The organism is Thiocystis minor (assembly GCF_016653465.1).
Taxonomy (GTDB): Bacteria; Pseudomonadota; Gammaproteobacteria; order Chromatiales; family Chromatiaceae; genus Chromatium; species Chromatium minus.
Map to the genome: position 1 here is coordinate 1 of NZ_NHSQ01000070.1, position 56514 is coordinate 56514.

Annotated in this window: 52 protein-coding genes and 3 pseudogenes (1 of these 55 only partly in view); 27 read left to right on the plus strand and 28 right to left on the minus strand. The window is 63.8% G+C overall.

Annotated features, from left to right (window positions below; all coding sequences use genetic code 11):
• Positions 1–93 precede the first annotated feature (93 nt).
• From CCR95_RS08665 to gltS, 5 genes are all read right to left on the minus strand, one after another.
• Positions 94–477, minus strand: a complete 384-nt coding sequence (locus CCR95_RS08665) for a class I SAM-dependent methyltransferase (RefSeq protein WP_201093574.1) — start codon at positions 475–477, stop codon at positions 94–96.
• 71 nt (positions 478–548) lie between these two features.
• The gene (locus CCR95_RS08670) at positions 549–1565 is read right to left on the minus strand and encodes an AcrVA2 family anti-CRISPR protein (protein WP_201093575.1); all 1017 of its coding nucleotides are present in this window, start codon (positions 1563–1565) and stop codon (positions 549–551) included.
• A 65-nt stretch (positions 1566–1630) separates the two neighbouring features.
• Entirely contained in the window at positions 1631–1834 is a 204-nt protein-coding gene (locus CCR95_RS08675; protein ID WP_201093576.1) for a hypothetical protein, read from the minus strand.
• Between the two features lie 451 nt (positions 1835–2285).
• Positions 2286–2744, minus strand: coding sequence for a tellurite resistance TerB family protein (locus CCR95_RS08680; RefSeq protein ID WP_201093577.1), 459 nt, complete (start codon positions 2742–2744; stop codon positions 2286–2288).
• Between the two features lie 76 nt (positions 2745–2820).
• Positions 2821–4053 carry a sodium/glutamate symporter gene (gene gltS, locus CCR95_RS08685; RefSeq protein ID WP_201093578.1) on the minus strand — a complete coding sequence of 411 codons (1233 nt, stop codon included), beginning with the start codon at positions 4051–4053 and terminating at the stop codon, positions 2821–2823.
• Positions 4054–4246: 193 nt separating this feature from the next.
• On the opposite strand from gltS, the gene CCR95_RS08690 reads away from it, so the two are divergent.
• Together CCR95_RS08690 and glsA are read left to right on the plus strand one after the other, a co-directional pair.
• Positions 4247–5038 carry a proteasome-type protease gene (locus CCR95_RS08690; RefSeq protein ID WP_201093579.1) on the plus strand — a complete coding sequence of 264 codons (792 nt, stop codon included), beginning with the start codon at positions 4247–4249 and terminating at the stop codon, positions 5036–5038.
• A gap of 131 nt (positions 5039–5169) precedes the next feature.
• The gene (glsA, locus tag CCR95_RS08695; protein ID WP_201093580.1) at positions 5170–6165 is read left to right on the plus strand and encodes a glutaminase A; all 996 of its coding nucleotides are present in this window, start codon (positions 5170–5172) and stop codon (positions 6163–6165) included.
• On the opposite strand, the gene CCR95_RS08700 is transcribed toward glsA, so the two are convergent.
• Positions 6074–7045, minus strand: a complete 972-nt coding sequence (locus CCR95_RS08700) for a LysR substrate-binding domain-containing protein (protein ID WP_242523136.1) — start codon at positions 7043–7045, stop codon at positions 6074–6076. The two genes, glsA and CCR95_RS08700, sit on opposite strands and share 92 nt — an antisense overlap.
• Positions 7046–7141: 96 nt before the next feature.
• On the opposite strand from CCR95_RS08700, the gene CCR95_RS08705 reads away from it, so the two are divergent.
• From CCR95_RS08705 to CCR95_RS08715, 3 genes are read left to right on the plus strand one after another with little or no spacing between them, the layout of a single operon-like run.
• On the plus strand, positions 7142–8965 hold the full coding sequence (locus CCR95_RS08705) for an assimilatory sulfite reductase (NADPH) flavoprotein subunit (RefSeq protein WP_201093582.1): 1824 nt from the start codon (positions 7142–7144) through the stop codon (positions 8963–8965).
• The gene (cysI, locus tag CCR95_RS08710; protein ID WP_201093584.1) at positions 8965–10647 is read left to right on the plus strand and encodes an assimilatory sulfite reductase (NADPH) hemoprotein subunit; all 1683 of its coding nucleotides are present in this window, start codon (positions 8965–8967) and stop codon (positions 10645–10647) included. The genes CCR95_RS08705 and cysI overlap by 1 nt, the downstream gene beginning before the upstream one ends.
• The gene (locus tag CCR95_RS08715) at positions 10640–11371 is read left to right on the plus strand and encodes a phosphoadenylyl-sulfate reductase (protein WP_201093586.1); all 732 of its coding nucleotides are present in this window, start codon (positions 10640–10642) and stop codon (positions 11369–11371) included. The genes cysI and CCR95_RS08715 overlap by 8 nt, the downstream gene beginning before the upstream one ends.
• Positions 11372–11523: 152 nt before the next feature.
• Here CCR95_RS08715 and CCR95_RS08720 read toward each other — a convergent pair whose 3' ends face one another.
• On the minus strand, positions 11524–12858 hold the full coding sequence (locus tag CCR95_RS08720) for a tetratricopeptide repeat protein (protein WP_201093588.1): 1335 nt from the start codon (positions 12856–12858) through the stop codon (positions 11524–11526).
• A gap of 377 nt (positions 12859–13235) precedes the next feature.
• On the opposite strand from CCR95_RS08720, the gene CCR95_RS08725 reads away from it, so the two are divergent.
• Entirely contained in the window at positions 13236–14642 is a 1407-nt protein-coding gene (locus CCR95_RS08725) for an FAD-binding oxidoreductase (RefSeq protein ID WP_201093591.1), read from the plus strand.
• A gap of 422 nt (positions 14643–15064) precedes the next feature.
• On the opposite strand, the gene CCR95_RS24935 is transcribed toward CCR95_RS08725, so the two are convergent.
• Positions 15065–15301 (minus strand): hypothetical protein, encoded by a 237-nt coding sequence (locus CCR95_RS24935; protein ID WP_207188561.1) that lies wholly within the window; start codon positions 15299–15301, stop codon positions 15065–15067.
• A 294-nt stretch (positions 15302–15595) separates the two neighbouring features.
• Between CCR95_RS24935 and CCR95_RS08735 the strand changes: the two genes are divergently transcribed.
• Positions 15596–15952, plus strand: a complete 357-nt coding sequence (locus CCR95_RS08735; protein WP_201093595.1) for a hypothetical protein — start codon at positions 15596–15598, stop codon at positions 15950–15952.
• 13 nt (positions 15953–15965) lie between these two features.
• Complete coding sequence (locus tag CCR95_RS08740; protein WP_201093597.1) at positions 15966–16814, plus strand: pirin family protein; 849 nt, start codon at positions 15966–15968, stop codon at positions 16812–16814.
• A 128-nt stretch (positions 16815–16942) separates the two neighbouring features.
• Here the strand turns inward: CCR95_RS08740 and CCR95_RS08745 are convergent, their stop codons facing one another.
• From CCR95_RS08745 to CCR95_RS08780, 8 genes are all read right to left on the minus strand, one after another.
• On the minus strand, positions 16943–17770 hold the full coding sequence (locus CCR95_RS08745; RefSeq protein WP_201093599.1) for an alpha/beta fold hydrolase: 828 nt from the start codon (positions 17768–17770) through the stop codon (positions 16943–16945).
• Between the two features lie 36 nt (positions 17771–17806).
• Complete coding sequence (locus CCR95_RS08750) at positions 17807–19078, minus strand: TIGR02270 family protein (protein WP_207188562.1); 1272 nt, start codon at positions 19076–19078, stop codon at positions 17807–17809.
• A gap of 68 nt (positions 19079–19146) precedes the next feature.
• Positions 19147–20046 carry a hypothetical protein gene (locus CCR95_RS08755; RefSeq protein ID WP_201093601.1) on the minus strand — a complete coding sequence of 300 codons (900 nt, stop codon included), beginning with the start codon at positions 20044–20046 and terminating at the stop codon, positions 19147–19149.
• Positions 20047–20064: 18 nt separating this feature from the next.
• Positions 20065–21231, minus strand: coding sequence for a PAAR-like domain-containing protein (locus CCR95_RS08760; protein ID WP_201093603.1), 1167 nt, complete (start codon positions 21229–21231; stop codon positions 20065–20067).
• Positions 21232–21273: 42 nt separating this feature from the next.
• The gene (locus CCR95_RS08765) at positions 21274–22299 is read right to left on the minus strand and encodes a hypothetical protein (protein ID WP_201093605.1); all 1026 of its coding nucleotides are present in this window, start codon (positions 22297–22299) and stop codon (positions 21274–21276) included.
• A 7-nt stretch (positions 22300–22306) separates the two neighbouring features.
• Positions 22307–23422, minus strand: a complete 1116-nt coding sequence (locus CCR95_RS08770) for a DUF2169 family type VI secretion system accessory protein (RefSeq protein ID WP_207188563.1) — start codon at positions 23420–23422, stop codon at positions 22307–22309.
• A 41-nt stretch (positions 23423–23463) separates the two neighbouring features.
• Positions 23464–24009, minus strand: coding sequence for a DUF6484 domain-containing protein (locus CCR95_RS08775; protein WP_201093607.1), 546 nt, complete (start codon positions 24007–24009; stop codon positions 23464–23466).
• A 251-nt stretch (positions 24010–24260) separates the two neighbouring features.
• Positions 24261–26513, minus strand: a complete 2253-nt coding sequence (locus CCR95_RS08780; RefSeq protein WP_201093609.1) for a type VI secretion system Vgr family protein — start codon at positions 26511–26513, stop codon at positions 24261–24263.
• A 519-nt stretch (positions 26514–27032) separates the two neighbouring features.
• On the opposite strand from CCR95_RS08780, the gene tssA reads away from it, so the two are divergent.
• The 10 genes from tssA (at position 27033) to CCR95_RS08830 (ending at position 38740) form a co-directional block, all read left to right on the plus strand.
• Positions 27033–28088: a type VI secretion system protein TssA gene (tssA, locus tag CCR95_RS08785; RefSeq protein ID WP_242523137.1), complete on the plus strand. Its 1056-nt coding sequence runs from the start codon at positions 27033–27035 to the stop codon at positions 28086–28088.
• A 33-nt stretch (positions 28089–28121) separates the two neighbouring features.
• Positions 28122–28652 (plus strand): type VI secretion system contractile sheath small subunit, encoded by a 531-nt coding sequence (gene tssB / locus CCR95_RS08790; protein WP_201093627.1) that lies wholly within the window; start codon positions 28122–28124, stop codon positions 28650–28652.
• 3 nt (positions 28653–28655) lie between these two features.
• Positions 28656–30155: a type VI secretion system contractile sheath large subunit gene (gene tssC, locus CCR95_RS08795; protein WP_201093629.1), complete on the plus strand. Its 1500-nt coding sequence runs from the start codon at positions 28656–28658 to the stop codon at positions 30153–30155.
• A 228-nt stretch (positions 30156–30383) separates the two neighbouring features.
• A complete protein-coding gene (locus CCR95_RS08800) occupies positions 30384–30872 on the plus strand; it encodes an Hcp family type VI secretion system effector (RefSeq protein WP_276570243.1) in 489 nt (162 codons plus the stop codon).
• A gap of 91 nt (positions 30873–30963) precedes the next feature.
• Positions 30964–31833 (plus strand): type VI secretion system accessory protein TagJ, encoded by an 870-nt coding sequence (locus CCR95_RS08805; protein ID WP_201093631.1) that lies wholly within the window; start codon positions 30964–30966, stop codon positions 31831–31833.
• A complete protein-coding gene (gene tssE / locus CCR95_RS08810; RefSeq protein ID WP_201093633.1) occupies positions 31821–32333 on the plus strand; it encodes a type VI secretion system baseplate subunit TssE in 513 nt (170 codons plus the stop codon). Before CCR95_RS08805 ends, tssE begins: the two co-directional genes overlap by 13 nt.
• Position 32334: 1 nt before the next feature.
• A complete protein-coding gene (gene tssF, locus CCR95_RS08815; protein WP_201093637.1) occupies positions 32335–34209 on the plus strand; it encodes a type VI secretion system baseplate subunit TssF in 1875 nt (624 codons plus the stop codon).
• Between the two features lie 39 nt (positions 34210–34248).
• Positions 34249–35277 carry a type VI secretion system baseplate subunit TssG gene (gene tssG / locus CCR95_RS08820; RefSeq protein ID WP_201093638.1) on the plus strand — a complete coding sequence of 343 codons (1029 nt, stop codon included), beginning with the start codon at positions 34249–34251 and terminating at the stop codon, positions 35275–35277.
• 196 nt (positions 35278–35473) lie between these two features.
• Positions 35474–38224 carry a type VI secretion system ATPase TssH gene (tssH, locus tag CCR95_RS08825; protein WP_201093640.1) on the plus strand — a complete coding sequence of 917 codons (2751 nt, stop codon included), beginning with the start codon at positions 35474–35476 and terminating at the stop codon, positions 38222–38224.
• A gap of 51 nt (positions 38225–38275) precedes the next feature.
• Positions 38276–38740: a peptidoglycan-binding domain-containing protein gene (locus CCR95_RS08830; RefSeq protein WP_201093642.1), complete on the plus strand. Its 465-nt coding sequence runs from the start codon at positions 38276–38278 to the stop codon at positions 38738–38740.
• Here CCR95_RS08830 and CCR95_RS08835 read toward each other — a convergent pair.
• Both CCR95_RS08835 and CCR95_RS08840 read right to left on the minus strand, forming a co-directional pair.
• Positions 38714–40855 carry a sensor histidine kinase gene (locus CCR95_RS08835; RefSeq protein WP_201093644.1) on the minus strand — a complete coding sequence of 714 codons (2142 nt, stop codon included), beginning with the start codon at positions 40853–40855 and terminating at the stop codon, positions 38714–38716. The two genes, CCR95_RS08830 and CCR95_RS08835, sit on opposite strands and share 27 nt — an antisense overlap.
• Entirely contained in the window at positions 40852–41556 is a 705-nt protein-coding gene (locus CCR95_RS08840) for a response regulator transcription factor (protein WP_201093646.1), read from the minus strand. The genes CCR95_RS08835 and CCR95_RS08840 overlap by 4 nt, the downstream gene beginning before the upstream one ends.
• A gap of 392 nt (positions 41557–41948) precedes the next feature.
• On the opposite strand from CCR95_RS08840, the gene CCR95_RS08845 reads away from it, so the two are divergent.
• The 3 genes from CCR95_RS08845 to CCR95_RS08855 are packed head-to-tail and all read left to right on the plus strand — an operon-like array spanning position 41949 to position 44276.
• Complete coding sequence (locus CCR95_RS08845; protein ID WP_201093647.1) at positions 41949–42485, plus strand: PspA/IM30 family protein; 537 nt, start codon at positions 41949–41951, stop codon at positions 42483–42485.
• Positions 42482–43036 carry a hypothetical protein gene (locus tag CCR95_RS08850; protein WP_201093648.1) on the plus strand — a complete coding sequence of 185 codons (555 nt, stop codon included), beginning with the start codon at positions 42482–42484 and terminating at the stop codon, positions 43034–43036. The genes CCR95_RS08845 and CCR95_RS08850 overlap by 4 nt, the downstream gene beginning before the upstream one ends.
• Positions 43037–43052: 16 nt before the next feature.
• Positions 43053–44276, plus strand: coding sequence for a vWA domain-containing protein (locus CCR95_RS08855; RefSeq protein WP_201093649.1), 1224 nt, complete (start codon positions 43053–43055; stop codon positions 44274–44276).
• A gap of 13 nt (positions 44277–44289) precedes the next feature.
• Here the strand turns inward: CCR95_RS08855 and CCR95_RS08860 are convergent, their stop codons facing one another.
• The gene (locus CCR95_RS08860; protein ID WP_201093650.1) at positions 44290–44679 is read right to left on the minus strand and encodes a hypothetical protein; all 390 of its coding nucleotides are present in this window, start codon (positions 44677–44679) and stop codon (positions 44290–44292) included.
• Positions 44680–44780: 101 nt separating this feature from the next.
• On the minus strand, positions 44781–45266 hold the full coding sequence (locus CCR95_RS08865) for an Lrp/AsnC family transcriptional regulator (RefSeq protein ID WP_201093651.1): 486 nt from the start codon (positions 45264–45266) through the stop codon (positions 44781–44783).
• Between the two features lie 134 nt (positions 45267–45400).
• Between CCR95_RS08865 and CCR95_RS08870 the strand changes: the two are divergent.
• Positions 45401–45805, plus strand: a pseudogene (locus CCR95_RS08870) (2-isopropylmalate synthase); the annotation flags it as partial.
• Positions 45806–45807: 2 nt separating this feature from the next.
• Here CCR95_RS08870 and CCR95_RS08875 read toward each other — a convergent pair.
• Positions 45808–46257 carry a hypothetical protein gene (locus CCR95_RS08875; protein WP_201093652.1) on the minus strand — a complete coding sequence of 150 codons (450 nt, stop codon included), beginning with the start codon at positions 46255–46257 and terminating at the stop codon, positions 45808–45810.
• Positions 46258–46445: 188 nt separating this feature from the next.
• On the opposite strand from CCR95_RS08875, the pseudogene istA reads away from it, so the two are divergent.
• A pseudogene (gene istA, locus CCR95_RS08880) lies at positions 46446–47628 on the plus strand (IS21 family transposase); the annotation flags it as partial.
• 37 nt (positions 47629–47665) lie between these two features.
• Positions 47666–47963 (plus strand): ATP-binding protein (locus CCR95_RS08885; RefSeq protein ID WP_242523149.1); only part of this gene is annotated, 298 nt, incomplete at its 3' end.
• 31 nt (positions 47964–47994) lie between these two features.
• Here the strand turns inward: CCR95_RS08885 and CCR95_RS08890 are convergent.
• A protein-coding gene (locus CCR95_RS08890) for an IS3 family transposase (RefSeq protein WP_420825651.1) occupies positions 47995–49517 on the minus strand; the annotation gives its coding sequence in 2 pieces (ribosomal slippage) (positions 47995–49103 and positions 49103–49517; 1524 coding nt in all).
• A 233-nt stretch (positions 49518–49750) separates the two neighbouring features.
• Between CCR95_RS08890 and CCR95_RS08895 the strand changes: the two are divergent.
• A pseudogene (locus CCR95_RS08895) lies at positions 49751–50156 on the plus strand (ATP-binding protein); the annotation flags it as partial.
• Here CCR95_RS08895 and CCR95_RS08900 read toward each other — a convergent pair.
• Together CCR95_RS08900 and trxC are read right to left on the minus strand one after the other, a co-directional pair.
• Positions 50122–50718 carry a tyrosine-type recombinase/integrase gene (locus tag CCR95_RS08900; RefSeq protein WP_201093657.1) on the minus strand — a complete coding sequence of 199 codons (597 nt, stop codon included), beginning with the start codon at positions 50716–50718 and terminating at the stop codon, positions 50122–50124. The pseudogene CCR95_RS08895 and the gene CCR95_RS08900 overlap by 35 nt on opposite strands.
• 192 nt (positions 50719–50910) lie before the next feature.
• Positions 50911–51345: a thioredoxin TrxC gene (gene trxC, locus CCR95_RS08905; protein WP_201093658.1), complete on the minus strand. Its 435-nt coding sequence runs from the start codon at positions 51343–51345 to the stop codon at positions 50911–50913.
• A gap of 152 nt (positions 51346–51497) precedes the next feature.
• On the opposite strand from trxC, the gene trxA reads away from it, so the two are divergent.
• Positions 51498–52361: a thioredoxin gene (gene trxA, locus CCR95_RS08910; RefSeq protein WP_201093659.1), complete on the plus strand. Its 864-nt coding sequence runs from the start codon at positions 51498–51500 to the stop codon at positions 52359–52361.
• A gap of 45 nt (positions 52362–52406) precedes the next feature.
• A complete protein-coding gene (locus tag CCR95_RS08915; protein WP_207188565.1) occupies positions 52407–52844 on the plus strand; it encodes a DUF29 domain-containing protein in 438 nt (145 codons plus the stop codon).
• On the opposite strand, the gene tilS is transcribed toward CCR95_RS08915, so the two are convergent.
• From tilS to CCR95_RS08935, 4 genes are all read right to left on the minus strand, one after another.
• A complete protein-coding gene (gene tilS / locus CCR95_RS08920; RefSeq protein WP_201093663.1) occupies positions 52798–54225 on the minus strand; it encodes a tRNA lysidine(34) synthetase TilS in 1428 nt (475 codons plus the stop codon). The genes CCR95_RS08915 and tilS overlap by 47 nt on opposite strands.
• A 95-nt stretch (positions 54226–54320) precedes the next feature.
• Complete coding sequence (locus tag CCR95_RS08925) at positions 54321–55034, minus strand: DUF3782 domain-containing protein (RefSeq protein WP_242523138.1); 714 nt, start codon at positions 55032–55034, stop codon at positions 54321–54323.
• A 52-nt stretch (positions 55035–55086) separates the two neighbouring features.
• Positions 55087–56046 (minus strand): acetyl-CoA carboxylase carboxyltransferase subunit alpha, encoded by a 960-nt coding sequence (locus tag CCR95_RS08930; protein ID WP_041447278.1) that lies wholly within the window; start codon positions 56044–56046, stop codon positions 55087–55089.
• Between the two features lie 67 nt (positions 56047–56113).
• On the minus strand, positions 56114–56514 hold the end of the coding sequence (locus CCR95_RS08935) for a Uma2 family endonuclease (RefSeq protein ID WP_201093665.1). It continues 478 nt past the right edge of the window; the window shows 401 of its 879 coding nt (coding positions 479–879); its start codon lies beyond the right edge, outside the window; its stop codon occupies positions 56114–56116.

Below are 56514 nucleotides of genomic sequence, written 5' to 3' on the forward strand. Positions count from 1 at the left end.
GCAGTCGAAAAAAGAATCGAGCAAATGCGGGTCAGGCATGAGCAAAGACGCAAGGATATCGAACGCCATTACAAGCTGACTGCAACAGGATAGTCAATATGCCTGAATGCAAAGTGACAAAGTAGAACTAATCAACCCATTATTTTGAATGAAATCGTCAATTGCCAAACAGCCGTGCAACTGGGGTTCAAAACCAATGTAATGGCGTTTTTCATCAATTTCCAAAAACTTAAGAAATGTCTGCCCAACGTTGGCTCCGACATCGATGAAGGTGCCTTTTCTTAAGCGCAGGATTGTTTTAATCAGCAAATTCAGCTCGGGCTCATACTGACGAGACTTGCTGACGAACTTAACAAGAGAGTTTGCGTATGCGCCCTTGACAAGGTATTGCCGATGACCTACTGGAATAGATTTTTTTTGCGACAGGAATAAAAGACGAGCGAAGTCTTTGGCGTTTCTTAATAGGCTTTTAATCATGATTCAAGTTATTCCTTCCAGATGGTTTAGATAATATTTGGTCGTCATCAAATACGCGACAAATTTCAGGGTTAGGTGACCGAATGCGCCACGACCAGTCGATCCTGAATGTCGAGACCCACCGGAATCGGGGGCAACCAACGGACATGCGCGGCGCGCTCGCCGTCACGCGATCCCGTCCAGAACGTGTGCCAGTGCGCGCGGCGCCCATGCGACCATGGCCGCGCGTGTTCACCCACCGCGCCCGCTTCTCCAGGATCGCCGAGGCGGACCAGACGCATGGCCGCGCCGAGACGTTCGCCCACCACCCAATCGCGCACCTGAGCGGGCGCGACCAGCACCCGCCCCTGCGTGCGGGTCTTCACGAGACGCGGGCGCGGCGGGCGCTGGTAGTCGGTCTCGTCAGCGCAGAGGTAGAGCAGGAGGGCCAGGATCGGCGCCAGATCGCGGGCGACCTGCGCGGCGCCGGCGTGCTCGCAGCCGGATGCCTTGTCGGAAAAGTCCGTCACGGCCCGATTCCAGGCGACGTCATGGGTCGCGTGCGCCGAGGCCAACAAGGAACCGTGCTCCAGGCGCAACGGCACCGGGAGCAAATGCAGGTCGCGGTGTTCGCTATCGAGGAGCAGGCGCAGTTCGGCATGACCGTCCCGCAGGTCATGCTCCAGGCTGGCGTAGACGCCGATGATCGGCATCCCCGAGAAGGACAGATCCGGTGTCTCCAGATAGACACCCCAGGACGGGAGGCGAAACAGCAGGGCATCCGCCAGATCGCCCGCCAGCGGGGTCGCGATCAGCGCGGCGTAGAGGTCGGGATCGAAGCGGTACACTCCCTGCGTCGTGCGCCAAGCGCCCAGCGTCGCGAGACGGGCGAGATCGACCACCCGCTCAAGGGTCGGCGTCGGTTCATCCCAGCGCTGGCGGGCAATGATCCACCAGCGCGCGAGCGGCAGATAACACCAGTCGGGCCAGACTCCCCGGTTGCGATCGGCGCGAATCCGGTCAGCCTGAATCCAGGCTTCGGGATAGCGTTTTGAAATCCAGTTGACGTGCTTGCGTTGTCGAATGCCGTGGGCTTTGTTGCGTCCCATGGTGGGGCGCCTAATGCGATAACCAGGGTTCGAGACAGGGGATCGCGGGTACCACGAGATGCGGATCAGATCGTCTCGACTCGCGCGTCTTTCAGTTCGCGGTTTTGTTGCAGCAAATCCCTTGCCGCGAGGTCGGCCGCTTTAAAGCCACATATTTTTTCGATGGCGACGAAACGCTGATAGTTGGCGTCATAGCCAACGACACAGAACAGACCAAGAGTCATATCGGCGCGATAGGTTCGGGAAAAACGGCCAGGTAGATTAGTCATGGCGGATGCTCCTGGAGCCATACCCCGTGACCGACGGGGCGACGGTATGGGCTAAAACTCAAGATCGCAATAAATTCTAATTAATCATGGGTAGGATTTTTATCCGTGGAACTACTCATATCGGATCATCGAGTAACACACATCGTCACTTCCCGATAAGTCATGGCAGCCTTGGCTGAAGATATCCGTTAGAGTGCCCCATCGCTTCTTCCCCAATCGCTTCCCGCGACTTGTCCTACGGCATGCCCACCCCGATTCAACTCCCTGGCATACTGGGCGCCGACCGCATCCGCCGGTGAAACAGTCGGTGGAGCCGATCGAAACGCTGGTTGAGAGAAGCCAACGCCAAACAGCTACGTCACGCCGATCGGCAACAACGGTTTCGCCTGACTCTCCAGCACTACGTCCCAATGCCTGAGCTTCCGTCGCCAGCCACAGGCGTCACATGGACTCATCCAGTCGGACCGATCACTCGCAGCTTGGCGGCGATGAAGGCGCCATGCGGCACATGAAGCAGGTTCGCGACCTTGCGCACCAGATACTCCTCGTACTTGCAGAGTTCCTCGTTGGCGTAAGCCACGCGCCAGAGTCGTTCGATCAGGATCGTTTTCTGTTCCGGACTGAAATGGGCGTTGATGAGCGAGGTGAACTGATGGTAATCGGTCGCCTGTTCGCGCTCTTCATCGGCGCACTCGATCAACTCCCTGGCCTGTTCCGGCGTCAGTCCGAAATGCTCCCGAACCGCCGTCAGGATCGCCGCCTGCTGCGACTCCGTCACTTGGTCGTCCATGTGCGCCATTTCCAGCAGCAGGGCCGCTGCGGCGCATCGGGCCGACTGGTCCGGATCCGGAGCGGACGGCGCGTCCGCCGACAGATAGGTATCGAAAAACGTGCGAATCTGGCTCAGCATGGCTTCTCCGATTGGTGTTTCATGGTGAAGGCGATAGTCGCCAAGAATATAGACCAGTCGGCGCTCCCAGGGAGTATCAGAACGTGCGGAGAAAGAACGGAATCACCATCGCGTTCACCAGGTCGATGAAGAAGGCGGAGACCAGCGGAACGATGATGAAGGCGCGGTGCGAGGGGCCGAAGCGCTGGGTGACGGCGGCCATGTTGGCCATGGCCGTGGGGGTCGAGCCGAGCGAGACCCCACCGAAGCCGGCCGCGACCACGGCGGCGTCATAGTTGCGGCCCATCAGGGGGAAGAGGATGAAGACGGTCACGCTCACGGCGAGGACGAACTGCCCCGCCAGGATGGCGAAGATGGGGCCGGCGAGATCGACCAGGGTCCAGAGCTGCATGCTCATCAGCGACATCGCCAGGAAGGCGCCGAGCGACACGTCGGCGATCAGGGCGATCGCCGGGGTGCGGGTGGGCCAGGACATCCCGGTCAGGACCATGAGACGCCGGGGCATCAGGTTGGTGATGAGGATCCCGGCGAACAGACAGGTGACGAAGAGCGGCAGCATCAGCCCGAGATCGGCGATGACTTCATTGAGCAGGAAGCCGACGATGATACAGATGTGGATGGCCAGGATGGCACTCAGAAAATCGAGATGATCGATACCGGATTTTTTCTGCTTCTCCGACAGACCGATGTCCTGAACCTCCTCGACCGCCTGCGGGGCAGGCGTGAGCCGGTGGCGCGTGATCAGGAACTTGGCGATCGGACCGCCCATGATGCTGGCCAGAATCAGGCCGAACGTGGCGCTGGCGATGCCGATCTCCATGGCGTTGGCGATGCCGAAATCCGCGGCGATGGACGGCGCCCAGGCGATGGTGGTGCCGTGTCCGCCGATCAGCGAGACGGTACCACCCGTGATCCCGACCGCCGCGGACAGGTCGAAGAGCGAGGCGATACCGATACCGGTGAGGTTCTGCGCCAGCATGAAGACGATGGTGATGGTCAGCAGAATGAGGAGCGGCCGCCCGCCCGCGAGCAGGTCGCGAGCACTGGCATTGATGCCGATGGTGGTGAAGAAATAGACGAGCAGAATGTCGCGCGCCCGCAATTCGAACTCGACTGCGAAACCGGAGACCACATACAGTAGCGCGAAGAGGAGCGAAAACAGCAGACCGCCGGTCACTGGCTCCGGGATGCTGAACTCGCGCAGGAAGCCGACCCTTTCGTTCAGCCGCTTGCCAATGAACAGCACGATGATGCCGATGGTCACGGCGAGAAAGGATTCGATGCGTAGAATGCCGTCTAGCAACTCCATAGTGACTCCTTGCTGAAGACGTTACCCTGACGCGCGGGCGCCGCCGAGCGTCTATGATGAAGACCCGAAGCCTATCCTGTTTTCATGAAGGCTGGGAGTGGTTCGCGAGAACCCCCATCGATCGCTTGACCGATCCGTCGGCCCGAAATGACGCCGGCGGACCCATTTCACTCCACGACAGGGGCATGAAGAGATGACATATTGCGTGGGACTCCTGCTCGATCAGGGCCTGGTCATGGCCTCCGACTCGCGTACTAACGCGGGTGTCGATTACATCTCCTCGTACAGCAAGCTGCATGTGTTCCAGCCGGCGCCGGACCGGCTCTTCGTCCTCATGGCCGCCGGCAGTCTGGCGACCACGCGGGAGGTTCTGGACCGGATCCACCGCGATCTGGATCAGGCAGTCCATCCCAAGCCCAGCGCCTATCAACAGGCCCCCGGCGTCACCTTGCTGAATATCAACTATCTGTTCGAGGCGGCGACCTATATCGGACAGGTGAGTCTGGCGGTACAGAACGAACATGGTCCGGCGTTGCGTCAGGCTGGCGTCAGTGGAGAGGCGACGTTCATTCTGGGCGGGCAGATCGCCGGTCAGCCGCAGGGTCTGTTTCTGATCTATCCCCAGGGCAATGCGATCGCGGCCACCCCGGAGACGCCCTATCTGCAGATCGGGGAAAGCAAATACGGCAAGCCGGCACTGGACCACATTGCCAAGACCGGCCTGACGCTCGACGACGGCGCGCGGCTCTGCCTGGTGTCGCTGATCGGGACCACGCGCTCCAACCTGAGCGTGGGGCCGCCGTTCGAGGTGGCGGTCTGCGCCAAGGATCTGTTCGCACCCTCCTACCGGCTGAAGCTAGACGCGGATTCGCCCGAACTGGAGACGCTCACCCAACAGTGGGGCGAGAACTTCCGCCAGGCATTCCGCGCGCTGCCGCGCTTCGGTTGGGAGATTGGAGAGACTCAGGCCGCGCCTCCGCTCTAAACCGCGCCCGGCTTGACGCGCGGCGTTTATGCAGTGGTCAGGTCTCCCCAGCCACTGTAAGCGCTGGCGCTGGCGCGGTTTAAGTGATTGATTGCGGAAATAATCAGCTACGGACATCGGTCACAACCACCATGCCAATCTCCCCCGACTGCATCTCCACCGGCCATCTGCCCGACCCGGATCAGGTGCGTGCGCTGGTCGATGAAGCCCATACCCGCTTCGGGCCGTGCGCCGAGGGACGGAATGCGGACTATATCCCGGCGCTCGCGTCGGTTCCGAGCCATCTGTTCGGTATCTGTCTCGCCGGCACTTCCGGTCAAGTGTACGAGGTGGGCGATACCGGCCATGCCTTTACCATTCAGAGCATCTCCAAGCCCTTCGTCTTCGCCCTGATTTGTCAGTCCATCGGCGAGGACGCGGCGCGGCGTAAGCTCGGCGTCAACAGCACAGGCCTGCCCTTCAACTCGGTGATCGCCGTCGAGCGCTCGGCCGGCGGACTCACCAACCCGATGGTGAACGCGGGCGCCATCGCGACCTCCAGTCTGGCGCCCGGCGCGGGCGCCGAGGACAAATGGCGGTTCATTCGGGACGGACTCTCGCGGTTCGCCGGACGCGCGCTGGAGATCGACGCGGCGGTGTATGCATCGGAAACGGCGGCCAATCAGCGCAACGCTGGCATCGCCAAGCTCCTGAGCGCCTACGATTCCATCTACTTCGACCCGCTGGAGGCCACCGACATCTATACCCGGCAGTGCTCGCTACGTGTAACCGCGCGGGATCTGGCCGTCATGGCGGCGACCCTGGCCAATGGCGGAGTCAACCCGCTGACCCGGGAATCCGTCATCGATCCCATCCACTGTCAGCATGTTCTGGCGGTGATGGTGACCGCCGGTCTTTACGAGAATTCGGGCGACTGGCTGTATGACACCGGGTTGCCCGGCAAAAGCGGAGTGAGCGGCGGCATGATCGTGGTCGCGCCCGGCAAGGGCGGTCTGGCGACCTTCGCCCCGCCGCTGGATGGGGCCGGAAACAGCGTCAAGGGGCAACTGACGGCACGATTTCTCTCCGAGCGTTTGGGCTTGAACCTCTTTGCCTCAAAGCCGTCTCCTCCTGAAAGACCTCGATGAACCGCCGCTGGAAGCCACGCAGATAGCGGTCTTTCAGGTGGGCGATGCGCGTGATCTCCCAAGGGAACAGATGGCTCAGATCGCGCCGTTCCAGGTCCGCGTCGGCGTCTGGCTGATAGGCCATGTCCGCGATGATGCCGATACCCAGCCCTTCGCGGACGTAGACCTTGATGACGTCCGTATCCGCCGCGCTCAGGACGACGCGCGGCTCAAGCCCGTGCCGCGCGAAGGTTCCGCTCAGATTTCCGCGCCCGGTGAAGCCGAAGACGTAGGTGATGATGGGGTGTTCGCACAGCCGCTCCAGCGTTAAGGGGCGTTGGGCGAGGATCGCATGTCCGGCCGGCGCGATGAGGCAGCGGTTCCAGCGATAGCAGGGCAAGGAGGTCAGATCCTGCTGTTGACCGAGACTCTCGGTGCAGACCGCGAGGTCGACGGCATCCCCCTGCAGCAGTTCGATCAACCGCCCCGGCGTCCCCTGATGGATTTCCAGCGCGACCTCCGGGTATTCCCGCACGAAGCGACGGATCACCGGCGGCAGCACGTAGCGCGCCTGGGTGTGGGTCGCCGCGATCCGCAGCACGCCATGACGCTCTTCGGTGTGATCTTTGCCGACCGCCTGAATGTTTCCCGCCGCGGTCAGCGCCTCACGCGCATGTTGGAAGACCTGCTCTCCGGCCGCTGTCAGGCCCACGAGCCGTTTGCCGTGTCGGCGCAGCAGGCGCACGCCGAGTTCGCCTTCGAGCTGCTTCAGGTGCTGGGAGACCGCGGGCTGAACAAGGTGCAGGCGCTCGGCCGCCTGGCTGACGCTGAAGCCGGTGTCGATCAGGGTGACGAGCGAGCGAAGTTGGCGCAGTTCCATATCATGAAAAATGATGAACATAAAAATTAAATCATTTTACGTGATTTATAGGCCCGCCCATACTCGCTTGCAAGCTCAATCGACAGACGACCGCCAGACGCGGCGCCGGAGACGCCAATGACATCCATCGCGCAGACCAGTCGCGCCCCTTCGCCGCCGGAAACCGTGGCGGCGCTTCCCGTGGGGGAAGACAGGCTGCGCGCGCTCCATCGGCTGATCGCCGGTCTAAGCCAGACCCAAATGGCGTGGATGAGCGGCTATCTCGCCGGGCTCGGCGGATTGACCGCGCCGTCCGCCGCCGAGCCGGCCCCGGCCGCCAGCATCACCGTCCTCTACGGCAGCCAGACCGGCAATGCGCGCAAGATCGCCGAGACGCTGGGCGCGCGGGCCAAGACGCAGGGTCAGGCCGTGCGCGTCCTCTCCATGGCCGATTACCGCGCCCGAGACCTGGAGCGCGAAGGGTTGCTGCTGATCGTGGTCAGCACCCACGGCGAGGGCGAACCGCCGGACGCCGCGCGCGAGCTGCACGGCTTTCTCTTCAGTCGCCGGGCGCCGCGTCTGGAGTCGGTCGAGTTCGCCGTCCTTGGGCTTGGCGATTCGAGCTATGAGCACTTCTGCAAGACTGCCCGGGACTTCGACGAGCGTCTGACGGAACTGGGCGCGCGACGGGCGATATCCGCGCACTGGTGCGACGTGGATTTCCAGCCCGTCGCGGAACAGTGGTCCGCACAGGCGCTCAGGGAGATCGCCGAGCGCGCGGCCCCTACTCCGGCCGCGCACCGCACCGCCGAGATCCTGACACTGCCCGGCGTCACCCTGCCGCGGACGCCGTGCGTCGACCGCGAGCATCCTTATGCGGCCGCTCTGATCGAGCGCCGTCGTCTGACCACGGACAATGCCGTCGGCGACGTGCGGCACCTCGGATTCGCTATCGATTCGGCGGCTCTGGCCTTCACGCCCGGCGATGCCCTTGGCGTCTGGGTACGTAACGATCCGGCCCTGGTCCAGGACATTCTCGGGCTGACCGGTCTGTCCGCCGAGGCGCCGGTCCGGCTGGGCGACGACGACTTGAGCCTGCACGATGCCTTGGCCGAGCGTTTGGAGCTGACCCAGCTCCACCCAGGCGTCGTCCATGCCTGGTCCAGTCTCTCCGGCGATGCCGCGCTTGCCGCGCTCTGCGAGGACGCGGGGCGGCGCCGGGCCTACGCCGCCGAGCGTCAGCTCATCGACCTCATCGCGGCGCATCCGGCGCGACTCTCGGCGGACACGTTGGTCCAAGCGCTCAAGCCGCTTGCGCCAAGGCTCTATTCGATCGCCTCCAGTCAGGCCGAGCGCGACGACGAACTCGCGCTCACGCTCTCGGTCGTGCGCTACGCGGCCCAGGACCGCGATCGTCTGGGTGCGGCCTCCGGTTTCCTGGCCGACCGACTGCCGCTGGACGAAACCGCGCGGGTCTATGTCGTCGAGAACCCCGGCTTCCGGCTGCCCGAGGACGGCGACACGCCCATCATCATGATCGGCGCCGGAACCGGCATCGCGCCGTACCGCGCCTTCCTCCAGCAGCGCGCGGCCGATGGCGCGCGCGGGCGCAACTGGCTGGTCTTCGGCAACCGCCACTTCCATCGCGACTTCCTCTACCAGCTCGACTGGCTGGCCTGGCGCAAGGCGGGCTTGCTCCACCGCACCAGCCTGGCCTTCTCGCGTGACGGTGCCGAGCGACTCTACGTCCAGGATCGCCTGCGCGAGCAGGGCGCCGAGATCTACGACTGGTTGGAGCGCGGGGCGCATGTTTTTGTCTGCGGCGCCACGGCCATGGGTCGCGCGGTCCACCACGCACTGATCGACATCGTCGCCGGCATCGGGGGACAGGAGATCGAGGCGGCAAGCCAAACTATCGAGGCCCTGCTCAGTCAAGGGCGCTATCACAGGGATCTTTACTGATGACGACGCAACTGCACCCCAACGAAGACATCAAGGCCCGTAGCCGCTTTTTGCGCGGCACCCTGGCCGAGAGCCTGGCCGACGACCTGACCGGCGCCTTCGCCCCGGCCGATGCGCAGATCAGCAAATTCCATGGCTTCTACGAGCAGGACGACCGCGACCAGCGCCAGGACCGCCTGGACCGCCGACTGGAGCCTTATTACAGCTTCATGCTGCGCGCCCGCCTGCCAGGCGGCGTCTGCACGCCCGCGCAATGGCTCGTCATCGACGAGATCGGCCGCACCCTGGCGAACGGCACCCTGCGACTGACCACGCGCCAGACGTTCCAGTACCACGGCATCCTCAAGCGCGACCTCAAGGGCGTGATCCAGGGAATCAACCGGGCGCTCATCGATTCCATCGGCGGCTGCGGCGACGTCAACCGCAACGTGCTCTGCAATCCGAATCCGGTCGAATCGCGCCTGCACGCCGAGGCTCACGACTGGGCGCGGCGCATCAGCGAGCACCTGCTGCCCAAGACGCGCGCCTACCACGAGCTTTGGCTCGACGGCGAGCAGGTCGCGGGCGAGGAGTCCGAGCCGCTCTACGGCGCGACCTATCTGCCGCGCAAGTTCAAGACCGCGGTCGCCGTCCCGCCGATCAACGACGTCGACGTCTACGCCAATGACCTCGGTTTCATCGCCATCGCGGAAGCGGGCAGGCTGGTTGGGTTCAACGTCCTCGCCGGCGGCGGCATGGGCACGACCCACCGCGACACCAGCACCTATCCGCGCCTGGCGGACAGCCTCGGCTTCCTCCCGCCCGAGCACACCCTGGCGGTGGCCGCCGCCGTCGTCTCGGTCCAGCGCGACTTCGGCAATCGTGTCGAACGCAAGCTGGCGCGGCTCAAGTACACCATCGAGACCCTGGGGCTCGACCGCTTTCGCGCGGAGGTCGAGGAGCGCGCCGGCGTCCGCTTCGAGCCGGCGCGGCCGATCCGCTTCAGCGAGCGCGGCGACCGCTACGGCTGGGTCGAGGGCCATGACGGGCGGCGGCATCTGACGCTCTTCATCGAGAACGGGCGGGTTATCGACCGCCCCGGCGCGACCATGATGACCGGCCTGCGCGAGATTGCCCGGATCCACCAGGGCGACTTCCGCATCACCCCGAGTCAGAACCTCATCGTGGCCGGCGTCGCGCCCGAGCAGGCCGACTGCATCGAAACCCTCGCCCGCGAGCATGGGCTGATTCAGGACCAGCGCTCGCGGGTCAGGCTCCAGGGCATCGCCTGCGTCGCCCTGCCGACCTGTCCTCAGGCCATGGCCGAGGCCGAACGCAGCTTCCCGGAGATCGTCGGTGCGGTGGAGGCGCTGATCGCGCGGCACGGGCTGGGCGATCTCGATCTGCACCTGCGCATGACCGGCTGCCCCAATGGCTGTGCACGTCCGTTCCTCGCCGAGGTCGGGCTCGTCGGCAAGGCGCCTGGCCGCTACAACCTCCTGCTCGGCGGCGACGACCGCGGCACCCGGCTCAACCGTCTCTATCAGGAGAACCTGAGCGAGGCCCAGATTCTCGATTCGCTCGACGGGCTGCTCGGCCGCTATGCCGTCGAGCGCGAGCCGGATGAGCGATTCGGCGACTTCGTGATCCGCGCCGGCATCGTCCGGCCCGTGATCGATCCAGCGAGAGACTTCCATGAGTAAGCCATTGCAGAACGTTTGGACAGACCTCGGGGCCGAGCGCCAAGCGGACTTCATCGCGTCCGCCAACGGACATCTGAGCGGACTGAGCGCGCAGGAGCGGGTTGCCTGGGCGATGGACCAGCTCCCCGGCAACCACATGCTCTCCTCCAGCTTCGGCGTCCAGGCCGCGGTTATGCTGCACCTGGTCACCTCGGTCGCGCCGCGTATCCCCGTCGTCTTCGTCGACACCGGCTATCTCTTCCCCGAGACCTACCGCTTCGTCGACGAACTGACCGAGCGGCTGGATCTCAACCTGCACGTCTACCGCTCGCCCCTGTCCTCCGCATGGCTGGAGGCGCGGCATGGAAGGCTCTGGGAGAGCGGCCTGGACGGCATCGAGCACTACAACCGCCTCAACAAGGTCGAACCCATGCGCCAGGCGCTGAAAGAGCTGGAGGTCGGGAGCTGGTTCGCCGGACTGCGCCGGGACCAGTCCAACAGCCGCAAGGCGGTTCCGGTGCTCGCGAGTAAGGACGGTCGCTTCAAGCTCCATCCCATCGTCGACTGGCGCGACCGGGACGTTTATCGGTACCTCAAGCGACACGATTTGCCCTACCACCCGCTGTGGGAGCAGGGCTATGTCTCCGTCGGGGATGTGCACACGACTCGGCGGCTGGAGCCGGGAATGCTGGCGGAAGAGACCCGGTTCTTTGGGCTCAAGCGGGAGTGCGGGTTGCATGAGTAACAGCCTCGCCGCTCTGAAGGACGGCGATTCCTAAGCCGCTACGCGCAAGCACGCTCGCCGGGCGGCGCGGAAACCCCGGCGGCGCTTCGGTGTGGCACCGGAAAGCGTGCTGCGGTCGCCAACGCCGTGAAGACACGGGCGACCGCAACGGCTCAAGCGACCTGACGCCAGGGCACCTCGCCGGCTCTCGCGGCAAGGGCACGGGCACTCGCGCTGTTCGGCTTGAGATCGGTCCGCTCGGCAATCAGCGCCCGTGCCAAGGCGAGTTGCCCATCCCGCAGCGCGGCCTCGATCAAGGTCAGATCGATCAGATCCCGTTGGGCATGGCTGCCGCCGAACCGATTGGCCCGATCCCGGACGGGGCGCAGCAGACGGACCGTCTTGGCATAGTCGCCTGCGCCGAAGGCATGGATCGCGCGGGTGACCGGGGATCCGACCTCGCCCACGAAGAGGCGGTTGTCGCCCGCGTCCTGCACGGCGCGTTCCTGTGCCGCGAAGACCCGTTGGGCGGCCTCGCGCCGCTGCGCGCCCGTAAAGGCCATCATGGCGTGGGCGTCGTTGAAGGCGTAGTTGCCCGCGTCCGCAATCGGCTCCCAGCCGTCCGCCACGGCCTGCCAACGCGCGCCGAGCGGGATGTCCCGAAGCGTCAGGCGCCACAGGAGCGCCGAAGCGTCGACCATGTCGAGCACAACCCGGGAGCGCGGTCCGTAGATGGGGCCGTCGAACAGCCGCAGCACCTCGTTCACCTCGTCCCGCTCCAGGTGATAGAGCGCCAAGTGCCACCAGAGGTGCACCGCGAAGAAGTTGTCGACGGACCAGGCGTCCGAATCGCTTCGCAGCCAGTCGATGCCCTCGCTCGGGCGGCCCTGCATCTCCAGGACATGGGCCACGGCGTGCCAGGCCCAGGCGTCCTGTCGCTCCAGCTCGACCGCGCGCCGCCCCGCGGCCTCGGCACGCGCGTAGAGCCCGGTCTCCTCCAGTCCGAAGGCGTGCATCCCGGCGATGACGTGATAGCCGGGCATCTCGGCGGACCAGGCAGGGAGCGCGCGCGCGATGCGGTCGCGGAGCAAACGGGTCGAGCCCGTGTAGAAGTCCACCAGATGACCGATCTGCAGCGCGAGGATGTCGCGCGGGTGGTCGATGGCGATGTCCTCCAGGATCCGCGAGGCGGCCTGCCACTCGCTGCCCAAGAGGTGCTGCACGACGGTCAGATGGACACGCTCGCGCGCCGTGCTCGGTAGGGTTTTGGCCGTCTCCAGATCCGCGCGGGCCACGGCGAACCCGTCCGGCTCGGTCCCCAGCAGATGCAGATAGGCATGAAGGACGTGGGCCATGACGAATTCCGGACTCCGCCGAACCGTCTGCTCCGTGGTCGCCACCGGGTCGCCCCGATAGCATTGAAACTCCTGGAGCGCCTGCCGATAGAGATCGGCCGCGGTCGCACCAGCGCCGCTCATGGGAAGGCCGAGGGCATCGTTTCGGGTCATCGCGATTCCTCCTCACTCGGGTTGGTCTATTCGGTTGATCCACCGGGATGCTCCCATGTTGAAGATAGCCTACGACCTGCCCGTCATGGGGCCGTGAAACCTGCGTGAAAATTGGGGAAAAAATGCCATTCAGATCATTCGCCCGACCCCAGCGGACACGCCGTTGGCGAACGAATCCCGGAACACGAATGCGGGCGAATCGATCATTTCGCGCGGAAGATCGATGATAGATTAGGCGTTTAGGTAGTTGTACCTAGATCTCGACCGTTCCGCGCGAGGGTTCGAGTGTCTACACTTCTGAGGTCATGAGCACAGACGTACCCGATGGATTGCGCGCCCGCTCAGGGTCTGTCCCCAATGCCAACAGGTATACGAGCATGATCAAATCGCACACGCAAAACCTTCAGACGTTCGGCTCCAAACTGTCCGGTCGTGTCCTGCTTCCCGCCGATCCGGACTATGAGCAGGCCCGCCAGATCTGGAATGCAATGATCGACCGCCGCCCCGCCGTGATCGTCCAATGCGCCGATCCCGACGACGCACGCCTTGCGCTGCACTTCGCGCGGGAGCACGACCTCGAGATCGCCATTCGCGGCGGCGGGCACAACATCGCCGGCAATGGCATCTGCGACGGCGGTTTGTTGATCGATTTTTCCGGCCTGCGCGCCGTCGAGGTCGATCCCGATGCCCGCATTGCCCGGGTACAGCCCGGCGCAACGCTGGCGGACCTGGACGAGGCCACCCAACGCCATGGCCTGGCCACGCCGGTCGGCGTCAACTCGACGACCGGGGTCGCGGGACTGACCCTCGGCGGCGGTTTCGGCTGGCTCACGCGCCGGCATGGCTTGACGGTGGACAACCTGCTGTCGGCCGATGTCGTCACCGCCGACGGCCGCCTGCTGCACGCCAGCGCCGACGAGAACGCCGACCTCTTCTGGGGTCTGCGCGGTGGCGGCGGAAATTTCGGCATCGTCACCGGGTTCGAGTTTCGGCTGCACCCGGTCGGCCCGGACATCCTCGCCGGCCTGGTCGTCTATCCGCTGGAGCAGGGTGAGCGGGTCTTGCGCAGCTACCGCGAATACGTTCACACCGCGCCGGAATCGGTGAGCGCCTGGATCGTGATTCGACAGGCGCCGCCGCTGCCCTTCCTGCCGGCCGAGGCGCATGGTCGAAAGGTCGTCGTGCTGGCGATCGCCAGCACCGCTCCGCCCGCGGAAGCGGAGACCCTGGTCGCTCCGCTGCAGCACATGGGCGATCCACTCGGCGTTCACCTCGGGATGCAGCCCTTTGCGCAGTGGCAGAAGGCCTTCGACCCGCTGCTGACACCGGGCGCCCGCAACTATTGGAAGTCTCACAACTTCAGCGAGCTGGACGACGGGCTGTTGGATGCCATGGTCGCCGGCGGACACCGTTTGCCTACCCCCGACTGCGAGATCTTCGTCGCCCATCTCGGGGGCGCCCCCAATCGGGTGTTGCCGCAGGACACCGCCTACGCGCAGCGCGACGCTCATTTCGTGATGAACATCCACGGGCGCTGGCATCAGGCGAGCGACGATGCCGCGGGGATCGCCTGGGCGCGCGAGGTCTTCACTGCCTGCGCGCCCTTCGCGTCCTCGGGGGCCTATACCAACTTCATGACCTCCGACGAAGCCGGGCGACTCGAGACGGCTTATGGCGCCAATTTAGGTCGACTGCAGCAAGTCAAGCAGCGCTATGACCCCGACAACGTCTTTCATCTCAATCCGAACATCCGCCCCCAAGGGGCCGCGCCGGCCGCCGGATAACCGATGACCTCGGGAAAAGCCGTCGAACCGCAAAGGCGCAAAGGACACCAGGATTTCTCAATGGATTGAAGCGAGCAGCGCGATCGTCCGGCGATGCTCGCAACACCCCGTCTCCCGCGCGTCTTTGCGGTTCCGTTTCCACATACCCCCCGGTGTCAGGATAGAAGTCGCCTCCCTCTGGGAGGAAGTGTGTGAGGATGGGGCATCACCGTCCTGGGGCGCGGCGCGAGCGCGCCGGCACCGGGACGCACGCAGAGGCGACGGATTTTGAAGACCGACTCGGACGAACTGCAAGCCGGCATCCCGACCAAGATGCCCCCCAATCCCGTCAGCGTGCCCGTTGTTGGCGCGCGAGGTCGGGATTCCCCGTGACACCCTCGACGGCTGGCGCCGTCAAGCCGGTGACCCGGCAGGGCGGACGACTACGCCAACACGCCCCAACGCAGCCGCGCCGAGCGCACCGAGCGCGCGCCGATCAAGCCGTTGTCCAAGGCGTTGCCGCGCCAGGACCAGGCGCTGGCGGAGGCGGCGACCTTGTGGTTGCTCCAAAAAACCGTCCGGGCGATCTGGGAGGAGCCCGCGGGCGTGCCCTCGCCCACGCCCGGCGTGTGCAGGCGAGCGGGTGGATCGGCGAGGCGGTCAGCGCGCGCCCCCTGCAACGCTGGCGCCAGGCGGGCGCCATCCCGGGCGATCGGCGGCGACGCGAGCACCGCTCGGGCGAGCCGGGCGCACCCCGGCCAACCGCCTCACGTCCGCCGAGCGGAGCGCCATCCTGACGGTGGCCAACCCGGCGGAAGTCGCCCATCGGTCCCCGCACCCGAGCGTCCCGGCGCTCGCCGATCAGGGCCGCGACCTGGCCGCGGAAGCGACCTTCGGCCGGGTGCTGCGGGCCGCCGACCAGCTCGCCCGCCGCGTCCGGCCCCCATCAGGTCTGGAGTTGGGACATCACCGATTTGGCCACCAGGGTGCGGGGAACCTTTTTCTCTCTGTCCCCGATCATGGATGTCTTCAGCCGCAAGAGCGTCGGCCGGGAGGTCGACCCGAACGAATCCGCCGAGCCGGCGGCCAGTGTCTTCCGTCAGGCCCATCGGCGCGAGGAGGTGCGCGCTGACGCCTGGGTGCGGCAGTCGGATAACGGGGCGCCCATGAAAGGCGCCACCAGGGGTTTCATGGATGGGATCTCGAGAACGTCTTCGAGAAACTCAAGCCATTTGGAATTTATCTTTGCCGAAGGACTCCATCTGGGTGAGGCCGAGCGCCAGGAGAGCCGGGCCGCGGCCACCCATACCCTTTGGCAACTTGCCGTTTGAGAGAGGAGCAACCATGCAGACCATGACCCTCGAACGTATCCTGACCGCCATGCCCGCCTCCGATGGGGGCGGCGTCAAACTTTACCGGATCGTCGGCCCCGACGGGATGCGCGGCCTGGATCCCTTCCTGCTGCTCGACGAGTTCGGCTCGGACGCGGCGGACGACTACATTGCCGGCTTTCCGCCTCATCCGCACCGGGGCTTCGAGACCGTGACCTATATGTTGGAGGGGCGGATGCTCCATGAGGATCATCTTGGCCACCAAGGCCTGCTGTCCTCGGGCGGGGTGCAATGGATGACCGCCGGACGCGGGGTCATCCACTCCGAGATGCCGCAGCAGGAGTCCGGACGCATGCATGGACTTCAACTCTGGATCAATCTGCCTGCCAAAAACAAGCTCGTCGCTCCGGCGTATCGGCATCTCCCGGCGGAAGCCATCCCGGTAGCAACCCTGGCGAATGGGATCCAGGTCAAGGTGATCGCCGGGGGCTTCGCGGAGGGCGACACCCACCTCGTCGGCGCGGCGCGGGGCATCGCCACGGATCCGCTCTATTTGGATGTGCGGTTACCGGTTCAGACTGAGCTGGCGGTTCCGATCCCGGCGGGGCACCGCGCGCTGGTGTATCTGATCGCGGGTCGACTCCAGATCGCCGGCCAGGAGCTGGTGCCTCGGCAGATGGCGGTGCTGGGCGCGGGAGATGGCATTGGACTCAAGGCGGGAAAGACGGAAGTCCACGCCCTGGTCCTAGCTGCCCGTCCGTTGGGCGAACCGATCGCCCATCATGGACCCTTCGTCATGAATACTCAGGAAGAAATCGCGCAGGCGATCAAGGATTATGAGCAGGGCCGACTGGTGGCCTAAGCGGCATCGGCAATCCGGCATTGAAGAGTGCCGGGACGCCATCGCGACCGCTGGGATTCGGTGAACTTGTACCCCAGCGCGATGAGGCGAGCAGCAGGGCCATCCAGTCGAGTCAGGCAACCCTGGCGTCATCTGAATTCGGCGAGAAGCGACGGCCAGCGTTCGAGCCAGCAGCAGCGGTGGTCGAAGTCTGGCAAGACCTTGAACGCCGCCCGAGGATTCCGGGCACGGAAGCGGCGGATCGTGTCCAGCGGAACGCGGTCATCCCGAGCCCCGATCAGATGAAGCTGGCGGATGCTCGCCTCCAGCGGCCTTCGCTCGACTGGATTCAGGGATCCGGCTAGTCGGCTGTAGCCATGACGATCGGCCCAGGCGTCGATATCCAGATTGGCGGCGATGGTCACCAGGCGATCCACGCCGGCCAGACGCTCGGCCATCAGCATGGCCAGCACGCCACCCCCGCTGTAACCGATCAGGGTGATGCGCCGACGCTCGTCATACGGCAGGCCGTGGGTGATCGCCGCCACCATGCTCTCGACCACCTCCTGGCTGTAGCGGCCATGGGTCCACAGCCAGGGCCTGCAGCCACGGGATTGGGACGGTTGGTGGTAACAGGGCCGACCGAGATACAGCGCGGCCATTGGATCGCGCGCCATCAGCCGAAGCGCCAGCGGATCGCGGGGCGTGGGATCGGAGGCGATGCGGTGTCTGCTGTCCCAGGGCCGGCCGTCTCCTTCCAGATAGAGATGGATCCGCGGCGCGGCAGTAAGGTCTCCCTGGCGATAGAGGACATGCTGAAAGCGCGTGCCGGGAATCAGAACGCCCCGCATGCCGTGGGTCGCGGCCAGTGCCTCGATCGATGGTTGAGCGCCCGTGTGACTGGCGCAGCCGGGCAGCGCACAGATCCAGGCGGCGGCAAGCAGCGCCCCAGCGAACGCCCTGATGAGCGGTGGCATGTCGACGTCAGTCGGCTGAACGTTCGGCGCGCCGATTCAGCGCCATTCGCCCGCTCCAAGCAGGCGCGCCTGCCGCCAGGCGGGCTGGCTCGTCGGAAACAGGGGCGTGCCGGGTTGCAGGAGCGAAAGGTCGATCGCGGCGGCGCTCCGCTGGCGTTGAAAACCCTCGCGCAGCACCCGCCGGCAGTGTCCGACCGAGACCGACTCGCCCAGGAAGACGCGCCTGCCAGGCGGGAAACGGGTTTGATTGGCGTCCCACCAGTCCCGCAACTTGCGCGCATCCGGCCAGGGCAGGCTGTCGTCCTCGTCCATGGCGGTGTCAGGATCCTCCGGATCGTCGTTGGGACCGGGTTCAAAACCGTCCGGCGGGGGGCGTTCGAGGTCGAGAGCGGCCAGATCGAGACCCGTAACGAACGAGAATGACTCGCCCGCGAGACGGGCAAGCCGGTCGTCGGCCATCTGCCCGATCAGCCAGGGGAGGTAGTGTGCATCGCCGGCGCTTCCGGCGCCCTGAATCAGCAGACGTCGATTGGCGGGATCCTGGGCGATGGTCTTGAGAAGGCGATGTGCGCTCGGCGCATCGACCGCCTTCAGCCACAGCCGCAGTGCTGGCGCGCGGCAGGCGTTCGGGGTCGTGGCGAAACCTTCCAGCACTGCGAGCGAGCGGTCGCGATCCCCGAGCAGCAACGCCGAGGAGGCCGCCTGGAAGCGAGCCAGGTCGTCTTCATCCTTTAGCCCCTGGGTGCAGGCGGAACGCAGATCGCGCCGACCGATCTCTCCCGCCGCGCGGAAGGCACGGGCGCGCAGACTTGGATCAGGATCGTTGCAAGCCTCCGCAAGCATCGCACCTGGATCGAGACGATGCATGGCGCAGGCGGCAATGCCGGCCTCGCGTCGAATGGGCGGTCTGGACGCCAGCAGTTCCGCCACAATGCCTTTGAGGTCATGGGCCGAGACCCAGCCAAAGGCGGAGGTCAGGCCGCGTTGCGCTTGCGGCAGCGCGGCGGCGAGCGCGAAGAGATGATCGAGCCGGGTTGAATCCTTGTGCTCGATCGCCAGCACCGCCGCCGCGAACACCTCGCCGACGCCGGGTGTCTCCAGCGCGCCCATGCACAGACGCGATCCCGCGTCGCCCGCGACCGCGAGGCCGTCGAGATGCGCGGCCAGACGCTCGTCGAGTCGGCGCAGATGATGGAGTTTGACATGGGGGGCACGCACCAGGCTGGACCGCACATGGCGCAGGATGGCCGATTCTTCGGCGTGCTGCTGGATGACGGCTGGAATGGGTTGGCGGGAATGGGCGAGCATGAGTTCATCTTCCCCATCGGTCACGCATCGATACAGGCGAATTCCGGAAGCCGTCATGTTCCATGAGATTAAGCGATGCGATGCCAGACCTGGCCATCGAAGGCCATGACATCCTGTCGGCCGATCGACCACAGCACATTGCCCGCCTGACACAGATGATACGTGGAAGGTCTCTCGCGAGACGTCATGCGCACCTCTTCCACCGTACCGTCCGCGAGCCTGAACACGCCGCGCATCGTTGCGAGATACAGGTGAGGCTCCAGCCAGGCGAGCGACCAGATGTCATGCGGGAAGGCAGCGTGCTCGATCACGCCGAGTTGATCACCTCTCCCCGCGATCAGGATTCCCGCTTGCCCCCCAAAATAGACATTTCCATCCGTCGCACAGCAAATGCTGGTCAACGTCAGGTTGGTGGGGCTCAGGATGGCATTCCAACGCTCCCCATCGAATCGAAAGATCTCTCCATTCCAACCGGCTGCATAGATTTCCGACAGCGAAAAGCCGTCGATCGCCTCGAAACCCGTAACCGCGGTCTCGTCCGACGGCAGACCGTCACCGAGCGACATCCAGAGGCCGCTGTCGAGCCGTCGGTAGACCTGTCTGCCCATGCCGACCGCAAGCGCGTTCCCCGCCACCGAACCCACGGCTCGCAGTGCGCCTGGCGATCCAGTCGCGCCGGCGCTCTGCAATACGTTTTCCGCATGCACGTCACCACTGCCGAGGAGTACCGCCTCGCCTTTCGGGCCTAGCGCAATAAGCTGTTCATTCGGCGACTTGCAGATGGACGCCCCGACGACCGGGAACGACACCTGGGCGTCGTCAGACCACTCCTCGCCGTCGTACTCGAAGATCGTCGACTTAGGGTGATCCGGGGTCGCGCCGGACGTCTTGGTCGCGATCAGATATCCGATATCGGGGCCGCGCACGGCCCCGGTGACATAGTCGTAGCCTTCGAGGATGGCGTGCATTTCCGAATCTCTCCAGACCTATCTCAGCCGCCGCGAGCGGTTGGCGACGACCATGTCAGCCGCTTCCACCGCATCGGATCCCGCATACCCTTCCTGGACGCTCTTGATGGGCGTTCGATCCTTGATTCCGCAATCCCGGTGATAGGCGTTGATCTGCGACTCCAGACACTTCTCGTTGCAGCCGGACTGCGGAAAGGTTTTGTTGGCCGCTTCAATGGATTGTTGGCGTGCCGTTCCGAAATCGGTGATCTCCGTCGTCAGCGTTGACCCGTTACCGAGTGCCACGGTGCCGGATCGGGCGGATTGCGCCGCTGCCGTGCTCTGGTACGCATGCATCAGCCCATGGGTACCATGATACTGGTTGGTGCCCTCCACGCAGATACAGGGTGCCTTCTCCGCATCGTAGCCTTCGGTGCCGCGAAGCGGAACCGAACCGTCGGCCGGCCCCCGCCCGCTATCGAAAAACGAACTGGCTTCGATCATGTGATGCGGCGTTTGACCGGGGCAGCATCCGGGTTGACGCTTGGCGCCACGTCCTTTCGGCGCATAAGGCACCAATTGGCAGCGGCGCGCGGCGAGGCAGTTATCGCCCGCCGTTTTCGTGGCGTACTGCTCCACCTTCTGCTCGTCGTAGAGCGGTTTGTCTGGAGGGCAAGGACTGGGGCCGCCTTTTTTGTGCGGCTTGAAGTCTTTACATGCCTCGGCTTCTTTGTCCATATCCTCTTTGCAGGGATGATCGGGGGAGATGCTCATCGAGTCCAAGTACGGCCAAGTCGGCGTCTGTCCGGGTCGCGATGCATGATTATGGGTTGTCAAATCGAGGTGCCGAACGGCGTTTTCGCCTTCGACCATGACGTCCATCGACCACGAATTGAAGTAAATCTTGCCGCGATGAACGCTCGTGATCACCCCCTTTTTTGCCGCGCACCCGGCCTCGTCGCCGACGCTCTTCTTGAAGTAAGACTTATCCTTCAGCATGATCTCCTTGCCGCCGATCTTGACCGTTGCGCTTCCATCCGAGGTGTCGCTCGCCATGCCTGTGTTGGGATAGGGAATGGGAACGCCCGGCGGGGTCGCGGGATTCTCCGGAGGTGTCATGCAAACGTCCGGAAACGCGCAGACGGCTTTACCGTCCGCCGCCTTGCAGGAGATTTCGCGCCCATTCGCAAAGACGTCGTTAGCCATTGGTCAACCCATTTTGTTGGGCGCGTTCGGGCAGATTTGCCATCACGCACCCTTGAAACGCAAGATCGCCGCCGCTCGTCTGCCGGCATCGTTCGCGCAATGAAACAGGAGATTGGGGCCTGCCGAATACGCCTTGCGACAGGCCGCATCGGCGACCGCCAGCATCGCGATGCCCGCCGCGGCGCCTGATTCGCCGATGCACTCCGCGGGATGCCAGAGATCGAACGCCGCTTTGCGTTGCCGCAGGATGCGCGATAGCGCCAGGGCCGCTTCCTTGAAGGAATACTGCTCTCCGGAAAGATCGGCGATGCGGGCGTCGAGGTCATGCAACTCGCAGCGCGCCTCGCTCAACGCAGCGCGAATGGCCGTGGCTAGGCCGTCCGCCCGCAAGGGTTCATCCGAGTCGATCGGTGCCGGCTCGGTTCCGAATCCGATCCCGATGCATTGCAATTCGCCGGGGCCGCTGGGGCGACCGATCAAAAGGGCACCAGCTGCCTCGCCGGGGATGAAACCGTTGGAGTTGCCCGACGACAGCAGACGCTCGGCTCGCTCGTAACTGCTCAAGGTGGGCCAGGTCAAGAGGCTGTCGGTCGCGGCGATCAGCACCAGTGGCGCCTTGTCTCCGTAAACGAGTTTGTGCGCCTCGGCGAGGGCAATGGCCGCGCCGACCCGCCCCTGGGGGATGATGGCAGAGCCAATCGCAAACTGTAGACCAAGCTCCTGCTCGATCCCGGCCAGCAGCCGATCGTCCAGACCATCGAGCCGGCCTGGACGCTCGCGCTCTGCAACGCAGAGAAGCAAGGGAATACCGGACCAGCTCTCGTGCGGAATCTGATCCAGACACTCGGCAATCGCCATCGCCGCCATTTTGACGAGCTTGGTCAGACCGCGCCACGGCTGCTCCAGCGGCACCTGATGCGCCATGATCCATTCGCCGTCGTTTCCCATGAAGCGGGTCTCGGTCGGGTTGCCGATCTTGGCGCGGATCGCGGCGCAGGCCGCCGGCGCGGACAGGCCGACGCTGGTGACCAGCCCGGTCCGCTTGATGGCGATGGGTTGGACGGTCATGTCTGTCCTAACCCGCCGGGGTCGGCTCGGGTGCGGGATTCGTGGTGGCGGTCGGCTCGACGGAGAGCGGGAAGGCCACCTCCTCGCGCGCCTGCCACCAGTCCTGCCCCTTCTTTCCCACCAGGATCTGGGCGATCTCGAACATGTTTTTCTTCAGTGGGCGGGCCACCCGCCAGGTCAGCATCATGCGCTCCAGATCCGGTTCCAGCACCAAGGTGTCCAGAGTCGCCTGGAGATCCTCGCGTTCGCCTTTCTTCGGGAAGAGATGCACCGGAGCCTCGAAGGCCGGAAGTCTGAAGCTCCGGCGTCCATCCGGGGTCAGATTGACGAGCCCGACTTCCTGGCCGCCGAGCGGCCCCGCGATCTGCTGATCCAGGGGCGCGGCCTGATAGTAGCGTTCGTCGAAATCCGGCGGCAAAAAGGGGAAGTGCTCATCGAGCCAGTGCTGATCATAGGTTCCGGCATAGCGGTAACGCGGCTCCCAGTTGCGCCCGATCGGGCCGAAGGCCATCGGGGCATAGTCGCCGTCGGGGCGCGTGACCGGCCGATTCAGCTCCTCGGTGTTGGGCAGCAGCGCGCCGTCGAGCCAGTCCGAGCGCAGATGCCTGTGGAACCCCGTGCCGACGGGATTACGGAGGAAGGCGGCGTGCTGGGCGAAATCCTCATGTCGGTTGTCGACCCCGCCGAAGGCGCGGTCGTAAGAGATCGGCATCCGGGTAAAGGGGATGGGTTCGCTCACACTGACGCCGGTCGATGCAACCTGCCAGCAGCGCATCCCGACCACGGCGAAGTGCTTGGTTATGCCATTGACCTTCAACCCGACCGGCACCCGCGGCGCCGGACGCCCTTCCGGCGCGTAGGCGCTTCCGCTTATCAGGATATCGGCGCGTGGCTTCCTGGGCGCGAAATCGACCTCATGGATCGGCGCCGAGCGACCAGGCTCGCCGGAAAAGGTATCGGCCATCACTAACGGCATCTGTTCTTGCGCCAAGTGCAGACGATCGGAACCGTTGCGAGGGAGCGCAAAGGTTCCCTTGATGACGATGACCAGAAGCTCCCGGCCGCTGGGCTCCATGCCCATGGTATAGCCGGCGACCATGCGGGTTGCATTGATGAGTTCCATGATCCCCCTAACACTCGGTCCACGACGATGAAGGAACCTGTTTAGTTCAACTGCACCGAGCCGCCCTTGATGCGATTGACGCCCGCGGAGCGGCTCAGCACATAATCCCCCTGGATCAGCACCTTCCCGGCCTTGGTCAGGGTGATGCTGGCCTTGCCGCAGCGCAGGACGAGTTGTTCCTTCGCATTCACCAGCAGCCGCTCCCCGTCGGCGTCGATCTCCACCTGGCCTGGTCGCTCGGGAAGTGGCCAACCAGCGCGCTCACGCAGCACGCCCATGACAATGGGTTTGACCGGATCGCCGCCTTCGAACATCAAGGTCACCCGATGGCCGAGATGCGCCCCGTGCAGATCGACGACGGTCCGCGCCGGCAGCGCCGCCGTGCCGGGCTGTCCGGGATAAAGGACGAGCGGTGTGCGGCCCTCCTGCGTGATCGCGATGACCTCGCCGATGACGACGCTCGGCGCCGCCGGAATCTCGACCGCCTTGATCGACGGCGCCTCGATCAAGGGTCGCAGCAGATCGACTCCGGAGACGTCCTCGGCCGACGATTCGATGAAATGTTCGGCGACCAATCCGCGACTCATAACGACCCTCCGATTTAAAACCGCAACCGTCAAGCGCCGCGACGAAAATCACCCGTGCCACGGCGAAAACGCACACCTACAGCCGCCAGTCATGATCAGGCGAGCAGACACAAATACCGAGCCAACCAAGATCGGGACTGACACGGGATAAAATTGAATGTTTCTATCACTTAAATCGCGTCGACTCTATCGCCGCTGATGGCTGCCAAGCTGGCCGACGACTCAAAAACGCATACCGTCACGGACGCGGTTTAATTCTGAAGAATCTTCGCTCCCTTCATGGTGATGTTGCTTGATGCCTTCACGTTGATCTTGCCCGATCCCTCGACGGTGATGTCCTTGCCCTTGATCACGATGGTGCCGTCCTTTTTCATGCTGATGCTGGCGCTGCCGGTGGTGATGGTGATCGAATCGCCGGCATTGATACTGAGGTTCTTCGCCACCGAGAGACTGTCGTCCTTGCCGATCGAGACCGTCCGGTCATCGCCCACACTGACGCTTTCGGTTTTGCTGACCTGTTCGGTGCGACCGCCGCCGATGGTGATGCGCTCATCTTTGGAAACGTTCTCGGTGCGGCCCCCGCCGATGGTGATGCTTTCGTCCTTGGCGACCTGCTCGGTGCGACCGCCGCCGATGGTGATGCCCTCATCCTTGGCGACGCTCTCGGTTCGCCCGCCACCGATGGTGATCTTCTCGTTCTGATCGACGGTTTCGGTACGATTTCGATGAATCGTGATCGTCTCGTTTTGGTCGACCGTTTCGGTGCGATTCCGATGAATCGTAATCGTCTCATCCTTGTCGACCGTTTCGGTGCGCTGACCGTGAATGACGATCGTCTCGTTGTTGTCGACGGTCTCGGTGCGATCATGCTTGATGTGGCTCGTCTCGTCGTGATCGATGGTCTTGGTCCGGTCATGCCCGACCCAATGCGTTTCATCGTTCTCGACTTCGATGTCCTGATTTTTCTCGGCATGAATCCAAAGCTGCTCGGAACCCTTCTTGTCCTCCATGCGGATGGCGTTGGCATTGGCCGCGCTGCCGCCCTTTGACGAACGGCTCAAGACGCCGCTCTGGGTCATATTGGCCGGCAGCTCCCAGGGCGGCATCTGCTCGGCGTTATAGACCCGACCGGTGATGATGGGTTGGTCCGGGTCGCCTTCCAGAAAATCGACGATGACCTCCTGGCCGATGCGCGGGGTGGCGATCGCGCCCCAGTTCTGTCCCGCCCAGGGGTGGGACACGCGGATCCAGCAGGAACTCTTCTCGTTGCTCTTGCCGTAACGATCCCAATGAAACTGCACCATCACCCGGCCGTATTGGTCGGTCCAGATCTCCTCGCCGGACGGCCCGACCACGATGGCCGTCTGCGGACCCCGCACGATGGACTTGGGCGTCATGCGCGCAGGTCGGAAAGCGGCGCGAGAATCCATCGCGCTGAAACTGGATTGACAGATGACGGTGCCGTCCGGCGAGCGGGTGGTTTCAAATTCATCCGTCTGCAATTGATGCTCGGCGGAGATCACCAGATATTCGCGATTCTGATCGGCGCGCGGATAATCGGTCAGCGTAAAGAGATGGCCGGCGGCCAATCCGCGTGCATAGGTTTCGCCCTGGACGATTTCACGGTCGGCCTGGAGTTCCTCGATGCGCACGCCGGCGTAACGCTCGCCCTCGCTGCCTTCCACATACTCGCCCGGATAATCGTAGATCTCATAGTTCGCATGCGCATGCTGACTTGAGGTCGCCGGGGCGGGACGCGAACACAGCAGATCCACGCTAGGCTTTTTGAAATCGAAATCCTCGTGGGCGAAGGCGCCGGGGCGGATCGCCGAGGTTAGCGACCAAGCGAAGATGGCGTCCCGATCCCGCATCGCGGCCAGATCCGTCGCGTGATAGGGAATCTTCGCGAAGCCCGGATACGGCTGATGCGCGCTGTCATCGTCCGCGATGACGAGGGTATGCTTGCCATCCTCGTGGGTGAAATACCAATAGATTCCCTCGTTCTCCAGGAGACGGCTGACGAAGTTGAAGTGCGTCTCGCGGTACTGGACGCAGTATTCCCAGGTCCGATATTGCGCCGTCAGCCGATCGTCGAAATCGGCGAATCCCGCGTCGCGAAAAACCTGTTTGACGATGTCCGGAACAGTCATCTCCTGAAAGATGCGGCAGTCGGAGGTACGAGTCAGAAACCACAGCCAGGGCGACAGGGTGGCCTGATAGCGGGCGAATCGGCCCTCATAGCCGACATAGGCGAAGTGGCTGACAAAACCGTTGAAAAACCGTTGCTTCTGATCCCGTAGCGCGAGACGAACTGTCACGGGTTGGCCCAGCAGGCGGGATGCCGCAATCTCATAATCCTCGCTCAGGAGATCGAGTTCGATTTCAAACAGCGTGCTGAGGCGTTCATGGACGGTCGCGCGTCGGAGTAGTAACACGTCCTCTCCGAGCGGCGTCGACACCGCAATCGGCCTATCGCTTTGACGGTAATTCGATCCGGCTGCCATATCGGTTCGGCCTCTGTCTTAAACGACGATCGCTCTCTTGCATCCGATCTGGCCCAACGCATCATCCTTGCCATTCCGGAATGGTCTTCATGAATGATAAATTATCATGAAACAAGCCTCGGCATCGCAGGATACGTGGCGGCATTGAACGGTTCACGCCGAACCGCTCGGTTCATTGTGACCCAAGCCCGAAGGGGCGTCACAGAGGTCGATGCATCCCGTCCAGTTGATCCATCCAATAACGGTTGACATCCTCCTCAAGATAGACGATTTTTCCAAGCGTCATGGGAGGAAATACGGCGGACTCTCCCGCGACGCGATGACCGGCGATGGGCGGAACGACACCGCTGCATCGCGGTACAAAACCCAGAAAAATTTATTCGAGTATTCAATCGGTCTGCGGATCCAGTCGCCGATAGCCATTGGTTGCAAACATTCCGGGCAAGCGCCGCTTTTAGGTCTTTTGCGAGCAGGAACTAAACACTTTCCAGTCCAAAACTTGCTGTTGGAGACGAAAGGATGGCTTTGGTCGACATCGAAGATTTGCTCCAGCCGCTCTCGCCCGCGTCCCCCTGCGGCGAGGATCTGGAATACGACCCCGCCTATGGCGCGCTGGAACGCGCGACCCTGGGCAAACCGGAACAACAGTTCGGGAATACCGTCGTTGAGGCCGAACCGCCGAACTGGCTCGATGTCCGGCGCCAGGCGCTGGAGCTGCTGAGAAAGTCCAAAGACCTCCGGGTTGCCTCGATTTTGACGCGGGCGCTCGTCCGTACCGAGGGCTGGAGCGGGTTACGCGATGGCCTGTCTCTGATCGACGGTCTGCTGGAGCGCTATTGGGAGAGCGTTCATCCGCACCTGGATCCGGAGGATGACAACGATCCAACCTTGCGCATCAATACCATCTTCTCGCTCTGCGATCCGGCGGTCATGCTCGAAGGATTGCGCGCGGCTCCGCTTGTCGACTCCCGCGCGCTGGGACGTTTCGGTCTGCGCGACCTGCAGATCGCGGCCAAGGAAATCCCCCCGCCGACCGACGGCAAAACACCGGTTCCGGAGCCCATGGCGATCGAGGCGGCCTTTCAGGAGGTCGAACTGGAGGCCTTGCAGGCCACGGCGAACGCCATCGGTCAGTCGCGCGAACGGCTTGCCCGCATCGAGTCGCGGCTCCTGGAACAGGTCGGCGTCGGCGCGGCGCCCGATATGACCGAACTCGCTCAGGTTATCCAGTCGGCGCAAAAAGCGATCGCCGCGCCGCTCGCGCAGCGCACCGGGCAGCCCGCGGCATCCGAAGACGCGCTCGCTGGACCAGCGTCCGAGCAGATGGCGGGGACGGCCAAAGCGACAGACTTGCCGGCAACGCTCAACGCCATCAATCACCGCGCCGATGTGATCCGCGCGCTCGATCTCCTGTGCGACTACTATCGGCGTCAGGAGCCGTCCAGCCCCATTCCGCTCCTCCTCAATCGCGCCAAACGACTCGTCTCCAAGGATTTTCTGGAGATTTTGCAGGACTTGGCGCCGGACGGACTCGCGCAGGCGCGGGCAATGCGCGGTTCCGATCCGGACGCATAGGCTCTCTCCGTTCAGCTACCCAGGAGATATTCCGTGGCAGAAAGCAGTCAGAAATTCATCGCTCGAAATCGCGCGCCAAGGGTCCAGATCGAGTATGACGTGGAACTCTACGGGGCTGAAAAAAAGATCCAGCTTCCCTTCGTGATGGGTGTCATGGCGGATCTGTCCGGCAAACCGGCGGAAGCCTTGCCGGCGGTCGCTGACCGGAAGTTCTTGGAGATCGATGTCGATAACTTCGACGATCGTCTCAAGGCGATGAAGCCGCGGGTCGCCTTCCAGGTGCCCAATACGCTGACCGGCGAGGGGAACCTGAGCGTCGATATCACCTTCGACAGCATGGACGACTTCTCGCCCGCGGCGGTCGCCCGCAAGGTCGGCGCCCTGAGCAAGCTGCTGGAGGCGCGCGAGCAACTCTCCAATCTGTTGAGTTACATGGATGGCAAGACGGGCGCCGAGGATTTGATCGCCAAGGCGCTTCAGGATCCGGCGCTGCTCCAGGCATTGGCCTCGGCGCCCAAGCCGCCGGGCGATGCGGCCGACGAATCGACACGGACGGAGGGTTGAACCATGGCTGAAGCAGACACCCAGGCCCAACCGTCCCAGGCGGCGGAAACCGCTCTCGAAGCCGGCGATTTCAGCGCGTTGCTCGAAAAAGAGTTTCGCCCGAAATCCGACCGCGCCAAGGAGGCGGTCAGCGAGGCGGTCAAAACGCTCGCCGAGCAGGCGCTCGCCAGTTCGGTCGTGGTCTCCGCGGATGTGGTCCGCACCATCGAATCCATCATTGCCGAACTCGACCGCAAGCTCAGCGAGCAGGTCAACCTCATCCTGCATCACGCCGAGTTCCAGAAACTGGAAGGCGCCTGGCGAGGCTTGCATTACCTGGTCAACAATACCGAAACCGACGAGATGCTCAAGATCCGGGTGATGAACATCTCCAAGAAGGAAGTCCACAAGACCCTCAAGAAATTCAAGGGCACGGCCTGGGATCAGAGTCCGCTGTTCAAAAAGATGTACGAGGAGGAATACGGACAGTTCGGCGGAGAGCCCTTTGGCTGTCTGGTCGGCGACTATCACTTCGATCACAGCCCGCCCGATGTCGAATTCCTGGGCGAGATCTCCAAGGTCTGCGCCGCCATGCACGCGCCCTTCATTGCCGGCGTGGATCCGTCGGTCATGCAGATGGACTCCTGGCGCGAGCTGTCCAACCCGCGCGATCTGACCAAAATCTTTCAGACCCCCGAATACGCGGCCTGGCGTTCGCTGCGCGAATCCGACGACGCTCGCTATCTCGGGCTGGCCATGCCGCGCTTTCTCGCGCGTCTGCCCTATGGCGCCAAGACCGATCCGGTCGACGAATTCGATTTCGAGGAGGACACCGAAGGCGCCGACCATAACAAATACACCTGGGCCAATTCGGCCTATGCGATGGCGACCAACATCACTCGTTCTTTCAAGCTGTACGGCTGGTGCTCGCGTATCCGCGGCGTGGAGTCGGGCGGCGCGGTGGAGGGACTGCCGACCCACACCTTCCCGACCGACGATGGCGGTGTCGACATGAAGTGCCCGACCGAGATCGCGATCAGCGACCGGCGCGAGGCGGAACTCGCCAAGAATGGCTTCATGCCGCTCATCCATAAAAAGAACTCGGATTTCGCCGCCTTCATCGGCGCGCAATCGTTGCAAAAGCCGTTTGAGTATGACGATCCGGATGCGACCGCGAACGCCAATTTGGCCGCGCGGCTGCCTTATCTGTTCGCCACCTGCCGCTTCGCGCATTACCTCAAATGCATCGTGCGCGACAAGATCGGCTCGTTCAAGGAGCGGGAGGAGATGGAGCGCTGGCTCAACAAGTGGATCCGTCAATACGTCGATGGCGACCCCGCCCGCTCCTCCGAGGAAAGCAAGGCCCGCAAGCCGCTGGCGGCCGCCGAGGTGCGGGTGCAGGAAGTCGAAGGGAACCCCGGTTATTACGCCTCGCAGTTTTTCCTGCGCCCGCATTACCAATTGGAAGGGTTGACCGTGTCGCTTCGGCTGGTCTCCAAACTGCCGACGGAGAAAGGAATCTGAGCGGTTCAGAATGGTCTTCCAGCCGACGACCAAGCCGCTCGATATCTCCGACTATTGAGCATGACCGATGTCTGAAAATAATTATTTAACAATGACTTAAAAGGTTAGATATTATTGGCACAAGGAGTGCTTTAACAAAAGTCAGATCATGTCTGACATGGTCCGGGCCGAAACCGCGACAATTTTCAATCATGACGAGTGATCGAGGAGAACGACATGGCTTTTGACATGCTGCTTGACATCGACGGGATCCCTGGCGAAAGCAAAATTGCCGGGTTCGAAGACAAAATCGACGTCCTGGCCTGGAGCTGGGGCGAGAGTAATGCCGGCACCTTCCATACCGGCGGCGGTGGCGGCGCCGGCAAGGTCAACGTCCAGGATCTGTCATTCACCAAATACGTCGATATCGCTACTCCAGTGCTCATGTTGTCCTGCGCGACCGGGGAGCACATCGAAAAAGCCGTTCTGACCGTCCGCAAGGCCGGCGGCAAGGCCGGCGAGGACGCCCTGCAGTATCTGGTCATCACCCTGGAAAAACTGATGGTGACGTCAGTCAGCACGGGCGGGAGCGGCGGCGAGGATCGGCTGGTCGAGAATGTCAGCTTGAACTTTGCCAAGTGCTCGATCGCTTACGCGCAGCAGGATGACAAGGGTGCGGAGAAAGCCAAAAAGACCTTTAGCTGGGATGTCGAATCGAATAAGGGCGACGTGAGCTGACCCACCGTCACCGCTCGCCCGTCGACGTTCAGATTGGCGGGCGAGCGGTGTTTCAGTGCATCTCGCCTGACAACACCGGAGAGTCGCGCCGATGAATGCCGAACAGTACCTGCGGGACGGCGATCTCCAGGAGACCATGACCCAACTCCAGCAGCAGATTCGCCAGGAGCCTGCCAATCCCCGGTTGCGGGTGTTTCTCTTCCAGTTACTGGCGGTCACCGGCGCGTGGGAGCGGGCGCTGAATCAACTTGGCGTGGCGGGCGAACTGGATGCCTCGACCCTGCCCATGGTCCAGACCTACCGCGAGGCGCTGCGCTGCGAGGTTCTGCGGGCGAAGGTGTTCGCGGGCCACCGTTCGCCGCTGGTGTTCGGCGATCCCGAACCCTGGCTGGCGCTGATGTTTCAGGCGCTGACGGTCACGGCGGCCGGCGAACACGCCCAGGCGTCGGAACTGCGCGGGCGTGCCCTGGACGCCGCGCCTGCGACCGGCGGCCGTCTCGATGGTCAGCCCTTCCAGTGGCTGATGGACGCGGATTCCCGCTTGGGGCCGATTTTGGAAGTCATCGTCAACGGGCGCTATTACTGGATACCCTTCCAGCGGATTCGCTCCATTCAGGTGGAAAAGCCCGAGGATTTGCGCGATCTGGTGTGGATGCCGGCCGCGTTCACCTGGGCCAACGGCGGCGAAACCGTGGGGCTGATTCCGACACGCTATCCGGGTTCGGAGTCGCACCCGGATCCGCTGATTCAACTGGCCCGCAAGACCGACTGGCTGGAGCCCGCGCCCGGCGTCTATCTCGGTCAAGGTCAGCGGATGCTGACCACGGACGCGGACGACCACGCGCTGATGGACGTGCGTCGGATCGAGCTGGAAACGCACGGCGATCCGGCGACGGATGCGGTCGCGGAGCCGGCGGCGGGCGGCGGGCGGCGAGACAGCAGCACCCCATGGCTGAGCTGACCCAAAAAGAACGCCTGCAACCCGCCCTCCTGGATCGCCTGACCGACGAAGAGCCGGACCGGCAACAGGAGTCGCGCGAGAAGCGCGTGCTCTCGATGCGCCAACTGCGCGAAAGCGTCTTGCGCGATCTGGCCTGGCTGCTCAATGCCGGGCGGCTCGACAGCGTGCAGGATCTCGCCGCCTATCCCTTCGTCAGCCATTCGGTGCTGAATTATGGCATTCCGGATCTCGCCGGACTCACCGCCTCCGGGGCGGAGATCACCCAGATCGAACGCACGATCCGACAGGCGATCTGGGACTTCGAGCCCCGCATCCTGCGCCAGACGGTCCGCGTCTCCGCCCGTGTGGATCCGCAGCGCATGAGTCACAATACGCTCACCTTCGAGATCGAGGGAGACCTCTGGGCGCAGCCGGTTCCCCTGCGGATTTTTCTTAAGACCGAACTCGATCTCGAACTAGGCGAGGTCAGGGTCACCGAGCAGTCCGGCCCAGGGATCTGACATGGATCCCGATTTTCTCCGCTACTACAACCGCGAACTCCAGTTCATCCGCGAGATGGGCGCCGAATTCGCCCGCGACTATCCCAAGATCGCCGGGCGTCTCGGCCTGGAAGGCTTCGAGTGCGCCGACCCCTATGTCGAGCGCCTGCTGGAGGGCTTCGCCTTTCTCACCGCGCGGGTCCAGCTCAAGCTTGACGCGGAGTTTCCCAACTTCACCCAGCATCTGCTGGAGATGGTCTATCCGCACTATCTGGCCCCGGTCCCCTCGATGGCGGTGGTGCAATTCCAGCCCGATCCGGCCAAGGGGGATCTCGCCAGCGGCTTCACGATTCCGCGCGGCAGTAGCCTGCGCAGCATCCTCGGCAAGGGCGAACGCACGGCCTGCGAGTACCACACCGCCGCGGATGTCACGCTCTGGCCGATCGAGCTGATCGAGGCCAGACCGCTGGCCGTCACCTCCGCCCTGGCCGTCGGAGCGGAGGGCGTCAAGGGAATCAAGGCCGGCGTGCGTTTCCGCTTGCGGGTCGCGCCCGGATTGACTTTCGACCAGCTTCCCCTCGACCGCCTCCGTTTCTTTCTGCGCGGCGGCGGCGCACTGCGCATGCGTCTCTACGAACAATTGCTTGGCCACGCGCTTGCCGTGGTGGTCAGGCCGGCCACGCAACCGACACCCTGGCAGATCCGGCTGGACCCCGGCCATCTGCGGCCAGTCGGTTTCGACGATGCCGAGGCGCTGCTCCCGCACGGACCGCGATCCTTTCAGGGCTACCGGCTGCTCCAGGAATATTTCGCCTTCCCCGACCGGTATCTTTTCGTCGAGTTCACCGGATTGCAGGACGCCGTGCGCCGTTGCGCCGGGACTGAATTGGATCTCATCGTCCTGCTCGACCAGGGCGGCATCCTTGATGAGGATGCCTTCGACGCTTCCTATTTTTCGCTCTACTGCTGCCCCGCGATCAATCTTTTTCCCAAGCGCGCCGATCGGATCCATCTGAGCGACCAGACCGACGAGCATCATGTGATCCCGGACCGCACCCGACCGCTGGACTTCGAGATCTTCGGCATCCAGGAGGTGGTCGGCATCGGTGCCCATGCCGATCCCGAGCAGGAGTTTCTGCCGTTCTATGCCTCGCGCGACCTGATCGGCGCACGAGAGCGCCCCGCCTACTACACGGTCCATCGCCTGCCGCGCCTGCCATCCGCCCAGCAGCGACTGCGCGGCCCGCGCTCCAGTTATCTCGGCGGCGAGGTCTTTCTCGCCCTCGTGGACGCGGACGACGCCCCCTATCGCCACCATCTGCGACAACTGGCGGTCGGCGCACTCTGTACCAATCGTGACCTGCCGCTCCAGCTTCCGCTCGGCAAGGGCAACACCGACTTCAGCCTGGAGATCAGCGCCCCGGTCCAGTCCATCCGCTGCATTGCCGGTCCGACCAGGCCCCGCCCCTCGTTCCCGAAGGGCGACAGCGCCTGGCGCCTGATCAGCCACCTCTCGCTCAACTATCTGTCGCTGAGCAATCAGGATGCCGAGCAGGGCGCGAGCGCCCTGCGCGAACTCCTGGCGCTCTATGGCGATCTGAACGACGCCGCCACCCATCGGCAAGTCGAGGGCGTGCGCGCGGTGCGCACCACGCCGATCACCCGGCGTCTGCCTGGGCCGGGCCGCGTCACCTTCGCCCGCGGGCTTCAGATCACCCTGACCCTCGATCCCGCTGCCTTCGAGGGCAGCGGCGTCTTTCTGCTGGGGGCCGTGCTGGAGCAGTTTTTCGCGAAATATGTCTCGATCAATTCCTTTACCGAAACGATCGTCACGACCCCCGATCACGGAGAGGTTATGCGCTGGCCGGCGAGAATTGGACGGCGTCACACCAGTTAAACCGCCTCCGGCATGACTCTGACCAAGTGATGGTGTCCGATGACAAAGACCGCTTTCCACGATGGACGCCGTTCGGCATTGCTGCTTGCGCTGCAAGCGGCGCCTCACCGCTTCGGCTTCTTCCAGGCGCTGCGTCTGCTGGAATGCGCCGATCCCGAGCGTCCACGGCTCGGCCAGACCGCGCGTCCAACCGAGGAACCGCTGCGGCTCGGTCAGGATCCATCGCTCAGCTTCGCCCCCTCCGCGCTGGCCGGTTTCGCGCCGGGAGCGCCTGGTCGTCCGCCCCGGATGTCGGTGTTCTTTCTCGGGCTCTTCGGCCCCAATGGACCGCTGCCGCTGCACTTGAGCGAATACGCCCGCGACCGTGAGCGCAACGCCGGCGATCCGACCTTTGCGCGCTTCGCGGACATCTTCCACCACCGCATCCTGGTGCTCTTCTATCGCGCCTGGGCCAACGCGCGCCCCACGGTGAGCTTCGACCGTCCCGAGACCGACCGCTTCGGCATCTATCTGGGCGCGCTGTTCGGACAGGGCATGCCGGCGTTGCTCGCACGCGACGCCATGCCGGATCTGGCCAAGCGCCACTATGCCGGCCACCTGGCGACGCAAACCCGGCATCCGGAGGGGCTGGCCGCGATCCTGGCCGATTTCTTTCGGGTCTCCGCCCGGATCGAGGAGTTTGTCGGACACTGGCTCGATCTTCCCCGCGAATCCCAATGGCGGCTCGGCGCCTCGCCGGAAACGGGCAGTCTGGGACTGACGACCGTGGTCGGCGCGCGCGTCTGGGATCGACAGTACAAATTCCGCATCCTGCTCGGCCCGCTCGGATTGAGCGACTATCGCCGCCTGCTTCCTGGAGGCGAAAGTCTGCCGAAGCTGGTCGCCATCGTGCGTAACTATCTGGGCGACGAACTCGACTGGGATCTCAACCTCATCCTGCGCAAAGAGGAAACGCCGCCGATCCGACTCGGCGCGCAGGGACAATTAGGCTGGACGACCTGGCTGACCCATCGCGCGCCGGACAGGGATCCGGCGGATCTGAAGTTACAACCGCTGCGATTTAATTAAATTAAACCGCGCCCAGCGCGGCAGGTGAGGTATTCAGATTGGAACAACCTCGGCAGCCTCTGTGACTGTCGGAGTGGGCGCGGTTTAAGCGATTAAAAATAAACGACAACTGACAACTGACAACTGACAACTGACAACTGACAACTGACAACTGACAACTGACAACTGAAGACGATCCGACGAGGAGAACCCCAACATGCCTGACATCAGTCGCGTCGCCCTTTTCGGCAAGCTTAACCGGCTCGGTTACAAGGCCATCGAAAGCGCCACCGTCTTCTGCAAGCTGCGCGGAAATCCCTATGTGGAACTGGTGCACTGGATCCACCAGATTCTGCAACTGCCGGATTCCGACCTGCACCGTATCGTCAAGCAATTCAACCTCGAACCCGCGCGGCTTGCCCGCGACATCACCGAATCGCTCGACCGCCTCCCCGCCGGCTCGACCTCGATCTCCGACCTCTCCGCCCATGTCGAGGAAGCCGTCGAGCGCGGCTGGGTCTATGGCACCCTGATGTTCAAGGAATCCAAGGTCCGCACCGGTCATCTGATCGTCGGCATCCTCAAGACTCCGGGGCTGCGCAACGCATTGCCGGGCATCTCGAAGGAATTCGACAAGGTCAAGGTCGAGACGCTCTGCGAGCGCTTCGGCGAGATCGTCGGCGGCTCGCCTGAGGAATCCATGGGCGCCCAGGATGGTTCTCAGGTTGGCGCCGCCGCGCCCGGCGAGGCGAGCGACGCAATCGCTCCAGCCTCAATGGGCAAGCAGGAGGCGCTCCAGCGCTTCACCGTGGATCTGACCGAACAGGCGCGCACCGGCAAGCTCGATCCCATCGTCGGACGCGACGCCGAGATTCGTCAGATCGTCGACATCCTCATGCGCCGACGTCAGAACAACCCGCTGCTGACCGGCGAGGCCGGCGTGGGCAAGACCGCCGTGGTCGAAGGCTTCGCGCTCAAGATCGTGGCCGGCGATGTCCCGCCGCCGCTCAAGGATGTCACCCTGCGCACGCTCGACGTGGGACTGCTCCAGGCCGGCGCCAGCATGAAGGGCGAATTCGAGCAACGGCTGCGCTCGGTCATCGAAGAGGTGCAAGCCTCGCAGAAACCCATCATCCTCTTCATCGACGAGGCCCATACCCTGGTCGGCGCGGGTGGGGCGGCCGGCACCGGCGACGCGGCCAACCTGCTCAAGCCGGCGCTCGCGCGCGGCACCCTGCGCACGGTCGCCGCCACCACCTGGGCCGAATACAAGAAGCACATCGAGAAAGACCCGGCGCTGACCCGCCGTTTCCAGGTCGTGCAGATCGGCGAACCGAGCGAGGACAAGGCCATCCTCATGATGCGCGGCGTCGCCTCCACTATGGAACAGCACCACAAGGTCCAAGTGCTCGACGAGGCCCTGGAGGCGTCCGTGAGGCTGTCGCACCGCTACATCCCGGCGCGCCAGCTCCCCGACAAATCGATCAGCCTGCTCGACACCGCCTGCGCGCGCGTCGCCATCAGCCAGCACGCCGTCCCGCCCGAGGTCGACGATTGCCGCAAGCGCATCGCCGCGCTGGAGAACGAACTGGCCATCATCCGGCGCGAGACCGCGGTCGGCATCGAAACCGCCGAGCGCGAGTCGGCGGCGGCGGAAAAACTGGCCGGAGAGCAGGCGCGTCTGGCCGAGGTCGAGGCGCGCTGGGAGCAGGAAAAGGCGCTGGTGGAGAAGATCCTCGCCCTACGCGCTCAACTGCGCGGAACCAGCAGTACGGTCGAGGCGGCTCCCGATGCCCCCCCTGGGAGCGCGGGCGTCCCGCCCGCCAAGGACGCCGAACCAACGCCTGCCGTCGCGGCGAACGTCCCCAGCGACCCCGAGCGCGGCGCGCTCCTCGCCGAACTCAAGGATCTGCAAAGCCAACTCCACGCCATGCAGGGCGACCGCCCGCTCATCCTGCCCACCGTCGACCATCAGGCGGTCGCCGCCGTGGTCGAGGGCTGGACCGGCATCCCGGTCGGGCGCATGGTCAAGAACGAACTGGAGTCCATCCTCAAACTCGCCGACACCCTGGAGCAGCGCATCATCGGCCAGCGTCACGCGCTCGACATGATCGCCCGGCGCATCCAGACCTCGCGCGCCAAACTCGACAACCCCAACAAACCGATCGGCGTCTTCCTGCTCGCCGGCACCTCCGGCGTCGGCAAGACCGAAACCGCGCTCGCGCTCGCCGAGGTGCTTTATGGCGGCGAGCAGAACGTCATCACCATCAACATGAGCGAGTACCAGGAGGCGCACACCGTCTCCACCCTCAAGGGCGCGCCGCCCGGCTATGTCGGCTATGGCGAGGGCGGCGTACTCACCGAAGCGGTGCGCCGCCGGCCCTATTCGGTGGTGCTCTTGGACGAGGTCGAAAAGGCGCACCCCGACGTGCATGAAATCTTTTTCCAGGTCTTCGACAAAGGCTGGATGGAGGATGGCGAGGGGAGGGTGATCGATTTCAAGAATACGTTGATTCTGCTGACGACCAATGCGGGGACCGAATTGATTACCCGGCTGTGCGCGGATCCCGATCTGATGCCCGAGCCGGAGGGGATCGCCAAGGCGCTGCGCGAGCCGTTATTGAAGGTGTTTCCGCCGGCTCTGCTGGGTCGGCTAGTGACCATTCCCTATTATCCGCTCAATGACGAGATGATCGGCGCCATTGCCCGATTGCAATTGGGGCGGATTGCCCGGCGGGTGTGGGAAAATCATAAGATTCCCTTCTCCTACGACGACGAGGTCGTGAAACTCATTGCCTCGCGTTGTACGGAATTGGAGAGTGGAGGGCGGATGATCGATGCGATTCTCACGAATACCGTCCTGCCACGCATCAGCGAGGAATTCCTGACCCGGATGATGGAAGGGAAGCCGATTGAGCGGGTGCAGGTAAGTGTTCGGGATGGGGAGTTCGGGTATGGTTTCGAGTGATTCGAACAGTCTGCATTCTATTTTTTATCACTGACCCGAGGATGTTACGTCATGGCGCGAGTCTATTTAGCTCCGACAATCCAGGCGCTACCGCTTGTCTATTCAGTGGATAGTCCGGTCGGCCCAAATTGCATCAATAAACGCGACGATGTGCTCTTGGTCCAGTTTTTTCTGAAAGTCATTAGCGAGCATGATCGACTCTATCTGCCGCCAGGCCAGAGTCCGATGCAGATCGACGGTATTCAGGGGCCTCAGACCGCGGCGTTTATTCGTCAGTATCAGCTCGAAAATAGCAGAAGAAATCCGGGCGCCACGGCTGGCGGAGGACTCAAGCAGGACGGCGTCGTTCACCCTGTCCAGGCTGGCAGCATCTTTGGCTCGGTTGGCCATACGCTTTATACGATCGTGGCCATGAACCATTCCTATAGTCTAGCTCGTGGCCTCGAAATGCTGCGTGATATTACCAAGGATCCGCTGTTCCCCGGCGCGTTACGGCCATCGCTTGCGGTCGGATGATTTGGTGGAAGATCGCTGCGACGGAGGCTCGCTCGGAATGACGGCGCCGATCACCGGCAATTCGATCCGGAATTCGGAGCCGGGTTCGCGGTTGACAACCTCGACCCGGCCGCCCATGGCGAGGGTCAGCCGCTGGACCAGAGCGAGTCCGATACCGGTGCCGGCAATGGCGCGGGTCGTGGCTTCGGTGCCACGATAGAAGAGCTGGAAGATCCGCGCGCGTTGCCCGCGGGGGATACCGGGGCCGAAATCGCGCACGCTCACCCGCAACCAATCCGTTTCCGCTTCCTCGCAGCCGATCACGATTCGACGGGGTTGCGCGCCGGCGGCGAATTTGAGCGCGTTGTCCACCAGATTGATGAGGATCTGAACGAAGGCATCCGGATCCGCCTGGACGAAGACATCGCGGTCGCAGTGCATGTCCAGTTGAAAGCCGGCGCGTGCGATCGGCGAGACGATGCGTTCGCGCGCCATGGTCATGAGTTCCAGGATCGCCACCGGCCTTGGCTCAAGCACCAGTGCGTCACGCCCGATGCGCGCGAGTTGCAGCACATTGGCGATCAGGTGCGAGAGGCGTTCGCTCTCCTCCTGGATGAAGCGGTAATAGGTCGCCTTGCGCTCCTCGGTGGCGAACCCTGCACGCAGCATTTCGGCGTACATCCGAATCGAGGTCAGCGGGGTCTTGAGTTCATGACTGACGGCCGAGACGAAGTCCTGCTGCTGGCGCACCAGCGTGATCTGACTCACGCCCAGCCGATACATCAGTCCGGCGCCCGCCAGCACCACCAGCCCCAGGGCCGCGGCCATCCAGCCGATCACGGTCGCTCCGGGCGGGCTGGGCAGACGGCTGACGCTGAAGAGGAGTTCCAGTCCGCCGAAGGGTTCGCGCAAACGGGTGCGGTAGAGCAGCGCGCCGCTCAGGGGCGGCTCGCTCATCCGATAGTCGCGCGCGGTCATGGCCCGGAAGGCCGCGAGCACCTCGCCGCGATAAGCCACGATTAGGTCGCTGGTTCGGGCCAGCGCGGTGGCCGCGAAGGGACTGCCGACGAGTCGGTCCAGGAAGGCTGTCTGTTCGATCAGCGCGCCCTGGATGATGCGTTCGCCGTCGCGCCAGACGCCGCGGAACAGCAGCAGATGCCCGCTGTCCAGTCGGCCCAGTTCGTAAGGCTCGATGGCGGTTTCAAACAATTGCACGGACTTCGAAGGAGGCGCCGCATTGGTTTGAAGGCGAGCCTTGCGGTCGGGGCTCCGGGAGATGGCGGGCGCGGGCGCATCCTCCCGTTTGCGCTGACCGCGCTCCGCCAGTCCCGTATCCAGATCCAGTTCTTCGACGCGGCCAAGGGTCTTGCGTTTCTCCAGCGCCGGCCCCGGCATGACCTTGTCGGAGGCGAGTCGCTCGAACGCGGCCTGGGACAATCGATTGGAGGTTTCGGATTGGCGTCGAGCCGATACGCCGGTTGACGCGAGGCTTGCCGCCTGGGTGTCGGCGGCTTGCGCGTTGGGGGCCGCACGAGTGGACTCCTCGCGCAACTCCCCCTGTCGCTCAGTGTCCATGCTGTCCGCGCCCACGCTCACGCCCGCGCCCGCGGCGGCGATGGCGTCTTGATTCCGCTCGCGAGCATTCCGTTCGACGAGACGATTCCCGATCAGAATCCCCTCGATCCGCCGGGCCTGTGTCTGACGCAGGGCCAGCTCGGCCGGACCGATGCCGAACTCGGCGGGCGAGGCGCCCGGCTCCGGCAACAACGGCGTGCTGAAACGTCCGTCGGCGGCAACCTGGAACCAACCCAGCAGACCCGCAATGGCCGTGTTCTCCGGCAGTTCCGCCAGGGGCGAGCGACGGGGATAGGGGTTGACCGGGTCGTCCGCGCCGATCAGAAAGCGGTATTCCTCGATGTCGCGGGCGTCCTCGGTCTGCACGAGCGTGGCGAGTGCATCGTCGACCCGGCTGGCAAGCTCCTCGGCGGCGACCTGCTGCTGCCGGAAGGCTTCCCATTTGATCTGGTCGAAGGCTTTAAGGACGAGCAGCAGACTGGGAACCGACAGGGCGAGCACGAAGAGGCCGATGCCAAGTCGCAGCCGAAACAAGGCACGGCCGGTCGTCGAGCCGGTCATGTCTCCCCGGCCAGGAGTCGGTAACCAACCCCGCGTACCGTGATCAGCAGGCGCGGAGCGGCGGGATCGGACTCGATCTTACGGCGCAATTTGGCGATATGAATGTCGACGGTCCGGGTCTCCAGTCCGCAATCCCGCGCGTAACCCCAAACCTTGTTCAACAGCTCCTCGCGCGATACCGCCCGCTCGCCGTGGGTGGCCAGATAGTCGAGGATCGCCACCTCGCGGCGGGTGAAGGGGATTTCCTCGGTGCCGCGCCGCCCGGTCAGGCTTCGGCGATCCAACTCCAGGTCGCCCAGTCGAAGCTGCGCGACATCCGCGTCCGGTCCGCCACTGCGACGCAGCACCGCCCGCACCCGCAGCACCAGCTCGGTGATCGAGAAGGGCTTGGCGATATAGTCATCTGCCCCCAGCCGCAGCCCCTGGATAATGTCGGCATCGGCGGTGCGGGCCGTGAGCATGATGATCGGCTGGCAGCGATCGACCGCGCGCACCCGGTCGCAGATGGCGAAGCCGTCCAGGCCGGGGAGCATGAGATCGAGCAGGATCAGATCAAAGGTGCCCGAGAGCGCCTTGGTCAACCCGTTCGGGCCATCCTCGGCCGTTTCCACGTCATAGCCGTGGTAGATGAAGAGGTCCGTCAAGCCGACCCGGATCGGCTCTTCGTCTTCCACGATCAGAAGTCGCGATCGATGGGGCATGGCGATGAATGGCCTCGTTGGCCAGGGTGATTCACAACAACGCCGATCACTCTAAACGCGGTTGACATCGCTCGCCAGTGCATCTCGTAAATCTTCTGTAAAACATCCGGCTGTCATTTTACGCAAACCTGTCTGTGCACCCGCCCGGGGTCTCACTAAAGTGCTCTTGGACGCCAATAGCTTGCAGATCAGTCAAGTTCGTCGTTGTCGCGGTCGTTGTCGTATTCGAATCGTCGATTACGACAACGACAACGACAACGACAACGACAACGAATAGGACGGCTGTTCAGCTTACGACAGCGATAGCCATGATTGGTCGATCCGAGGCTTGATCTCCCCAAACCTCTATCGCAGGCTCCCCCAAACACTCAGGAGGTAAAACGATGGCATTCATGGCTCGTTTGACGCGGCTGTTTCGCGCCGATCTGCACGCCCTGCTTGATCGACTGGAGTCGCCGGATCTAGTGCTCGCCCAGGCGGTGCGCGAGATGGAACAGGCGCTCGCTCAGGAACAGCGGACACTGATTCGGTTGGAGCGCGACATCGATCGGCTCGCGAGTCAGGATGCCGAGCTGCAACGCCGTCTGACGCAGACTGGCGAGGCCGTCGACGACTGTCTGGTCGCTGGGCGGGATGATCTCGCCCGGCCCGTCATCCGGCGCCGCCTGGAGACCGAGCGCCAATCCGCGGCGCTCCACCGCCGCCGGCTCGCGCTGGAGACCGAGCGCGAGCAGCGCGTCAACCGCCTCGCCGAACAGACCGCAAGGCTTGCCGACTTGCGCGCCCAGGCGGCGCTCTATGAGGAGGAGGAAGAAACGGAGCTGGGAGGCGCGACCGAATCCTGGTCCCATGCCGAGCCTGGGGTGCGTGAGGCGGATGTCGAGGTCGCCCTGTTGCAGGCCAAGCGGCAGCGGGGAATGACGTCATGAGTCGGCCAAGCTTTGGAGAAGGCGTGCTGATCGCGCTGGCCGCTGCGCTGCTCGCGACGCTTTTCCATACCGGATCGAGCCTGATTCTCCCGCGCGGCGCGGCCCTGAGCCTGTTCGTCATCGGACTCGGTTTCGGCTATTTGCTTTATCTGTTGGGACGCAGCCGCGAGCGTGCCGGGCGGTTGGTCACGGTCGCCGCCTGGATGCTAGCCACGGCCCTCGTCTGGTCGCTCTTGCCCGATGTCTGGCCCCAGATGCTCGCTCAGGTCGGCCTGCTGTGGTTGGTGCGATCGCTCTATTTTCATGCGACGCCCGTGGCGGCCCTACTAGATCTGGCGCTCGCGTCCATCGGGCTGCTCGCCGCGATCTGGGTCGCCCAGCGGACCGGCAGTCTCTTCCTGGCGGTTTGGACACTGTTGCTGATCCAGGCGCTGTTTGCCGCGATTCCCGCCGATCCCGCTCGCGGTGGCCGCGAACCGGAAACCGATCCCTTCGACGCTGCCGAGCGCGCCGCCAGGCGAGCGCTGCGGCGTCTGTCACTGTCCGACTAAACCCAAGAAGATTTCCATGAGAACCCATTTGAAAACCAAGCTGATCGCGCTGAGTCTGTTCGGGCTGACGACTGCTGCGGTGTTTTATTATCCGGCCCTGAATTCGGCGGTAACCGTGGCGCCAGCGATCCCGCCCGCGCCGGACCAGATCTCGCTACCCGATGCCGCCCAGCATCCGGTGATCGAGGCCGTCTTCGTGCTGGACACCACGGGCAGCATGGGCGGCCTGATCCAGGCCGCCAAGGATAAAATCTGGTCGATCGCCTCCACCATGGCCGCCGCCCAGCCCGCGCCCGAGATTCGGATGGGGCTGGTCGCCTATCGCGATCGGGGAGACGACTATGTGACCAGGGTGGTGGGTCTCTCAAGCGATCTGGACGCCGTGCAGGCCGAATTGATGCAGTTTCAGGCCCAGGGCGGAGGCGATGGACCCGAGAGCGTGAACCAGGCGTTGGACGAGGCTCTGCACCGGATTGCCTGGAGTCAGGATGCGCGGACCTATCGGGTGATCTTTCTGGTGGGCGACGCCCCGGCCCACCTGGATTACCCGAACGACGTGCCCTATCCGCAAACCCTGGCCAAGGCGAAGGCGCGCGGCATCCGGGTCAATGCCATTCAGTGCGGCAACCTGTCCGACACGTCCACCGAATGGCGGCAAATCGCTCAGCTTGGCGATGGCGGTTTCTTCCAGGTGGATCAGGCCGGGAGCGCGGTGGCCATCGCAACGCCCTACGATGACACGCTGGCGAAGCTGGCTGCCGACCTCGATGACACGCGCCTCTATTACGGCAAGCCGGTTGAGCGCGCCGAAAAGCGCGAAAAACTCGCCGCGGCAAAGGAGAGTCAGGCCGCCGCCTCGCCCGCGGCACTGGCGCGCCGCGCCGGTTTCGTCACCTCCAAGAGCGGTGGCGCGAGTCTGCTGGGCGAAAAGGAGCTGGTCGAGGAGGTGGCGAGCGGACGAGTCGATCTGGCGACACTGCCGGCGGACGAATTGCCCGAATCCCTGGCGGATCTGGATCTTGAGACGCAGCGGGACAGGGTTTCCAAGTCCGCCGCCAAACGCGAGGAACTGCGTCACCGGATTCAGGATCTGTCGGCCCAGCGCGCGGACTATCTGAAGAAAACGCTGGAGGCCGAGGGCGGCGCGGAGGATTCGCTGGATCACAAAATCTTCAATGCCGTCCGGCAGCAGGCCGCAGGAGTTGGGCTCAGCTATGACAAGGCCGCGCCGGCCTATTGATCATCGCGTCCAGTCAATGCGCCGCGGCCTTGATGGCCTCCTCGCGGGTATAGAAGACGCCGTCGCGAATGAAACCGGAGACGATCTCGGGGCTGGCCTCGATCGCCCGGCCATCGGCGTCCCGGCGGATGACCCAGGAGGAGGGCAGACCGTCGAGGACATGAATGGGCGCGGGACTGCCGTCGCCGAACCGCGAAAGCGCGGTCTGACCGCTGGCGCGATGCAGATAGCCGGGGCGGAATCCGCCCGAGCGGTTGTGTTGGCTGATGCCGCGGGTGTGGGCGTACAGGATGTTTTCGGCGCGTAGCGACAACTGGGTGAGGGCGCCGCGCAGTCGTTTGGCACGCACCCGTTCTTGCGGATTCTGGCCCTGGATTTGTGCATGAAGTTGTTCGGTGTACATCGTATCGCTCCTGATCTTCGGTTGGCGAATGACGGGTTTACCTGGAAATCAGCAATTTTCCTGCCATCGATTCGCCGGTCAGCGTCTTGCGGGTCGGTTCGCTATGGCCTCGTCGCGCTCAATGAACTTAACGGCAGCGTTGTCCGTTCCAGTACCCGCCGCAGCACGAAACTGGAATGCACGCCCGCAACGCCCTCGATGCGCGTGATCCGGTTGAGCAGTAAATCCTGATAGGCATCCATGTCCCGCGCGACGACCTTGAGTTGATAGTCGGCGTCGCGACCGGTGATCAGCAGGCATTCCAGCACCTCGGGAATGGCCTCGACGGCGGACTCGAAACGCTCGAAGCGCTCCGGGGTGTGGCGGTCCATGGAGATGCTCAGGATGACCAGGAGATCCAGCCCGAGCTTGCGTGCATCGAGCCAGGCGCGATAGCCAAGGATGATCCCGGCCTCCTCCAGTGCGCGCACCCGGCGCAGACAGGGCGAGGGCGACAGGCCGATGCGCTCGGCGAGATCCTGGTTGCTGATGCGTCCGTCCGCCTGAAGTTCGGCGAGGATGCGCTGATCGTAACGGTCGAGTTTCATGTTCGCTCGCGTCAAAAATTAGCAGATTCTTGCGCATTACATCCTGAAGCCGGCGAGTTTCGCAATCCTCTGCGCCGTCGTATTCCCTATCCTGTGTCCATTGACGGTACATCCGCAAAATGGGGGAGAACAGAATGAACAGCTTTGACCACCGTCGCTACCGGCCCGGCCCGGCGATGCGCCTGCCGAACCGGCAGTGGCCGAATCGAACCGTCCAGCAGGCGCCCATCTGGGCCAGCGTGGACCTACGCGACGGCAATCAGGCGCTGCGCGAACCGATGAACGTGGACCAGAAGCGTCGTCTCTGGGACTTGTTGATCAAACTCGGATTCAAGGAGATCGAGGTCGGGTTTCCGGCCGCGAGTCAGCCGGATTTCGAGTTCGTGCGCGGCCTGATCGAGCAGGACCGGATTCCGGAGGACGTGACCGTGCAGGTGCTGGTGCAGGCGCGCGAGGATCTGATCCGGCGCACGTTCGAGTCCCTACGTGGTGCGCGGCGAGCCATCGTGCATGTCTACAATTCCACCTCGCCGGTGCAGTGTTAATCAACATGGAAAACTTCCCAGGGATCCGGGGAAATCAACATTGAATTTTTTCCACCCCGGAGTCGTGCAACCTGCCGGCTTTTTAGCCGGAGCAACCTGGGGTGATCAGGATGGAATTCATTGCCGATATCAGACGGCGTCATTTGGTTGACGGGGAGAGCATCAGTGCGATTGCCCGCGAGCTTCGGCGCTCTCGTCCCACGGTTCGCAAAGCGCTGACCGTACTGACGGATCCGGTCGACCAGCGACAGCATCAACCCGTGCCGAAACTGGGTGAGTACCAGGCCCAGTGAGAGCAATGGCTGGAGATCGAGTCCTGCTGACCGAGGCGTCAACGACGCACGGCCAAGCGTCTCTTTGAAGGACTCCAGGTCGAGGGGTATCAAGGTTCCGATGGCCCGATCCAGCGGTTTGTGAAGCGTTGGAAGGCGCAGCGTTCCAGCCATCCGGCCATCCGGCCATCACGCAAGCCTTCGTGCCGTTGGCGTTTCCGCCGGGGGAAACCTGTCAGTTCGACTGGAGCCATGAAGAGGTGGCGTTGGGCGGGGTCGTGCAAACCATTCAGGTGGCACACGTCCGACTCACGGACAGCCGGCAGATGTGCGTGGTGGCCGATCCCCGCGAAACCCAGGANGGCGCAGCGTTCCAGCCATCCGGCCATCACGCAAGCCTTCGTGCCGTTGGCGTTTCCGCCGGGGGAAACCTGTCAGTTCGACTGGAGCCATGAAGAAGTGGAGTTGGGCGGGGTCGTGCAAACCATTCAGGTGGCACACTTCCGACTCACGTACAGCCGGCAGATGTGCGTGGTGGCCGATCCCCGCGAAACCCAGGAAATGGTCTTCGATGCCCATGTTCGCGCCTTTGCCTTCTTCGGCGGAGCCCCACAGCGAGTGGTTTACGACAATCTGAAGACGGTGGTGGACACGATCTTTGTGGGGAAGGATCGGCAATTCAACCGCCGTTTCTTGACCCTCGCCAATCACTCTCTGTTCGAGCCCGTCGCCTGCACCCCGGAATCGGGTTGGGAGAAGGGTCAGGTGGAAAATCAGGTCGGCAACGTGCGGGAATGGTTGTTCACCCCGCGACTCAAGTTCACCGATTTCACCACGCTGAATACCTGGTTGGCGACCCGTTGCCAGGAACTGGCCGGGCGTCGACACCCGACCGAGTTGACGCGAACCATTGCCGACTGTTTTGCCGACGAGCAACCGTTGCTGCGCCCCGTCACGGCACCGTTCGACGGCTACGTCGAGAAAACCTTGCGGGTCTCCAGCACCTGCCTGATCCGGGTCGACCGCAACCGCTACAGTGTCCCCGCCATCTGGGCGGGCAAAGTGGTGTCGGTGCGCTTCACCGCCGAGACCCCGCGGGTGGTGGCGGACGCGCAGATCATCGCCGAGCATGTGCGCCACTTTGGTCGTGACCAGTTGATTTGTAACCCCTGGCACTATCTGCCGATCCTGGAGCGGAAACCCGGCGCCTTGCGTCATGGGATCCCTTTTCAGGAGTGGGACTTGCCCGCCGCCATCCGGGTCGTCCGCGACCGCCTGCTGAAAGCGCCCAAGGGGGATCGTGCGTTCGTTGCGCTGTTGCTCCTCGCACGCGAGCTGGGATTGGAGGTGCTGGAGGTCGCCTGTGAGCTGACCATCGAGGCGGGGGTGATCAGTGCCCCGGTGGTCATCAACGCCATGCGCCGATTGGCCGCGCCCACACGCCCCGCCGTGCTTGAGAGTCCTCCTACCCCGACGCTACGCCTGGAGCCGCTGGCTGATTGCAGCCGTTACGACAGCCTGCGGGAAGTGCGTCATGGCCATTGATCGCCTCAGCCAACTCAACGCCCTCCACCTCTATGGCATGGCCACCGCCTGGAGCGAATGGCAGGCCCAATCCCCGCAACAGCCGACGATGCCCGAGGTCTGGCTGGATCGGCTCATCGAGGCGGAACACGCCGACCGCCAGGTGCGGCGTTGGCGCTATCAACTCCAAGCCGCCCGCTTCCCGATTCATCGCGATCTGCTGGGCTTCGTCTGGAGCGAAACGCCGCTTCAGCAAGCACGGGTGGAACAACTGGCCACCGCCGCCTTCATGGACCAAGCGCACAATCTCATCCTGGTCGGGGGCACCGGGACCGGCAAAACGCCTCTGGCGACCGNCGGTAAGTGTCAAGGTAGTTGTCGCATTGGTCATGTCGTTGTCAGTTGGTTTTGATGCTCCGTGGTGGTCGGTTTTCCAGGGTTGAGGAAGACCGTGGTCTCGGGCTTCCAGTTGCGCGTCGTGCCGCTCCAGCGTTCGGGATGCTGGGCCTTGGCCACCCGATAGAGGGCGTCACGCCGGGCGAGCAGGTCAATATCCTCGCCGCGATGGCGCTGCGCGGGGGTGACGAAGCGCAGGGCGCTGTGGCGGTGCTCGGTGTTGTACCAGCGCTCGAATCCCCCGACCCAGGTGCGGGCGTCATCCAGGCTCGCGAAGGGCTGTTCGGGGAACCCCGGATGGCCCTTGAGGGTGTTGAACAGCGACTCCGAGAAGGGGTTGTCATCGCTCACCGAGGGTCGGCTGAACGAGGGCACGACGCCCAGGCGCTGCAAGGTGGCCAGCATGGTGGCCCCTTTCATGGGTGCCCCGTTGTCCGAATGCAGGACCAAGGCATCGGCGCGCACGCCTTCGCGCAGATGGGCCTTGCGGAAGACACTGGCCGCCTGCTCGGCGGATTCGCTCGGGTAGACCTCCCAACCGACGATCTTGCGGCTGAAGACATCCATGATCAGATAGAGATAGAAGAACATCCCGCGCACCGTCGTGCTCAAATACGTGATATCCCAGCTCCAGACCTGATGGGGGCCGGTGGCCGTCAGTGGCGCCGGGCGCACGCGTGGAGCGGCCGTGGGCCGGCCGCGACGGGCGAGCTGGTCGGCGGCCCGCAGCACCCGGTAGAAGGTCGATTCCGAGGCCAGATAGCGCCCCTGATCGGCCAGCGCCGGGACGATCTGGTGCGGGGACAGGTGGGCGAATTCCGCCTGGTTGGCCACCGTCAGGATCGCGGCCTGCTCGGCGGGCGTGAGGCGGTTGGCCGGGGTGCGCACGGTGTCGGGCGCGCGGTGCTCGCGGCAACGGCGATCGCCCTGGATGCCGCCCGCCTGGCGCCAGCGCTGCAGGGTGCGGGTGCTCAGCCCGACGGCGGCGCAAGCGCGTTCCACGCGCGCCCCCGCGCCGACCGCTTCAGCGATCCACCCGCTCACCTGGACGCGCCGGGCGTGGGAGAGGGAGCGCCCGCGGGCTCCTCCCAGATCGCGCGGACTTTTTTTTGGAGCAACAACAAGGCCGCCGCCTCCGCCAGCGCCCGGTCCTTGCGTTGCAACTCCTTGGACAACTGGTTGATCTGCTCGCGCTCGGCGCGCTGTTCGCTCCGCTCGGCGCTCGTGGGTCGGGGCTCGTTGGCGCGCTGGCAGGCGGTGCGCCAGGTGGCGATCTGCTCGGCAAAGAGCCCCTTGCGCCGACAGTACGCGCCCAGATCCAGTTCGTTGAGCCCGGCCGTCTCCACCACTGCCGCGAACTTCTCGGCACCGCTCAGGACGCCGACCGGGCCGGCCGGGGTGGTCGCCAGCGCCGCCGGGTCGCCGGCTTGACGGCGCCAGCCGTAGAGGGTGTCGCGGGGAATCCCGTACTCGCGCGCCAACGCGGGCACGCTGACGGGATTGGGGGGAAGCATCTTGGTCAGGATGCTGGCTTTCAGTTCGTTCGAGTAGGTCTTCAAAATCCGTCGCCTCTTGGTACGTCCCGGTGCCGGCGCGTCGCGCCGCGCCCCTTGGGCGTCGCTGTCCAGTCGCCCGACGGGCGACTGGACAGCGACGCCCAAGGGGCGCTAGGCCCCAGGACGGTCATGCCCCCATCCTCACACACTTCCTCCCAGAGGGAGGCGACTTCTATCCTGACACCGGGGGNGGCGACCGCCTTGGGGGTGGCCGCGATCCATGCCGGCAAGCGCGTGCGCTTCTATAACGCGGTCGACTTGGTCAACCAACTGGAACATGAAAAACAGCTCGGCAAAGCCGGTCACCTCGCCAAACAGTTGATCCCCATCGATGCCGTCATCATCGACGAACTCGGTGACCTCCCGTTCCCCGAGTCCGGCGGGGCGCTGCTGTTTCATCTGATCAGCCACCTGGACGAAAAGACCTCGCTGATCCTCACCACCAACCTCAGCTTCGGCGAGTGGGTGCAGGTCTTCGGTGACGCCAAGATGACCACGGCCCTTCTGGATCGCCTGACGCATCACGGCGACATCCTCGAAACCGGCAATGATTCCTACCGGTTCAAGCAACGCAAAAAGGCCAGTCAGACCCTCTGAGTCGCTCGTTCAACTGGAAAAAATTCGATGTTGATGCCTGGTAACTTTTGGATGGTGATTGACAGTCCAAGACATTCTCGATCCGCCCCTGGACCCGCTTGGCGGTCTCGGTTTTGCTGGTCCAGATGGGTTTGAGGACCAGCAGGATGTCTTCGGTGGCGATGGCATCCACCGGCTTGGCGCCGAGGATAGGGCGGGCGTAGGTCTTGAGGGTGGCCACCCATTGGCAGGCGTGTTTGGGATTGCTCCACCCATGACGATGCGCGCGGATATAGCGGGCGGCGCATTGCGTGAAGGTGGGCACTGTCGCAGGAGCCTTGTGATCGATCGGGTCGATGCCTTGACTGATCAGCTTTCGGTAGTCTGCGGCCTTGTCGCGTGCTTGCGCCAGGGAGATCTCCGAGAGCGACCCAAGCCCCGCCTCCCGTCGCCTGCCGTTGAGCATGAATCGGTACACCCATTTACGGGCGCCGGAGGGCGAGACGTAGAGCCGGAGCCCGTCGCCGTCGTCATGCTTGCCGGGCGGGGCTGTGGCGGCCTTGCGTGCGGTGAGTTTACCCATGTCTGATGTCCGTCGAAAGCGGGTCGGTCCCCCAAGTGCCCCCCCCACTCAGACATGGATTATAGCGGACTTTGCTAGACGTTGTTAGACAACAAGCTATTGAATATGAAAGATAGACTGGACGTCGATGGACCTCTTAAAACGCCATATCAGCGGATACCCTATCCGCCAATTCCAAACATGCCGTCTTCATCACAGCCCCCGCCGCGCCCAGGCAACGATGCCGTTCGCGTCCATGGCGCCGGCCTGACGCGCGACCTCGGCGCCGCCGCGGAACAGGGCCAGGGTCGGAATGCTGCGAATCCCCAGCCGCCCCGATAGGCCTTGAGCCTCTTCGGTGTTGATCTTGATCAGCCGCATCGCCGGCTCCAGTTTGGCGGCGGCGGACTCGAAGGCCGGCGCCATCATCCGGCAGGGGCCGCACCAGGGCGCCCAGAAATCGACCAGCAACGGGAGATCGCTGCGCGCGAGATGACGGGCAAAACGGGCCTCGTCGAGCGCCAGCGGTTTCCCCATGAACAACGGCCCATGGCACTTGCCGCATTTGGCGCCCGCGCCCAGACGACGGCTGGCAACCCGGTTGACCGCATCGCAGGCGGGACAGACGACATGCAACTCTTCAGACATCACGGAAACTCCCTGGCGCCATGCCGACCGATGTCGCGAGCGATCCGCTCGCCGCAATCGCGCGGCACTGGCGAAGAAAAACTTGAATCGACTTGACTCGATGGCTATTTTCGGTCGATGTATCCGCTTTCCAAGCCTCGACTTTTCTCATCATGACTCAATCCCCCCTTGTTGTGACCGTCACCGCGCAAAATTTTCAGTCCGTCGTCCTCGACGGCTCGTTCGAACGCCCGGTGCTGGTCGATTTCTGGGCCGACTGGTGCGCGCCCTGCCGCATGCTGATGCCCATGCTCGCCAAGCTGGCGGAGGAGTATGGCGGCCGGTTCCTCCTGGCGAAGGTCAATACCGAGGAGGAACAGGCGCTCGCGGCCCAATTCGGCATCCGCAGCCTGCCGACGGTGCAGTTGTTCCAGTCCGGACGCGCGGTGGATCAGTTCATGGGCGCCCTGCCTGAGTCTCAGGTCCGTGAATTTCTCGACCGTCACCTCCCGCAGGCGTCGAATGGATTGTTGACGCTGGCACTGGATCGGATGGCCGTCGGCGAATTCGCCGAGGCTCGCTCGCTGATCGAGGAAGCCCGCGCCGAGGATCCCAATAATCTCCGTCTTCCGCTCGCCGAGTTACAGCTCGCCGTCGCGCAGGGCGAGATTGCGAAGGCACGAACCCTGCTCGCCGGACTTCCGATCGAGTTGGCCAATGACCCGGAGGCGATCGCGCTGCGTGGACAATTGCGGTTTGTCGACGCCCTCGAAAACGCCCCGCCCGAGGCGGAGCTGACGGCCCGACTCACCACCGATCCCAAAGATAGCGAAGCCCGTTATCAGCTCGCCGCCCATCAGGTGCTGCGCGGCGACTATGCGGGCGCGCTCGAACATCTACTGGAATTGATGAAGCGCGACCGCGCCTTCGAGGATGACGCCGGGCGCCGGGGCATGCTGGCGGTGTTCGATCTGCTTGGCGGCAGCGGCGATCTGGTTGCCCGGTATCGGGCCAGGATGATGAATATCCTCTACTAACCCTGACGTTTTCAGTTCTCCGGAATTTCTAAAAAGCGGTCGGACATGCCAATTCAATTACACGAATCGGATTTCTATACCTGGACGCGCCGGCAGGCCGAGTTGCTCCGAGCCGGTCAGTTCGGCGAATTGGATACCGCCAACCTGATTGGAGAACTCGACAGCATGGGGGCAAGGGAACGGCGCGAACTCGTCAATCGGCTGGCGGTGCTGTTGGCGCATCTGCTGAAGTGGCGCGATCAACCGGAACGACAGGGAAACAGTTGGCGGCGAACCATCCGAATCCAGCGCATCGAAGTGGCCGACCTGCTCGGCGATAACCCCGGACTCAAGCCTGAATTGGCGGATTTGTTCGTCAGGGCGTATGCCAAGGCGCGCATTCTGGCCACCGACGAGACGCGATTCGATGAGTCGACGTTTCCGTCGGAGGCCCCTTTCACGCTGGAAGAAACCCTGGATCCGGCATTTTTCCCGACAGAGTAACCGCGTCCAGCGACGCGGATTCCTCTCGGAAAGTCCCCCGCCAACGCAGTTCGCCCATCGGCTCGACGCCCGCGTCCCGCTCCCGGCAATGGCAGACATCGGCGATGGCGATCAGGGTATCGCCGTCGAACACTAGCGGGATGTAGGGCCGCCACCAGACCGGAATGCCGAGCGTCTGATACAGCTTTTTCAAGGAACGGGTATGACTGTCGGCGGGTCTGCGACAGCTCAATCCGGTCAGACCGAAGCGCACCTTCAGCGTCTTCTGCCCGGACTCGGCGACTTTCCCGCCCGAGACACCATCCCCTTTGATCACTGGATGCCATTCCAGCCGGCCCAGACCGGACGGCAGTTCCAAGCTCGTCGTCTCCTCGCCGACAGACCAGTTGATGACGCTGGCCGGTGACGGCGGAACGGGCAACGGCGGCAGGGCGAACAGATCCCGGCGGTAACGTCGGATCTCGCAACCGGACCAGGCGATCAGCGGATTGGCGTCCGCGCGGGCCGTCAGAACTTCATCCAGGATGCGGCCAAGATGCCGGGTGTCCGGCACGACAAAACCGCGCCGTCGGATCCACAACCGCAGGACCGCCTTCTGAAGCACGCGGTCGATGCGCGCAAGGCTGGGGATATCGAGAGTGCCGAAATGCGCGCCGCCGAGACCGTCCAGAGTTTGGGCGGCGAGTCGGTCGGTCAGATGGGCGGCCTCGGCGCAATGGCTGGCGCTGCGCGTGAATGTCGTCGCGAGCGCCGGCCAACGTTCGTGCAGGACGGGCAACACCCGATGCCGGAGATAATTGCGATCCAGCGACGTGACGCGATTGCTGGGGTCGTCGAGCCAGTCGAGCCCCTGAGTCTCGGCATAGGCAGCCAGCGTCTCCCGCGTCGCATCGAGCAGCGGACGGACCAGACGGCCGGGGCCACAGGGCATCTCGAAGGGCATGGCGGCCAGACCCTGAACGCCGCTCCCGCGCAGCAGCGCAAGCAGCAGAGTCTCAGCCTGGTCGTCGCGGTGGTGGGCGGTCAGCAGCAGATCGTCGGGGCCGAGCAGGCTGGAGAAGGCACGATAGCGCGCCTCGCGGGCGACGGCCTCGATGCTCTCGCCGGGACGCGGTTGCAGATGCAGGTGCCGGATGGTCAGAGGGATGGCCAGGGCGGCACAGCGGAATTGACAATGAGCAGCCCAGGCGGCCGAGTCCGGATGGAGTCCGTGATCGAGATGGACGGCCTGCAACGTGCCGGGAAGACGCTCGCGGATGCTCGCGGCAGCGGACAGGAGCACGCTGGAATCCAGGCCGCCGCTGAAGGCGATCCAGCAGCGGGAGACGTTTCGGAAGGGGGCAAGCAGCGCCGCCAGGTGGCTTGGATCGAAGGGGGGCATACTGCTTAAAGTTGGCAGTTGGCAGTTGGCAGCGGTTGGAACGGCGACAGCGGGTTACCAAATCAATGGCGCGGACGCAGGGCAATCCCGAAACCTTACCACTCCTTCGGCGTGAAACGGTCGTCGTTGCGAATAAGAATGGTGTCCCCGCTTTGGGCCAGCACGAAGAGACCTTGGCGGTAGGCGTAGCGCGCGACATCATCGGGCAGCACCATCGCCGCGACCGCACCCAGCAGCCGATAGCCGGCGTACTGCGGAAACAGACGCTTGAACTTCGCCAACCGCGCCAGATGTTCCTGCACGTCCTCCAGGGTCAGACGGCTTTTACACTCCACGCCAATGGCGGTTTGCGCGTTGGTGATCAGCAGATCGACCTCGATGCCTTCCTCGCCGTCCAGATTGACCGCAGTGACATCGCGCATCACCTGATGCACCTCCAGTCCGCGGCTGCGAAACAGGCGTACCACCGCCGGACGTACCATCTCTTCGACGAATTCGCCCAGCCGGTTGCTCCAGCCACCAAAGGTCTTGCTCAGTTCCCTGACCAACCGGTCGGTTTCCTGAATCTTGCGGTCGGTTTCCTGAAACTTTCGATCTGTCTCCTGAAACTTTCGATCCGTGTCCTGAAACTTCCGATCCGTGTCCTGAAACTTCCGGTCGGTTTCCTGAAACTTTCGATCCGTCTCCTGAAACTTCCGCTCGGTTTCCTGAAACATCCGCTTCGTCTCCTGGGAGATTCGTTGGGTCTCTTTCTGCGCTTCCGCAACCTCCCGAAACAACTCCAGGATCTCTTCGTAACTGATCGCCATGCCGTCACCTCGTGCTATTCGGCTAAACCGCGCCTTTGTCGACAACGTCCAGTCATGCCTCCTTGAACCGCCCGTACCCCATTAGCCGCTTGTAGCGCGCCGCGATCAGCGTCTCCGGCGGGATTCCGGTGAGCGCGTCCAGGCGTTCCACCAAGACGGCCTTGAGCGATTTGGCGACCGCGTCCGGGTCGCGGTGGGCACCGCCGAGCGGTTCCTTGATAACCTGGTCGACCAGCCCCTGTTCCAGCAATTTGTCGGAAGTGATCGCCATCGCCTCGGCGGCGAGTTGGGCCTTGTCGGCGCTTTTCCAGAGGATGGAGGCGCAGCCCTCCGGGGAGATCACCGAATAGGTGCTGAACTGCAACATCCCCAGCCAGTCGCCCACGCCGATCGCGAGCGCGCCGCCCGAACCGCCCTCCCCGACCACGGTGCAGAGGATCGGGGTACGCAACCGCGACATCTCGCGCAGGTTACGGGCGATCGCCTCGCTCTGACCCCGCTCTTCCGCGCCGACACCCGGATAGGCGCCGGGGGTGTCGATGAAGGTGAGGATCGGCAGCCCGAACCGCTCGGCCATCTCCATCAGGCGCAACGCCTTGCGATAACCCTCGGGGCGCGGCATGCCGAAGTTGCGCAGGATCTTTTCCTTGGTATCCCGGCCCTTTTGATGTCCGATGACCATGACCGGCCGACCGTCGATGCGGGCCAACCCGCCGACGATGGCGCGGTCGTCGGCAAAGGCCCGATCGCCGTGGAGTTCATGGAAGTCGTCGAACAGCCGTCGCGCGTAGTCAAGCAGATAGGGCCTCTGCGGGTGGCGCGATAACTGCGAGATTTGCCAGGGGGTCAGCGCGGAGAAGATCGATTCGGTGAGCGCCACGCACTTGGTATGGAGTCGCTCGATCTCTTCCTGGATGTTGAGTTCGTTATCGTGACCCACCAGACGCAGCTCTTCGATCTTCGCCTCAAGCTCGGCAATGGGTTGTTCAAAATCGAGAAAATTCAAATTCAGGTCCATAACACCTACATCGTTGTTGTTTTATGGCTGCAATGAGCCTGAAATCAAGCATCGCCGCGCGTTAGCGCGGTTTGTCTCCCTCAAGCAGCGCCATGAGGCGTGCAAGTTCGGTCTCCGCGCGCTCGGCACGCTCTCTTTCGGTCCTGGCCAAAGCCTGTTGCGCTTGGGCGAAACGGCGTTGTTCCTCGGCCAGTCGCGTCTGTTCTTGCGCCAGTCGCGTCTGTTCTTGCGCCAGTTGCGTCTGGGTTTCGGCACGCTGGAGCGCGTTCTCGGCGGCATTCCAGGCCGCCTCGGCATGGGTTGGCAACGGTACGCCATCGGGCATCGCCCAGCGCAGCCAGGTACCCTCGATGCCGAGATAGTCGCCCTGCCACAGAACCAGCGTCAGACCCAGCAGCGGGCTGTGGAGACGATCCTGCCCATCGCGCTCGATCGGCTGGTAGACGCCATCGGTCAGTTGAA

What these genes read in the sequence shown, in the direction of transcription:
- CCR95_RS08665 (WP_201093574.1), bottom strand. Translation starts at nt 477, where the DNA reads ATGATTAAAAGCCTATTAAGAAACGCCAAAGACTTCGCTCGTCTTTTA.
- CCR95_RS08670 (WP_201093575.1), bottom strand. Translation starts at nt 1,565, where the DNA reads ATGGGACGCAACAAAGCCCACGGCATTCGACAACGCAAGCACGTCAAC.
- CCR95_RS08675 (WP_201093576.1), bottom strand. Translation starts at nt 1,834, where the DNA reads ATGACTAATCTACCTGGCCGTTTTTCCCGAACCTATCGCGCCGATATG.
- CCR95_RS08680 (WP_201093577.1), bottom strand. Translation starts at nt 2,744, where the DNA reads ATGCTGAGCCAGATTCGCACGTTTTTCGATACCTATCTGTCGGCGGAC.
- gltS (WP_201093578.1), bottom strand. Translation starts at nt 4,053, where the DNA reads ATGGAGTTGCTAGACGGCATTCTACGCATCGAATCCTTTCTCGCCGTG.
- CCR95_RS08690 (WP_201093579.1), top strand. Translation starts at nt 4,247, where the DNA reads ATGACATATTGCGTGGGACTCCTGCTCGATCAGGGCCTGGTCATGGCC.
- glsA (WP_201093580.1), top strand. Translation starts at nt 5,170, where the DNA reads ATGCCAATCTCCCCCGACTGCATCTCCACCGGCCATCTGCCCGACCCG.
- CCR95_RS08700 (WP_242523136.1), bottom strand. Translation starts at nt 7,045, where the DNA reads ATGTTCATCATTTTTCATGATATGGAACTGCGCCAACTTCGCTCGCTC.
- CCR95_RS08705 (WP_201093582.1), top strand. Translation starts at nt 7,142, where the DNA reads ATGACATCCATCGCGCAGACCAGTCGCGCCCCTTCGCCGCCGGAAACC.
- cysI (WP_201093584.1), top strand. Translation starts at nt 8,965, where the DNA reads ATGACGACGCAACTGCACCCCAACGAAGACATCAAGGCCCGTAGCCGC.
- CCR95_RS08715 (WP_201093586.1), top strand. Translation starts at nt 10,640, where the DNA reads ATGAGTAAGCCATTGCAGAACGTTTGGACAGACCTCGGGGCCGAGCGC.
- CCR95_RS08720 (WP_201093588.1), bottom strand. Translation starts at nt 12,858, where the DNA reads ATGACCCGAAACGATGCCCTCGGCCTTCCCATGAGCGGCGCTGGTGCG.
- CCR95_RS08725 (WP_201093591.1), top strand. Translation starts at nt 13,236, where the DNA reads ATGATCAAATCGCACACGCAAAACCTTCAGACGTTCGGCTCCAAACTG.
- CCR95_RS08740 (WP_201093597.1), top strand. Translation starts at nt 15,966, where the DNA reads ATGCAGACCATGACCCTCGAACGTATCCTGACCGCCATGCCCGCCTCC.
- CCR95_RS08745 (WP_201093599.1), bottom strand. Translation starts at nt 17,770, where the DNA reads ATGCCACCGCTCATCAGGGCGTTCGCTGGGGCGCTGCTTGCCGCCGCC.
- CCR95_RS08750 (WP_207188562.1), bottom strand. Translation starts at nt 19,078, where the DNA reads ATGCTCGCCCATTCCCGCCAACCCATTCCAGCCGTCATCCAGCAGCAC.
- CCR95_RS08755 (WP_201093601.1), bottom strand. Translation starts at nt 20,046, where the DNA reads ATGCACGCCATCCTCGAAGGCTACGACTATGTCACCGGGGCCGTGCGC.
- CCR95_RS08760 (WP_201093603.1), bottom strand. Translation starts at nt 21,231, where the DNA reads ATGGCTAACGACGTCTTTGCGAATGGGCGCGAAATCTCCTGCAAGGCG.
- CCR95_RS08765 (WP_201093605.1), bottom strand. Translation starts at nt 22,299, where the DNA reads ATGACCGTCCAACCCATCGCCATCAAGCGGACCGGGCTGGTCACCAGC.
- CCR95_RS08770 (WP_207188563.1), bottom strand. Translation starts at nt 23,422, where the DNA reads ATGGAACTCATCAATGCAACCCGCATGGTCGCCGGCTATACCATGGGC.
- CCR95_RS08775 (WP_201093607.1), bottom strand. Translation starts at nt 24,009, where the DNA reads ATGAGTCGCGGATTGGTCGCCGAACATTTCATCGAATCGTCGGCCGAG.
- CCR95_RS08780 (WP_201093609.1), bottom strand. Translation starts at nt 26,513, where the DNA reads ATGGCAGCCGGATCGAATTACCGTCAAAGCGATAGGCCGATTGCGGTG.
- tssA (WP_242523137.1), top strand. Translation starts at nt 27,033, where the DNA reads ATGGCTTTGGTCGACATCGAAGATTTGCTCCAGCCGCTCTCGCCCGCG.
- tssC (WP_201093629.1), top strand. Translation starts at nt 28,656, where the DNA reads ATGGCTGAAGCAGACACCCAGGCCCAACCGTCCCAGGCGGCGGAAACC.
- CCR95_RS08800 (WP_276570243.1), top strand. Translation starts at nt 30,384, where the DNA reads ATGCTGCTTGACATCGACGGGATCCCTGGCGAAAGCAAAATTGCCGGG.
- CCR95_RS08805 (WP_201093631.1), top strand. Translation starts at nt 30,964, where the DNA reads ATGAATGCCGAACAGTACCTGCGGGACGGCGATCTCCAGGAGACCATG.
- tssE (WP_201093633.1), top strand. Translation starts at nt 31,821, where the DNA reads ATGGCTGAGCTGACCCAAAAAGAACGCCTGCAACCCGCCCTCCTGGAT.
- tssF (WP_201093637.1), top strand. Translation starts at nt 32,335, where the DNA reads ATGGATCCCGATTTTCTCCGCTACTACAACCGCGAACTCCAGTTCATC.
- tssG (WP_201093638.1), top strand. Translation starts at nt 34,249, where the DNA reads ATGACAAAGACCGCTTTCCACGATGGACGCCGTTCGGCATTGCTGCTT.
- tssH (WP_201093640.1), top strand. Translation starts at nt 35,474, where the DNA reads ATGCCTGACATCAGTCGCGTCGCCCTTTTCGGCAAGCTTAACCGGCTC.
- CCR95_RS08830 (WP_201093642.1), top strand. Translation starts at nt 38,276, where the DNA reads ATGGCGCGAGTCTATTTAGCTCCGACAATCCAGGCGCTACCGCTTGTC.
- CCR95_RS08835 (WP_201093644.1), bottom strand. Translation starts at nt 40,855, where the DNA reads ATGACCGGCTCGACGACCGGCCGTGCCTTGTTTCGGCTGCGACTTGGC.
- CCR95_RS08840 (WP_201093646.1), bottom strand. Translation starts at nt 41,556, where the DNA reads ATGCCCCATCGATCGCGACTTCTGATCGTGGAAGACGAAGAGCCGATC.
- CCR95_RS08845 (WP_201093647.1), top strand. Translation starts at nt 41,949, where the DNA reads ATGGCTCGTTTGACGCGGCTGTTTCGCGCCGATCTGCACGCCCTGCTT.
- CCR95_RS08850 (WP_201093648.1), top strand. Translation starts at nt 42,482, where the DNA reads ATGAGTCGGCCAAGCTTTGGAGAAGGCGTGCTGATCGCGCTGGCCGCT.
- CCR95_RS08855 (WP_201093649.1), top strand. Translation starts at nt 43,053, where the DNA reads ATGAGAACCCATTTGAAAACCAAGCTGATCGCGCTGAGTCTGTTCGGG.
- CCR95_RS08860 (WP_201093650.1), bottom strand. Translation starts at nt 44,679, where the DNA reads ATGTACACCGAACAACTTCATGCACAAATCCAGGGCCAGAATCCGCAA.
- CCR95_RS08865 (WP_201093651.1), bottom strand. Translation starts at nt 45,266, where the DNA reads ATGAAACTCGACCGTTACGATCAGCGCATCCTCGCCGAACTTCAGGCG.
- CCR95_RS08875 (WP_201093652.1), bottom strand. Translation starts at nt 46,257, where the DNA reads ATGGCTGGAACGCTGCGCCTTCCAACGCTTCACAAACCGCTGGATCGG.
- CCR95_RS08900 (WP_201093657.1), bottom strand. Translation starts at nt 50,718, where the DNA reads ATGGGTAAACTCACCGCACGCAAGGCCGCCACAGCCCCGCCCGGCAAG.
- trxC (WP_201093658.1), bottom strand. Translation starts at nt 51,345, where the DNA reads ATGTCTGAAGAGTTGCATGTCGTCTGTCCCGCCTGCGATGCGGTCAAC.
- trxA (WP_201093659.1), top strand. Translation starts at nt 51,498, where the DNA reads ATGACTCAATCCCCCCTTGTTGTGACCGTCACCGCGCAAAATTTTCAG.
- CCR95_RS08915 (WP_207188565.1), top strand. Translation starts at nt 52,407, where the DNA reads ATGCCAATTCAATTACACGAATCGGATTTCTATACCTGGACGCGCCGG.
- tilS (WP_201093663.1), bottom strand. Translation starts at nt 54,225, where the DNA reads ATGCCCCCCTTCGATCCAAGCCACCTGGCGGCGCTGCTTGCCCCCTTC.
- CCR95_RS08925 (WP_242523138.1), bottom strand. Translation starts at nt 55,034, where the DNA reads ATGGCGATCAGTTACGAAGAGATCCTGGAGTTGTTTCGGGAGGTTGCG.